Origin of the sequence: Brucella sp. NBRC 113783 (genome assembly GCF_040372265.1) — a bacterium.
GTDB lineage: Bacteria > Pseudomonadota > Alphaproteobacteria > Rhizobiales > Rhizobiaceae > Brucella > Brucella teleogrylli.
This window is the reverse complement of sequence record NZ_BAABRX010000018.1, coordinates 1-41,659: the sequence shown is the minus strand read 5'-3', so window position 1 is coordinate 41,659 and position 41,659 is coordinate 1. Positions and strand designations below refer to the sequence as shown.

Sequence of the window (41,659 nt, the reverse complement as noted above, 5' to 3'; positions counted from 1 at the left end):
GGTTGGACTGTCAACGATCAGAACGATTTTCTTGCGCGCCTCTTCGGACTGCAAAAGATTAACAAAGCATGAAAATGAGGACGCTCAGGGGATAATCGCGCGCTCCGAAAATGTTTGCGACAGGCCCCTTTAAAATTATCACTTAAATCGATTTCGCTCTTCAAGACGCCGCTGTTCATCAGCTCGACGCTGCTCTTCCTGTCGCCTTTGTTCCTCACGCCGCATTTCTTCGCGGCGCTGTTCGTCAGCTCGACGCTGCTCCTCGCGCCGCTGGTCTTCTACCCGGCGTTGCTCTTCTCTCCATCGATCATCACTCATCGTATCTTCCTTCAATCAAACTGGCGGCCGATCCACCTGCCGAGACGCGCCACATTGTTAAAAAGAACTAAGCCAGCCGTGAATGTTAGAATGCCGATGACGGACGCCCCCATAGGGCCATATCCGTGCCAAAGAAGTGCATAGAGAACCATGACGACACCAGCAAATGTCGCTCCGATCAGCTCGGCCTTATCATCGTCCATTGTGTTTCCCTTCCTTGCCTCGTCAGAATGGAATCTCGTCTCCAAAATCGCGACCTTCGGAGCCGTAGCTGTCGTCAGGCTCCTGATCCTCAGACTTGTCGCCGCCGGGCAGCGGGCCAAACTGGACGGTGCCGCGATAGAGCTGCAAAACAACTTCGGTCGTATAGCGGTCGCTGCCACTCTGATCTTGCCATTTGCGTGTCTGCAACTGGCCTTCGACGTAAACTTCCCGGCCCTTCTTGCCGTACTTCTCAACATACGAGCACAGATGCTCGTTGAAGATAACGACATCATGCCATTGAGTGGATTCCCTCCGCTCACCTGTCTGCTTGTCACGCCAGAACTCGGATGTAGCCACTCGCAACTTGGCCACCGGCTTTCCATTGTTGGTACGCCGAATTTCAGGGTCCAAGCCCAATCGGCCTTGTAGAATGACCTTGTTGATATTGATCGTCATCGACTTTTCCTTTTCTGCGGCTAGGCCGTTTGAAACTACGGGTCCAAATCGTTGCGTTCAAAATACTCGTATCAATCAGCTACTTCGCGGGGTTCTTGCCCGTCCGCTTCCCAAAATGCCGGTAAAGCGTCCTCTGACCTATACCGGTACGCTTGACGACCTCTTTGATGTGAAGATCTAGGTTGAAGAAAAGCTTGCGTGCTTCATCCAGCCGCTCTTGCGGTAGTGATGGCGCTCCACCTTTCTTATCCTCCGGCCGCTTGGCACGCATGTGCGATGCCAGCTCGTTTCGAAGGCCGTTATAGCCTCTGAAAACAAAAGAAATTGCGGCTCCGGCATCTGGATGCCACCGAACGACCTCGTTGGTCGCAGCATCAAACACCGCTGCGCCCTTTTCGTTGATCGCCCGCAAGGTCTCTTCGATGTCTGTGACGCCCGTACCCAAACGAGAGGCACTGGCAACATAGACCATATCGCCTTCCTTCAGGCCGCTGATCATTTCCGTTCGCTGCGGCGTCGGGTCCACATACTCGGTCCTCCTGCGAGTGGCGATCTGCTCCACGAAAATCCTGCACTCCTCGGGCAGGCCAGAGGCGCGTAAAGCCTCTTCCTGCTCCTCCTTCGTGGGGGCAGCTTTTGCCAACCGGATGTAGCCAATCTTCATACGATAATGCCCTTACTACGCTGCCATTACTTTTGGGATTGACAGCGCGTCAAAACTGCTTTGTAGTGTCAAACACTAAACTAATGACACGCACATTGCAATGGAGTTGGAAATGCAGGCCAGAACCTACCGCCTCGGTTCAAGTGAAATGGTGCATACCCCCGGCGTCATAGCTTGGGCGAAGAACGCATATGCCTTCGAAAAGGACCGAAACCAGCTTCGTAAGATTGTCTCCGAGACATGGGGCGTCCCCGACGAGGTTGCTCACCGCCTATTGAGTGGTGAGACAAACTATACCATCGACGGAAACACCGTCGTATTTTCTGATACTATCGAGAGCGCCTGCTGAGGCGCTTAATGCCATAACTTTGCGGGTTGATATCAATGAACTACACCGCTGAACAGACTCGTGACGGCAGATGGCAGGTTGTTCACATTTCCACACGAGCTGCTTACGGACAACCAGTCGCCTCGCCAGATGCGGCGCAACAACTCATCATTGAGGCAGAGGCGGCGGCGAACATTCGCCGCCTTACAGAATGCCGATCTGGTTCCTGCGCGCTTTGAGTTGCCAAGCGATGCCTGATCAGTTTTGCCGCAAGGTCCACTTGCCGTCCATTTTCACAAGAACTGCATGCATAGCTCTCTCAGGCTGGAGAGCCGGTCCATTCTCGCCTTGGCGCATTGTCAGCTTAAACGTGCAATCGTAAGCCTCACCGTTCTGATTGCAGGTCGTGTTTGTAACGCCATAGTGCACATCCCCTCCACCCGTGGCGGCACCGATAAGCGACTGCGCGAATGGATTGCCTGATATCTGCTGGGATGCCTGCGTAAAGGCGTCTTTGAAAGCCTCACTGACATCCGCATCTGTTGGAGCACTGGCACCGCAGCCAGCAAGTAGTAAAGGTAATGCAGCAAGCCACAGTTTCGGATTCATATGTTCTCCATCCCTCTTGAAATCTGATTTTGACATGCAATCCACACAAACAATTATATGTGAAGAGGCAGGCTGTCCATTGACGTCCGTTCTGAGAGCTTTTCGTCCAAATTTCAGCGCCGCTGCTGTTTTCGCTGCTTTGATGGCTATTCCCTTACCTGCCATGGCGGATGCCTCTGAGTGGCCGATCTGTGGCTCATCGCGGCGTGTTCAATGCGTGGTCGATGGCGACACCTTCTGGCATCACCGCATAAAATATCGGATCGTGGATATCGACGCGCCTGAAAGCGGAGATCGAGCACATTGCCAGATCGAGCGTCAGCTTGCTGATGCAGCAACTCACAAACTTAAAGAACTGCTCGACAGAGGCGGTTTAAATCTGGAGTCCGTTGGTACAGACCGCTACGGCCGTGTACTGGTCAGGGCATTTACCGATGGGCATGACATTTCAAGAGAAATGATCAACGCCGGGCTGGCTGTCCCGTTTGGCAAACCTGATCGATTTCGATGGTGTCGATCAAGCCAGATCGCCAGATGACATCAAGGCGTATCTGATGGCCGATGCTACCGCCCCTTGTGCGTAAGGCTTCGGGATCAACTCTATTGTAACACCGCAATCTCTTACCCGGCCGGATGTCAGGATAACTTTCACGTCCGGCCGGTTGCCCATTACCCACCTTGCCAACCCATCCCCATCCATCTCGCCCGGCATTTGGATATCCGAAAACACGAGATCGACGTGGGTTGATTGAAGCACCTTTATCGCTTCCTTGGCACTGCCAACCTCTGTAACCACATATCCGCAGTCCCTTAGATAGTCGGCGATATCAATCCGCACGAGCGGCTCGTCTTCCACAACGAGCACTGCCATTGCTTTCCTGTCCATATGGCGTCCCCTCGACGTGAGTACGTCAAAGAAACACATTATTTTGCATAAAGTTCCATATGTGTTTTATAAGATAGCGCTAGCCTGCACATGCTAGCATAAGCTAGCAGCGCTCCTCATTTTGGTCTCGGAGCATTCGGTGCTGGTGGTGGAGGGAGACGCTTCGGGGGAGCCTCGCCACAAGGCTCATCCAGACCATCATTCTGAACCTTACAACCTCGCTCAATACCGGCCGATCCGCCGGAGCGATCTTTGGCATTTGCAGGGAAAATGAAAGCTGTCGAGCAGGCAAGTGCAATGCTGGACAGGAACAGAGAGAATTTGAACATGGCAGGGGCCTCCTTTGTTGCCTCGTCGTTCTGACGGGTAAGCCCCGGCCTTTATTCGTAGCGGTGATTGTCACCCAAGCGACGGTCCCCGTGGCGGTGCTGGTGATCGATTGCCATTCAACATCGAGACTTCGACCAACGAGCGGGCATATTCGGCCTCCTTATGCTCAAAGGCAGGTCGATATATGCCAATCTCTGCACCATTCATGCCCGCCTCACGCGCAAGGCTCTCCCAGCTCTGTGAAATTGTGTGGGCCATTTCTCCGATGGTCTTTGCCGCATCGTCGGGATCGATCTCGAAATAGAAGGCATACTCCATAAGCATCGAGATCGAGGCGTCCGGCGCGGCCGGATCGGCAATCGCTGTTTTCAGTTCCTTGAAGCGCTCTGGAGCTGGATTGACATCAAAAACGGGAGACAAACGCCACCTCCCATCGCCCGCGTAAAGAAAGCCATGGTTTTTCAGATGATCATCAACGTTAGAAACGAGGATATTGAAGCTCACTCGCCGAAATAGCTCGCGCAGCTCCTCGTAGGGAGCGGCAGCTTGCTCCCGTATCGTATCTGCGAGATTTAGATATGTGCCACCAGTGGCGGTCGGCAGATCGAGCATGGTCTGCGCCGAAATGTAGGGCACTCGGCCATTGCTTGTCCGGTCAAACCGCTCGATGATCGCCACCGGCAAACCTGCGCTCATTTCGATCCGAGCTTTCGGCGCCTCAATCCCACAAAGCTTCGCCAGCCTCAGAGTAAGAACCTCTGCTCTTTCCACGGGATATGTGTCATGAATCGAGGTAAACTTCGCGATGGAAAGGGTTCCGTCGCTGTCAATCACAGAACACTTTGGACGAGCGCCCCCCAGCGTACTACCCACCTGCCGGAGCCGTCGAAGCGCGGCAGCATCAGGATCATTGCTTTCGGCGCTGGCAATAGCATGGCTGAGCTGATCAAGATGCAGGAGGGGGGGAATAGGATGTCGGCCGTTGGGAGCAGCCGAAAGGAACGGGGAGCCTTCCTCAAGGCTACGTACACGCAGAGCGCCCACTCGGCTGAAATCATCGACCGCAGTTAGGAAGTCTATCTCCGTCAGTGGATTGCTATTATTGCCCCCGAGCCGGACATCTTTGCGAATGATATTCCTTCCCCATGAATCCGGCGTCGTGTCCGCAACAGGAGGAGGCAGTGGCGTCCCGTGTTCGTTGGCTGCGCGGAAGAACTTCCTATCCGCATCAAGCGTCAGCGCTGGCGCTATGGCAAAACCTCGTGGGTGCTCCAACCATCCTGAATCATATTGGAAGCTGGAATGCTCGCGACCACCGGCCGCCTCGAACCATAGGGTTCCGACCTCTAGCCCGGAATCGCCAATGCAGATTTTATACGCGCTCTGCACCATCAGAATGCCACCTTATCTTTGCCGTTAGCCGATTCTTGCGTGTCGGCGTCACTCTTCTTTTTCTTGCCATCACGTTTCGGCCGCACACGCTGGGGGAGCGCGTTGACGCCCAGCGCCAGACCAATGTCATCCTTTGAAATGTCCAACAGTCCCGCTAGCCTGCCATGCTCGCCGAGAGTAACTAGAACCATCGCCAAAACCCCAAGCGAAACCCCGCCGTCGCCTTTTTCCAGACGCCTGATGGTGGCAACATTCACGCCAGCGCCATCAGCCATGCGCTGCTGAGTAAAGCGGCGCTTTTTGCGAGCTATCGCGATGTCGTCACCGAGCTTTTTAAGCTCGGCTTGCGCACGAAGGGACGGTACGGGCTTCTCTTTCATAATGGTGCATATATACACCTTTATTGACGCATAAAGCTACATATAAATAGGCTAATGAATTTTATAATGAAGGTGAGATGATCGGTCCTCGACCTCGCCCGTGATCAGCATGGATTTCCCGCGTCGGCTCCGGCCGATTTTCACGAATAGCAGTCGCGCGAGCAACAACATCATCAACGATCACGTCCAGTAGCGGAGTGTCCGCAAGTGTGTGACGCATCTCCTCCCTTACCGAAACGACAGCAGAGCTAATCTTGAGCGCCATTTCGTCAAGGCGTTTCAGCACATGGGTAGCAGGCATACCGACATCCTGCGCGAACTCAGCCCAATGATCACGGCTGATCCTTGTACGCCAGAACTCCCCTTGTTTCGGATTATCCTTGTCACGACCGACTGACATGGCAAGCAGCGGTTTCATGGACGTGTAGTTTGCCGCAAATGCCGCCTGATTATTCAGATCATAAACAGGGGAAAGAGAAAGCCGCCCGCTCGGTGAATACCGTATCGAGTAGTTTTTTCCGTGAGCATCGGGATTCCCTGAAAGATACTGGAACAGCGCCCGATCCAGCATACCAGCCTGATCAACTGCGGGGCGCTCCATCAGTTTCATAAGTTCGGCCATCCTTTTCCAAGAGGGGCCGCCCTTTTCTTCGTATTTGTTCAAGGGATGGATACCAAGAGCCTGACAGAAATCCTCCTGATGGGTGCGATTCAGGAGAGCAGGGCCGTCCTGCCGGGTCTGTAGGGTTCGGTCGTAACGTGCGATCCGCATATAGACCTTATCCTCAGCCTGCTGGATCTGCGATGTGGGAACTCGAAGTCCGCAAGCATGCGCCAGCCGGAGACAAAAGTGCTCCGTCTTAATGGAATCGTTCAATCCAGCGATATCGACCTTGATGATATGAGAGGATGGGAAGCCATTGACCGGCAATGCGACCTTGCCCCCCATCACCAACACGGCCATTTTGTCGTGAACGCCAGCGAGCGAAATTCGCGTTCCTAGCACTGGATCGTCAACTAGCGGACGCGCTGGCAGTTCACGGAGGAGCTGTGCCAACTCCTCCTCACTCAAAACCTTGAAGCCGGGCGGCTCGCGCAGTGCAATATTTCGTTCGGCAGGATCGGCGAAGATAACAGCGCCAGCGCAATCGCGGCCGATCAGCCGGAGAAATTCAAAATCGCTTTCATGGGCCGATTGCATTCCGAAAGCCTGAGCGATCCTGTGCCGATGATGATGGCTTTCAGGCAGCAGTCCAGCAATGAACGGCTCCACGACTTCCGGCCCGTGTTCCACCTTTGTGAGAGGCATCGAGAGCGACAGTGCGTGCCCTCGGCCCTCTCTGGCATCTGAAAGCCACTGACGGTCGTAGACGAAGTGCAGGCCGTCCTTGCTTCGTTCGAGATCGCCAACCTTCCTGTCGTAAAGAACCACATTCAGGCTATTTCCGTTGCTCACCTACCCTGCTCCAAATCGTCTGGCAGACTGTCCCCGATATCGATCTCGGTTTCTTCCTCGGTCGGTTTGTCTGCCACGATGACACCGCTGATTTTGGCCGTATCGACAACATCGAATGTAAGGCCTACGGCCTCTGCGATCCTGATAGCGACTGACAGCGAAACGTCCTTACCGTCCTCGAAATCCTTCACAATGAATCGACTAAAGCCTGTGGCATTGCCCACTTGCTCTCGCGATAGTGACAGTTCTTCCCGCCGCTGCTTTACTGCATCGCAAAGCCGCTCGTGGCCATGCGGGCGTATAACATCGTCAGGTGGGATTGTGTCTTTGCTGCCGAGCCGGGCAAGCCACTCCTGCCTTTGCTCAAGGCTCATCAGTTCCCATGCAATGATCGTTGCCGCAACATAGCGCGGCGGCTCTCCATTCGTTCCAAACTGCCCCCTCAATTGCCTGCTGACGCTGATCTCTGTTTTTCCCGTCATGGCGGCGAGCGTTTTCTGGCTCAAACCGGCCGCTCGGGCACGCTCCTGCCATGGGGAAACTTCGGTACTGTACTTGCGCGGCTCGCGCCCGGAGCGCGCCCGACGTTCTTTTTCTGACATTAATATCACTCACGCATATTGACAAAGAGGGCCGGTTAGGAACATAGATATAACTAACGCATATTGATCGGTTTTGAAAGGCATCTGAAATGCGCCATTGGCTCCGCAATCTGCCCGACATGGACTCCAAGTTCGTGGAAGAGCACATCGAACCGTTGGAAAGCCTCTACCGGGAAAGAGGCGAGCTTACGCGCCGCATTACCAAGACCGAAATCGACGTACATCACGCGGTCCTGAATCGCTGGACGCCCGATCAGGTCAGAGCCTGTTTTGAAACCTCCATTCATCAGGACTCCTCCCAGTAGTCTGCTTCATTGATGCGGCGGACCACCTTCCCCGGCTTCCCTCAGCCGGGGATTTTTTTTGCCTGCTTTTTAGATCGACCAGAAGCGGCATGCGGATTAGCTCGTTCTTCGATCCAATTTGGACATATAGGCACCGGACGAGCTGAATGCAGTTCAGTGTTGCAAGCGTGACAGCCAAAAAAGAAGCGGCCCCTTTCGGGACCGCTCCACTTGCCTATCCCCCTTTCGGAAGATCGCTGCTCAGTTGCTCCCGCCGAGAGCAACGGACTGGACCCAACCGATGAAGATACCCACAATCCCGAGGATACCAGCGATGACCGCAGCCATGGCCGAACGGCCAGCATTGTTGCGGCTCTGCTCGTTGTTGACGGCATCCCACCACTTGTAGACCGAGTAGCCTGCGAAGATCAGGCTCAGCGCGCCGAAGAGGTAGAGGCCGGTGCTCGCAAGGTTCTCAAGCCCTGACTTTGCATCGTCGGGGTTCATTCGAGAATTACGCGCCGCGTCCTGCGCCTGCTTCTGAAACTCAAGCGGGGCTTTCGGGTCGGCCGTCTGGCCGAGTACGGTTTCCAGTGCTGAAAAATAGGTCACGCTCGCCAGAGCGATTGCAGCCAGGTACTTGTCTCGCGCCTTACCGGCGACAGCTAATGCGGTTGCCTTCATTTCCTTCTCTCCTTGCCGCCAACGGCCCGTTGCTCAATATGCTTACACCAAGCTCACACGTTTCACAATGAAGTGTTGCACCTTTTTAATGTGCAATTGTGACACTACACAAGAGGTTTCAGCCCTATTCCGCCGCCACTTTCATCGTGTTCGCCATCTCGTATTGCATAATTTCATCTGCTACCAGCTTAGCAATGGAAGTGCCGGTAGAACGCCTTTGCGTTCTGGCCATTTCTTCCCATCGACCAATGGCAGTTCCTTCGGGGAAGCGTTTCGCCAGAAGATCGAGCGCACGATCCAGTGGAACGCGACTGTAAAGCTCGTCACGTACAGCGCGATCTTCTGACTTCGTTGAAAGCGCCCACAGCAGCCTGATCCCCAACGCATTGTTGAAAATCACCCACCGCTTCTCGTCATTTCGCAGCTTGTACATCGCCAGCACGTTCGCGCCCTTCGAAGGGTCTGATTTGTCAGGGCCGTTCACGTAGCGCTGCAAAGCCTCATCGACCGCTTCGCTGCCCCCCAGCTCATCGAGGATAGCTCTGCGAGCGGCCTGAGAGTCGGAATTGAGGATCATGATCGTGGTGGCCTGCGATGTCAGGCCTTTGAAGTCGGCCAGCTCTTGCGACACAAGTGCGACCTCAAGGTTCCACTTACGGCCGGTTCGGCAGTCATGCCAAACCACGTCATTGATGGTGTCAATACTGGTGCCGGTCAGATGGTATTCGTCCATCACCATACGCTTTGGAGTCTCGGCGATGATTTGGAAGGTCCGCTGCCAATAGCGTTCATATGCCTGCCGTATTTCAGGATCGTCAGGGAACGTCATCGCACGGATATCGTCTTTATCGCCCGCGATCTTGCTCATGAACACCTGACGAGTCATCAGGAACATGAGGGTGTTCTTCCTCGCAGATTCGTCCGTCATGGACGAAACCGTCAGAACATCTTGCAGGTCGATTGCCATGATCCGGGCAGAACCGGTCTCAATCGACGTGTAGTTGGTGAACATCGGATAGGCACTTTCCAGCGATTCAAGATGGCGCTGGACATTCCTGATCATCTCTTCGCCGAAATCGTCTTTGATCTGCGGCTCGGCGATAACCGTCGCGATATCTTTGATGCGCGGAGCGGCATAGCGTTGCGCCCGAACGGCCATCTCATGATTCCCACGCAACATAAACTCATCCACGAGTGTCCAATATCGCGTGCGATCCGTGACCTTGATACCGGCCGCATGAGCCGCCTCATTGAGCTGCGGGTCGATATTTGCCTGCCAGCGGTTGGCATTTGAATCGACGCTGAGATCACTTTTGATCTCGAAAACACGGTCAATGACGCGAGTGATAAGCTGCGGCAGCAGCTCGTGGTCCATCGGGATCGCCGTCAGCAGGAAGTTCTTCATGAACACCCGCTCCCGATCCAACGGATAGCGCGAGCCTAGCGAGATATCGAAGAGATTGACCGCATATTCGGCGGTGTTCTTCGGCCGCATATAAATGACCTCGCGCCGCCGCTCTTCCGGCAGTAAGGCACTTAGAAGGTTCATACAGCCCGACGAGGATACCCCCACGTCTGCAACCATCATGAAAGGTAACTCGCTGCCCGGTCGGTACGCCGCAAGATCGAAATTCATCCGGTTCATCAACACCGACTTACCCGAACCTGTACCGGCTGCAATGAGTGTGAGCCATGCCGGTTGCTCAGGCGCAAAAGCGCGATGCGGAGTAAGTTTTCCTTCTATCGACGTGAAAAGACTGTCGCCGGTCTCGAACACGGGAGCGGTGCGGTGGAACGGCAGGACAACGGAAAGGTCCGAGATCGGGGCGAGCGTGCCGCGCCAGCTCTGTGTGGTGGCGTTCATGCCCGCCACTGTCTCCGCCAGTGTGCGGACCGGGCTTGCCGGGCTGTCAGTGACCGTGCAGTCCCCCCACGACTGCAAGCCGACCAGTAGAGCTGATGCGCGGCTGCGTAGCCTCTCCTCCGGCTCTCCCGGCTCGATCCAAGTCGCGGCCGACAGGTTGGTCTTGACCACTGCCTCAGTATCGGAGCCAAGCGCATCCGTCACCAGTTGGAGGTTCTTGCCGAGCAGCTTGGTCGTACCATCGAATATGCCGAGCAATTGCGCAGCGACCTGCCTGATGCGGATTGAGGACTTGTCTGCGCTGTTCAAGGATTCCAGCGAGATCGCTACGCGGTAGGGCATCTGCGAGCGCCGCAGGCGCTCCACGAGATGATTAAACGGTCGCAGGTTCTTAGGATAGCGCAGCACCTGACAAACGGCGAAACTGCGTGGTCCCCATGAAATCCGGCGCATATCCTGCGAAACCACAGGAGCCGACGAAAGGATCTGCATCGCCAGTGGTGGAGCGAAAAAATCGGACACGTCACTGTCGAACGTGTTTTTCAGCGGCGGATATTTCACAGCACCCGGTTCATGCGGCTTCCAGTCATTGGGTGTCTCATGGAAGAAAATACCCTGACGGATTTTGGCGATATCCGGTCTTGAGCCATCCTCGCCCGGCATGACTATGCTGGCTATCACGCCTATCCGGTCCAGAGCGGTCATGAACGACTGCACGAATGCCATATGCGGCCCTTCCAAAGCTGGAAGCTCAGCATACGGGTCCATGGCCGCCCTCATGGCAGGTAGCTCGCTGCGGGCTTTGTCGTTGGCCTTCTTCTGCGCGACGATCTCACGCTGTTGCCCGGCCTGCGGGCGCGTGATCAACGCCACCACGAGCCGTTCCGAAACGGCCCTGCGCAAAATCACATTGCGCGATTCTTCGAGAATGCCGGCGACGCGCAATTGCTTGAGTTCAGCGTTGTGGCGCTGGCGCTCAAGGTGCTCGTCAACCTCGGTCTCAGCATTGAAGGACGATTCGAATGAGACGACGATGTTATGGCCGGGCGCCTTCATCACCTGCGCCATTTCGGCCGCAAAAATATCGATCATCCTATCGGCGTAATCACGCTCCGAGATGATCGAGCGAGCACCCTTGATCTCGATAAGTGTGATATCCGAGCCGTCATGCGCGAATAAGACAGGGCGTGTGCTGTTCGGATCGAATCCACTCAGGTCGCAGAACTGATCTGCGTGTCGGTTCAGCATCGTCGTCATCGGCTAATCCCTCGGGGTATAACGGATCAAGAAAGCCGGAAGAGCTGTCTTCGGCTCCAGTCCATCCATTCCCGTTCCAAAAAATTCTCTTCCAAAACCGTCGAGTATGTCGCTGCGGCGCTTGAGTGAAAGCTCAAGCCCGATATTCATGCTTTCGTAGCCCTTCTCCTCGGCCATCTTGCGAGCACGCTCAATTGCCTGCCATACCCTTGGAGACCCTTGCGCCTCCGGTAGAAAAGCGATCTTGGCGGGCTTGTCTTCTTCCATGTCGCTCATCTTCAAAACTCCGGCCGAGGGCCGAACTGAACCACATTTTCCCGTCGCTCCTGCGCACGGCGGTCCTGATCAAGGCGATCTTGGCGCTTGAGGTTGTCTCTGGTGTCTTCGAGCGTACCAGCAACGTCGCGGACAACTCGGGGCGGCGCTGCAAAAGACGATCTCAGCTCAGCCAATTGCCTCTGACCATGAAGACCACAATGGCGGACACGCTGCTCCATCCTCTCCATGATCTGCGGCCCTCGCTCCTTCTGCAGGGCCGTCCATGCAACCTTCATGCGGTCGCCATAGGCCATTGCATCATTCATCGCACTCTGACGCGAAGACAATGGTCGGGAAATATCATTGGCAGCAGCGACAGCTTCGCGTGCCTTGCCCGCAAGCTGCTCGATTACATCCATTTCTCGCTGCAAGCTTGCGCGTGCTTCCCGCCGTGCATGCTCGGCCTCAATCGCCGCCATTCCGGGCGGCAGAAGCCGGTCACGTCCGCCCTCGGCAATGGCCCGTTTTTCATTGTCAATTATGGCCGTCGCCGCCATGGCGCTTTTCATGCGCTGGAAAGGCGACAGCTCCGAAACCTCGCTATAAGCCGCCAAGGTGCGCTCCATGACATCCTTGGCTGCCGCGCGCTCCGGTAGGTCCTTCACTTTTAGAGCAGTAGGTTCTGGAAGGCGGAAAGGCTGGCCTTGGATGGTGACAATCCGCTGCGATAGAGCCTGCCGCTCGATCCACGAGAAATTCCGCTCGACCTTTTCACGAGCCGTCGCGACGGCTGCGGCATAACCGGGCTGCACTATATCGTCCATAGCCTGTCTGGCCGACATCTTGCCGTCCAAAACCGCGTTCGCAGCCTTGACCAAGGTCGTTTTCATGCCCGCATCCTCACACCACTGGTCCGCAACGTTGGCGAGCCTATGAATGCGGTCTGTTGGAGCGAAAATGTTCTTGTCTATCCACGTCCGGTCCAGCCCTTCTTCGAAGAAGTCCGTCAGACGAACAAGCTGCCCGTCATATTTTATAGAAAGGTCGGCTGGGAGCCTGTGAGCAGCGGGGTACATGCGGCTCGTGCGCTTGTCCTGCACTCTCGCCCCTGTAGCAACAAACTCGCCATCCTTGGGCAGCAGGCCGATTTCGCGGCCCTGTTCGATCAACGCCAAAACGGCATAGGTCTGCTGCAATCTGCCTTCTGCATGTCGATGAAGAGCACCAACAGGGACTCCGTCTGCCGTTCGTACTACGTCATCATAAAGCTCGGTGAAGAGCGGCAGAGGATCTGGCTTGCTATCCATGATCTCCCGACGAGATGCCGGTGTTTGCTGCCCCAGCTCGATAATACGGGCGGCAAGGCGCTCGTCGGTTTTCGCCGCCTCGCGAACGAACTCGTTGCCGTAGTCCGCAGCTATGGCAGCGCGAGTTATAGCCTCTTCCAACGCCGCCTTGGCCTCGCTACGCGATGGGCCATCAGCTCCATCGGAAGCCAGTAGGCTATCTGCCTCCTTGATCTCGTTGAGATAATACCTAGCCATAAGAGCCGGATCACGCAGATGATCGTATTCCTGCTCCTGATCTTCCACTAACTCTGCGTCTTGGGCCGCCCATTCAGCAGCAGACGGCCCGGTCGGCTCTACCGTCTTGAAGCTGGTGTCAACGGTGACGCCGCGTGCCCTCAACTGTTCCAAGAGCGATGCCACGCTTTCCACGTGGCTCTCATGCTCCCGTTCCGCTCTCGCTGTTGCAGTTTCGTATTCGAGGCCGCTCATCCGATCAGTTGCGGCTTCTTCTGGATCGTAGCCGTAATCGGTCTCCGTTCGGGAAAGATCGAGGCTTCCACCCGGCTCCAGTTTATCGAGTTGGTCCTTCATGTCTGCGAGGAATTGGCGCTCAGCGCGAGCCTCATTCCGGGTCACATAGCTGTCTTCCGAAATGAAGTGCGGCGAATCTTGATCAGTCAGTCTGGCATTCAGATGGTTTAGCCGCTCGGCCACAGCGGCCTGAACAGCCTTGAAGACCTCCTCGCTGGTTTGCAGCGTTTCAAGAGGATTTGCTTCCCTGTTGCCAGACACTGCATATCGAAGCTGTTGCTCGGCAGTGTGGCCGATATGGATCGGTGCTTCCGGGCTACCGGGTATAGGTGCTTGCTCCGGCCGCGACCGGCGCTCGCGTCCAATAGCTACAGCCAGATCGCCGTCATCACGTGCCAGATCGAGAAGATATTCATTTTGATGATTTAATGCCTCGATAGCCGCCCGTGCCAGCTCCCGCTCGTAGGTGATTTGATAGGAGGCTGCATGCTCGGCAGGGAGCTTGCCAGCCTTGACGCGATCGATGGCCTCGCGGGCAAACTCGACCTCGACCATGATTTCATTTCCGCGCTCCACCTGCTCGATCCCAAACCGAGCAACGGCCTCTTCATATCGATCTCTCAGATTGATCCGGTTTTCAGCCATCTACGCCCCCTACTGGCTCAAGCCTGTCCACACCTGCGAAAGTGCGTAGACAACAACAGATGAAATCCCGAGCAGCGCCCCGATGCAGAACCCGACGATTTGGCCGGTCTTGCTCCAGTCAGCAGGGGCGTAGGCCTCCCGCTGCACCATCCGGTAAAGGTTGACGCCAGTGATGCCGCACATCGCCAATCCGATTACGGCAAATAGGAGAGGCACCACATCGCCGAAGCCCGAAAGGAATTGGTAAAAGCTGCGTGCCCCATCCTCCAATTTCAGGGTGTTTTCCATTCGCTCTCTCCTTGAGCTACCGGATGCCCTTCGGAATGACCACGGGAGCAAGGAACACGATCCCCATCCCGGTGCCTGCCGGAGCTGACATCGTTGGTGGCCGGTTGAAGTGCTGGCGAGCGGCGGTAGAAAGATTATTGCCCAGCGGCTGCAACGCTGCCACGCCCGCCTGCCAGTAATTAACCGGATTGCTGTTCGAAACGACCACGCCGTCTGAAACAACGTAGTCACGATTGTTCTGCACGAGCTGGTTTGCTACCTGCCCCGCGCCTTGCAGCAGCGAGGAGACAAACAGCCCGGCGTAGCGAGACCAAGTGTGACGATCCACCTTAGTCGCAACACCCGTACGGGCATCATTCTCGGAAACCGCTATCGCCTTTATCGGATATTGCTGACCGGAGACGGTCACGAGCTGATTGAAAGCGATGGCGGACTGATTTTCCGAGTACGAGATGTTTCCTACCAGTCGCATCCCTGTAAGGGGGCCGTTCCGCGTCCCGCTTGCCGGATCATAAATCACGTCATCCAGCGTCACGATAATGGGAGCGGCCGGGTCGTCGCTATTAAAGCCTCTGTCGAGGCGAGCGAAAACCACATCGCCAGTTCGCGCTACAAGTTTCATCGTCGCAGGATTGGGACCGCTCGGCTTTGCAGGCGCTTCCTTCTTTTCCTCTGGCGGTGCTGCATACCGGTTGATCGCCATAGCCGCGATGCCGCCAGAACCGGAACCGCCCCGGTCATTCGCCCCAAGTGAGGCTATCTGCGCTTGGATCGCGGCCCGTGCCGCCGCGTCATCGACAGGCTGTTCCACTGGTACGCGCGTCACATAGACGGTTCGCTCGGTGGTTTCCTTGATGATGCGTTCCTGCGGCTCCGGAGCGGGCTTTGGAGGCTCTGGCACGGGAGGTTGCTCACCACGGTCGGCAGGCCCAACACCAGTGATCACCGTCGGTGCCTGATAGTCTCGTCCTTGTTCTCTGGCTTGCTGGGCATCCGACTGGTTGACGGTTGCTCTCCGGCTGGCCTCTTGCGGCGTCACCGGCTCCAATTGATCGTTCCTCGGAACATTGGTGGCATTCGGCAAGGATGTTTGCGTGCCAGCGCCAGTGTCAGGCGCTACTTGCCCTGAAAGGATAAAAGCAGCCGCGCCAACAGTGACAGCAGCTAAGGCACCAACTCCGACTACGATTTTGTTTACCGCCATAGCCCCTCTCCTTAAAAGCGTACCGTTGCCGGGCGTTCTGCCCCGTTCTTGTCCACGAAGAGCACGCGGTAAGGCGCTCCGCTAAAGCGATAGGCCTTCTCGCCGTCCGGTGTTTGCGCCTTGCTATTCCAGCCCGGAGACAACATCTCTGCATGGCCGACTACGACGAGATCACCATTGCTCGCGATGTAGCCGCGAAGATCGGGAGCACCGTCCAGTGCCACCGCCCTTGCCCCTCGTGGCGGGCGGCCGACAATGTAATCGGCCAGATCGCCGTCACCCGTCACCACTTTTGATGGCCGCTTGTAATTTCCCGCCGCAGCTCTTCGAGCCGTTGCTTTCGCGTTGGAAATGGAAATCGGCTTCACCTTGTCAGCCAGCGGCGATTTTCCCTCAATGATGACCGTCAGCGGCATATCAATGCTGACCTGTTTCTGGCCCTGTCCCTGCTGTGGCCGGAAACCCGATTGGGTCATCAAGACTATGGGATAAGGCCACTTTTCGAGACTGACGTTGATGTTCGAGAATATCTCGAAATAGCAGGGCGTGAGATTGATCGTCGTCGGCCGCTGTCCATCGCCGGAAGGCGTATTGCCGGACGCTCCGCAACCGGCACCGTCCTGCGCAAGCACAGTCGGATTGTACGTGACGTTAACAATCGGCCATGGATAGCCGTCACTGTCGACGAAGGTGACTGGCGTAGTCATGCCGTAAGCGAGCCGGGCTATCGGGGGCTGCTGCATAGGTGTCTTGGCAGCATTCACCACGCGCGGCAGAGCAGTCGGGTAGGGATCGGTCGAATAGGTCGGGCGGACAGCGGCGCTTCGAGAACCAAGAGTAGCATCTCTGATCCGGCCGACTTCATTCGGGCGAAGGATCATGCCTTCTGACTGATCGACCATGCCACGCCGCACAGCGTCCAGCTCTTCCTTGGTCAATTGTCGTGGTGGCAGGTTCGGTCTGGACGTGGTTTCCACCTGCCCCTGTTGGAGCTGCGGAGCAACAGTCGTGGGCGTCTCTTCCGGTGGCGCTTGGCGCGGAATGGGAGACCCGGCGCTATCCCCCTGCGGAGCCGAAATGTTCGTTTCCTGTCCGGTTGGATTCCCGTTCTGCGCGGGCGGCTCCTGCTCTTGGGCGAAAACAGGCAGAATGCCCGCCGTAGACGCCATGAGTAGTGCCGCAAGCGCTGTTCTCGATCTCCACATACTTGCCAGCCCTCTACCTATCATAGTTCAATAATGTTGTTGCAGTGATGCTATCGATTCCGATGCCATTCGGGTTTTCGACCGATGGGCGAACACTCACAACCAGCATCGTTAGGAGAAGCCCCGCCTCTGTCACATCGACGTTGCTACGCCGATATTGCAGCAGAGGCACTTCGACACGCCAGAACCGGCGTCCTTTAATGAAGCCTTCTTCCTTGATGTTCGGAACGCCGTTCTTGTAAGCTGTCTGCTCAACGTAATTCCTGCGAAACGCCAGTGGCGATCCTGACCGACTGACTTCTTCGATATACGAATCGCGCCCGGTTACGGTGAAATACTGCCGGAGGGCAGAACCGATCACCGTCCCTTGATTGTAATAATCGTAGGAATTGATGGTCACGGCCGCATCGGACGCAAAGTCTACGATGCGCGCCTGACTAATGTGAGGAGTGCTGAGCACGGTGGCTGCACACTCTCCACCCGTCGCCGCCTCGTGCCAGACGAAATTCGTCACTGGTCGAAGCCAATAGGTATCGGTCGTCACGACCACGCTGGCGACACAAAGCAGGCCGAACAGCCCGCAGAGTGCCACAGATAGCGTGCGATGTGCGGCCGGATTGATCATTGCCCCACGCTCCCCACCGCCGCATTGGTCTGTAGATTGTTGACCTGCACTGGCTGCGAAGAGACCAGCCCGCCGATGGCAATCCCCTTCGGATTGAGTGGCGATTTCGCGGTTCGGATGACCTTGGCATAAAAATCACGATTCTCTGTCCGTCGATCCGTCGCGTTGCGATAGATCAGCGTCATGGGAACCACGATCTCCCACTCGTAACGCCCTGTCCCGTCTTGCTGGCGTACCACGCCCTGTCGCTGCACTGTCGCAGGGCCGCGCTGTTGAGCAGTCGCATTCTGATACCGGTTCACAACATCCCTGATGATGCCCCAATCGTTCACCGATATCCGGTAGCTATTGCGTGCATCGAGCGTCATGTACTGCGCTGTGCTCGAATTGATCTGGTCGCGCCAAGAGGTCCAGTCATAGGTTGAGATTGCCCGGATCGCTTCGACTGCGAAGTCGCGGGCGACTGCATCAGCGACCATTGGTTCATCAAGGCCGATTGGCGCGCAGACGCTCTGAGCATCAGTCGTGCCAAGAAATGCTGTGTCAGGAAATTTGACGAATCGCGCATAGAGCAACTGCCCTACATGCAGCGCCATCACCGCGTTCCCGATCACGAGCAGCACTATGAAAACCTTCATATTGCGCTGGATCGCCGACTGCGCGGCGCTGGCCTCCAATATTTCCTCTTTCGTCTTCACTTTGCCCCCACGTTCAAGATCGGCACGGGGCATCCAAAGACACCCCCGTCTGCGACATATGGTTCCGTCTGCGCAACGCCCTCGACAAGAAAACCGAAGAAGAGAGAGATCACCGTCAGGCTGATGAGAAGCGTACCCAGCCCGACGATGATCTTTTGCTTCTGTAAAATATCCTCGGTGGCAATTGTCGGAGCGATGGGGTCCGGCAGAGTGGCAAACCGGAACCTTGGTAATTCAACCGACTTTTGCTTTTTCCCGAAACCGAACATCGCTCTACTTTGCCAACAGGGCGTCCACCACTTGCGTCATACCGTCATGCCAGCCCTTCATGACAGCGACGTTGCCAGACTTCCCTTCCGGCACGACGAAAAGCGGCACCGCTGGCTGCTGATCAGGCAGACGCGCAGATAGCCCCGCCCACACTTCCATGTTGGCATTCACATCGGCATCCAGTTTGGTGTCCGGCGACACATCGAGACCGCTGGCATCACCCGACTCCATGACTTTGTGCAAAGCCGTAGCCCGGTCGCTGCTACGCAGGACACCCCGAATATTCGGCAGTGCCCCGTTCATAGTGGCCTCATCACCGAGGACGCTAATGGGGAGATAACGCACAGAATATTTGCCATTAAGAGCGCGGTGTGCGGCTTGGCAGTACGGGCACCGAGGATCTACGAAGGCGTAGATCGTGTTCTGATCGGTTGGCGTCACTCCCGTTGGAGCTGACGCAACCGCATTGGCTTGCTTCAACAAAGCGATGACGTTCTTCGAAAGAGCCTGATCGGTGATTTCATAGCCGCTGTCTACATTCACCCCATTTACAGCGTTGAGCGCTGAGGTCTGCACCTGCGGACGAACAGGCGCGGGCGCTGGGGCCTGTGCGGGCATCGGAGCCTGCGCTTGATAAGAAGGCTGCGGAGGTTGCTGGTATCCCTGCTGCTGCGCGTAAGGCTGCGGGAATTGCTGCGGCTGCGGCTGCTGATAGTATGGAGGCTGGTATGGAGCCGGTTGCTGTGCATATTGCTGTGGAGGGTACGGCTGCGGGCCTGCCTGATAGGCTCCCGGCCGCTCCATCACATAGGGCAGCGCGCCGAAAACGACCATTCCCGTAATAGCAACTGCCGCCCCGGCCCAAATGACCGTATTCAGCACTTTTGGCGACGAAGCGTTCGTGTTTTCTGCCATCTCGCTTCACTTTCGAACCGATGTTGTCTCTGCTTCAAACCCTTCCTGATTTTCCCCGCACAAGTCAACTAAAGAACGCATAACGACATTCTTTTCGTGCGATTTTTTTATGTGTAATGCTGGCGTGCAACTCCGAGTGCCGGGTCAAGCTCGACAGTGCGAAGATTTTCACCATCGCTGTGAACCTGAAATGAAAAACCCCGGCTTTGGCCGGGGTTTCCAAGGTTGTCTGCCGCCTAATTTGGGGGGGCTATGGGGTTAGGCGGCTCGACTCACTACCGAAGTGGCATTCTGCTTGCGCAGTTCCTTGAGGATTTCCTGCTGCGTCTCAAGGATGGCTGTCAAAAGCTCCTTAGTATCCCGGCGATTGACTTCTCCCTGAAGGAGCAAATCAGCCAAGAGGTCTACATCAGCACCCGAATCCCTGTTCCCGCTGAAATTGCCGTTGAGCTTCCTGTTGTCGAAAAGCTCCGGCTCATAGCGGTCGCGAACATCGCGACGTGCGTCAGATGTCTTCCTGCCAATACCGAACATGGCGACCTCCTTTCCGGGCATAGCCCAAAATTGTCAAGCACAAAGGTTGTAGCACACTTTACGACGACTCACAATGGGCAACCAAGGCTAATTACTCTGCCGCCGCTGCTACCGCCGCAGCCGCATCGCTGACGCGGCTTTGCACCCTACGATGCAGTATTGCATGATCGCGAGCTTCCTTGATCGGGGTCTCTACCAGCACGCCGAAAGCGTCAAGGATGAGATTGTGCTGAGCAGGATCGATGTCCGCCGCCCAGCTCGCCACCACCTGCTTGAAATGCTGTTTCAGGTCGCGCTCCAACTCCCCGATCTCAGTACGGGCACGCAATTCTCCGTGCGCCCTGTCCTGAGAGCTGATTACCCATGACAGCGCGTCATTGAGTAGTTGGTCAGATACCAGCCCCGGCGTCTCCAGCAGTTGCGAGAGATAAGCCGCATAGTCATCAATGGTGGCGCTAGCGCCGGGCTTGGTACCGGGATCATCCACCAGCTCTGCAAGAGCAACCGCCAGATCGCGTACGAGCGTGGCGATGGTGTCTCCGCCTAAATGATCCTCATAACGAAGACCGTCATCGGCCTGATTTCGGGACCAGTCCCTGATCTCGTTGGCGTTTGCCTCCCGCAAGAGCCGCTGTTGCGCATCCTTCTGCCGGATAGCCTCGATGGATGCCTCGTCACGGGTTTTGACCGGAACGAAATGGTTGAGCCTCCATTCCACCACTTCCGGCACCGGCCCGGTGTAGAACGCCTTGTAGCGAACCACCCGGCTCTCGCCTCTGATAATTCCCTTTTCTCTCGTGTTTGTGCCGACGATGAAATGGAACTGTCCCGACTCCTGCCCTTGGATATCGGAATATTTGATGATGTCCTCTTCCTCGTAGACGATCTCGTCCGAGAGCGATGTGGTCTTGAAAGCCGCCCGGTGATCGACCTTGAGCGAACGGGTCATTGAGGTCAGCTTCTTGCCACCCCAGCCCCGGACAATCTTGAAAGCCTCGCTGTCCTCGTTTGCGGCAAGCTTTCCCACATGGCGCATGGTGGTGTTGATCAGCGTTTCATCCGCCTCCTGCTTTGACGCCTTCTCCAGAGATGTCGGAGTTTGCAGGCCGAAGGTACAGGACACGCCAAATGAGCGAGCCTGAGCCGCCGCCACGGAAAAACCCTCCACGACATAATAGCCGTATTCATCGAATATCAACGGGTACGGCATCTGACTCTTGGACGGAGAGGCGTCGAGGATGCGGCGGCGATGCCCTTCCAAGGGGCGATGCAAAAGGTTGCCGAGCACCTGCTTGACCGCCGCGACCGTAATCTTACCAAGAGCCGCCGTGCTCGGAGGAGCTTTTTCCAGCGAAGGGATCATCACGTAAACGATGCGCCTGTTCAGGAACACATCGTTCATGTTGATCTCACCGACCTCGGCATTGAAAACATGGCCGTATGAATAGGTCAGCAGCGCGGCCGGTTCCGACAGGCTCATGGTCATGTAGCCCCATTGCCTGTAAACCTCGGCGCGGGTCGATTCCGCCGACTGGTTCTTGTCTCCCTCCGAGCTGCTGCCCCCTGCCAGCCTTTTGTAACTGGTGATCATGTCGTTCGACAGCTTCTCGACCGCTTTCTCACCCGCCAGCAAAGCTGTCGCTATCTTGTGGTCGTCGGCATCGATCAGAGGCGGCGGCTCTTTCGGCATCACCTGACTGTAGCCCGGCAAGTCCATCAAAACCTGTTGCAAGCTGGCGCAGGCCTGTTTGAGACGCACAAAGTCGTCGTGCTTGCCCTCGTTTGGCAGATCGACCACGCGGCCGTGCTTGTCACGAAACCTGCCGAACCACACTAGGTTCTCGACATTGTTCAACTGGAAGAACTCAGTCAGCAGACGAGGGTTATAGTCCACGTACCCTCGCCCCTGCAAAAACGACAGAGGCCGGGCAAGCGCCTTGTTCAACTGCAAAGCTCTCTGCGTGAAGACACTATTCGATCCCTCGGCTTGAGGGATGAAGGTCTCCATCAGAGTTGATTTCTGATCACTTGACCCCATAGCAAAGGGGTTAAAGGTGTTTGTTAGCTTGACTTCCGACTGGCCGTAGAAGTCCTTCGATCCCATCATGAAATTGAGAACTAGGAACTCCTCGTCGCGACCGTAAAGCCGCGCGATCTTCTTGATCGAATTGAGGGTATCGGCGCTTGCTTTGCCATCCACCATGATCGCGCCGCTATTGAGTGCAAGCGCATTGAACACCAGCCCGAAAATCTCTTCCGACTTACCGGAGCCGGTTGTACCAATGACCATGCGGTGCGTCTGGATATCTCGTGCTGCGGACCAGATTTCCTGCCCGGCGTAAGCCCCTCGCCCAATTCCGTGATAAATCACGCCGTTACCCGGCTGACCAGTGGAACTATCCTTATACCCTGCTCTTCCCAAGAACTCCGGCACACGGTAGGGTGCTTCCCATAGACGCCTGTTCTTATAGACGCCGAATCCGAGCGCCATGAACACCGTTAGCACCAAGAGTAATTCCGGCCAGAAAGGTGCCCAGCTCAACAGCAAAGCTAGCACCGCCATGGTGATGTACGGTTTGAGGACTTCCCCCGGTTCGTTGTGGTTGTCCCGTAATTTTTCGATCAGGCCTTTCCGCCGTTCGCGACGGGTTGAAAGCCTGACCGCATCAATATGCTCGACGCCTTCGAACTCTCGTTTTTGAACAGCCATCCTCTAGCCCTTACCGATTGCGAATTTGCCGGATGGCCTGTTGAGACCGCTGTGCCAAACGTCCCGCTGTACCCGCCAGCGATCCACGAGAACGGAGGGCGATGCCAGCGGCTGCGATAGCCGCTGGATTGCCGAGAATGCCTTCGGTGCGCTGCTTTGCTTCGGAACCAAAGACGTGCGATGCACCGCGCTCCACCTGCTCCATCACCCAATCCCCAACGCCATCAATCAGGCTACAGCAGATAGCGACCAAGGTTACGCACATAGAGAGGTAGATCATGAAGCCGCCGAAGGCCATGGCGACATTACCAATACTGGCCGACAGTGACGAGGTTGACGCACCAAGGACCGACAAGGCGTTGAAGGTCAGGATGTTCAGGTAATCGAGGCCCACTCGCATGAGGTACATGCAGAAGACCAGCCCGACGATGATCAGCGCCGGGCGAATGAGCACGGCAAGCAGTACCGTCAGAGCGCGGGCAAGGCTGGTTGACGCAATTCCCCCCGAGCGGTTCGCATAGAACATCTGCATCAGCCAGAACGGCGCTGTGATGATGGTCTGCACCACCAGCGTCAGCCATGACAGCGCCGCAAGGAAGAAGTAGACCAGCGGCATGAAGGGCACGACAACCGCCAGAACAAACCCGATGGCGACAAGGCCCCATCCAAGCGGTGCAACCATTGACGCCAGCTCGCCGAGCAATGCGGTGACAGGGTTCGGAAGAGCCGACGCCACGCCACCAGCTCCAGCAACAGCCAAGACGCCAGTGCCGTACATCAACATCTCGTTGCCAGTCGCCTGCATCTGAGGGATCGGATCGCTCCACCCCTCGCCGCTCTGCTCGTTGGCTCTGACCAGCGACCGCAGAACATTGTTTACCCAACGTGCGAGCATACCGGGATCGCCACCCTGAACAGATCCCATGCCGCTCGTATTGGTGCCGAGGCCGATAGTTCCGGTTCCAGCATTGGTGAATGCAGGCTTGAGCTGATCCAGCGCCGCCAGTTCGGTTGAATATTCCCGGAAGTAGGTTTGCAGCTCGTCAGAACAATTGAAGCGACCGGTCGCCCACGTGAACATCGAACGGCAACCCCATGCTGCCGGGAAATCACGCTCGACAGGCACCGACGCCACGCGAAAGCCCCCATTTCCGATGTCGGATAGCACGGTTGTCGCATTCACCAATATGCGCTGGTAAAGGATTGCGAAGAACCAGCCATTGTCGTGCTGACCAGTCATCGCTCTGGAAGTTTGCTGGCGAATAGCCTCCGGTGCGTTCTTGAGCTGATCTTCACCAGCTCGTTTTGTGTTGCTGATCACATTATTGACGGCCTGAGCGATCTGCTGGACCTGTTGCGGTCCCCACGATCTCGGACCATTGGCCGGTTGAGGAAACAGCGCATCGGCGAGCTGCTTTGCCTGAGAATCGATCTGGTTCAGGAACTCGGCCGCCGTCGCTTTCGCTGCGTTCACGCGAAACTCGGCAGCGGTCTTGGCTATTTCCTGCTGACCGGCCGCATTGCCGGGTACGATCACTCCCGACAGCGAGCCGGGGTCCTCATAGACCTTGCCTATATAGCTGACAGACACGGAGCCACACATGCCTGCCGACTCGTTCAATGCCTCGCCGCCCCTGTAATAAAGGGTTCGTTGAACAATTCGGCTTCCATACTGCGATCCCGCCGTATCCTGCTCGGGCGAGAGCGCCGACGTGATCGAGGTATCACCCGTTGTCGCCATATTCTGAACGCCCTTCGCGATCAGCCGGGCGCAAAGCTCCCCCTCAACACGCGCTTGTAGGGCTTCGGCCAACTGCTGGCGAAGGGCAGCCTCGCTCGATGGCTCAGAATAAAACAGGCCGTCTGTCCGCATACTCTGGAAAGACGCATTGACCGTGTTGGCGTTCGCCATCTTGTCGGACGCTACACGCCATGCGGAATCCCCAAATCCGGTAGACCATACCGCCACCTGCATCGTGGCCATCTGCAAAGCTGAAAAGCCATTGAAGGCCGGGAAAACCAAAATCGCTGCCAAACCTGCCATGACGAGCGTCCAGCTCGGATTCATGCTCCGGCCGCCCAACTCGCCATCGTTGGCGGTATCTTTTAGAGACGCAAAAATCAGATATGTGGCGACGGCCGCGATGACGGCCAGCATGCCCCAATTGATGACGGCTACGAGCTGAGCCAGAACGTCATTGACATCATTGCAAGCCCCGCCTCCCGTTCCGCCACCGCCCCCCGGCGTCCAGATATAGTCGAATGTGCAGCCAACGAGACGCCGCAGAAACACAAGGGCGGCGCTATTCGGCTCTGGCGTAAAGAGACCGGCTACAGTGCCGTCTGGTGAGGCTCCCTCAATACCTTCCATTCAAACCCCCAAGGCCGTTGTCTGGCCGTGCGTTGCCTCGCTCTGCCGTTCGCGGGTTGCCTCCCGCTCCACAGAGGACCTGTTCTCGAGGACTACCGTCCTCATGTCGTTCATGAATGCTGCCAGCTCTTCTCCGACCGGCGTCAGCGGGTGCGCTCCCGCCGTCGCGAAAGCGCCACCACTCTCTATCCTGCCCACCTGCGAAAAGACGTGCGCATCGAAAGCGCGCGCAAAAATCTCCTGCGGTTTCATCAGATAAGCCGCATGATCGGGGTTGGCCGCTCCCTCTTCCTCAAGGATCGAAATGATCCGCGCGGCCTTTCGCGCAAACGGGTGCTCCTTCACTGCGCGTAGGATTTGCTCCTCGTCTCCGGCCTTGTGGATCTGATGCCCGATCTCATGCAGCAGAGCGCCGGGCGATGTTGGCGTCAACTGAATAGCATGCTGGGAAACGACAACGGCTTCGCCGTCCACGTTCACGCCTTTGCCCTGATAGGTAGATGCCTGACCTCTGATCGAGCTGTTCTTACGATTGACAGCAACGCCGAGGATGAATTTTACCTCATTTGTTCCGAACAGCCTGTCTCTGGAAATGCCAAAGGCACGAGCGCTTGCCGTCAGAGCGGTAGTCAAGCGGGCCTTCGCATCCGTGGCCACAGCGTTGCTGATGCCAGCTTGTGCAATGAAGGTGTTCTTGGCCAGATCGGGAGCACCGGCAGGATTGATGCGGGCACCGTCATAAGCCCGGTATGGAACATTAAAGCCCAAATCCTCTACCATTGCCCCGAACAGCGCCTCCGAGAGGGGCTTGTCGGTTAACCCCTCCTGCGAGAACCGCTCAAAGATGCGATTTTGAGCAGCGACATACCGGACGATCCGATCATCAGGCTTTGGAAAAGCGGTACTGCCGCTCGCGTCCGCGTCCATAAGGCGGTCTAGCTGACCTTCCCAGCCGTCTACCTGCTCCGAAAGTGCCCAAAGGACAGCGCTGAACCATTCCGCAGCATGCGTGTCGTCGCTCCGATGGCGAAGTCGCTCATAGATTTCATATCCATCGCCACCAAAGGGCAGCTTTTTAGCAGCCGCCGTTCTGTCGCCGACGATCACCCTTGCTCTCGCTATGGAATCCCTGATGTGGCGCAGTAACTCATCGGGCGATTCATTCGAGAAATGCGAAAGCATCCGTTCGGCGATCACCGCCGCATCTTCATTTTCAGGGAGCGGATTGGTGATCTCGACATCCGGCGGCCCCATATCCCTCAAAGCGGCGGCGATCCGCTCCTTCGGAAAGAAGGCGGTCAGACGTGTCGAAACCTCAGAGAGCGCTTTGACCGGCCTGAGATGATCAAAGACGTGCTCGCCACCGCCTCGCGAACGGGACCAGCCTGCCTCATAGGCCCGAATGAGCTGTTCCTTGATTGGCTCCTTGGGAAAAGCAAGCCGGACGACATAGTTGCCGCTGACCATGCGCAGGCTGACTGTGGCCTCCGGCCCGAAGTCGTACCATTTCTGGTTTTTCGCTTGCTGGCTCATGATCAACCCTTTCAGACGCGCTCGTTGTCAAATCGGAAAGGCGAGCGCCCGAAGCCCTTGCCGTCGAGAGCACCGACAACCATGGCTTCCTCCATGGCTCCGGCCGCCGTCACCTTGCCGCTCTCCATTTTGATGGCATTTGCCTTGCGGAATTTCAGGGATTGCCAACGGCCATCGGCAGTCTCAGAGATCAACAGGACACAGATGCGAACCTCGACATCATTCCGGTCCTCGCCGTAGGCAAGGATCACATCGAATCCGGGCTTCACCGCGCCCTTAATCCCCGGAGCGGTTGCGTACATCCAAGTGCCACCGCCCTCCGCATTGCCTACGTACCAAAGACGGCTCGTGCCGGGCGCTACCCCGTCACAGCCTCTTTCGTTCAAAAACTCGCCGAGGGGCTTGTTATCGAGCTTACCTTCCGCAAACAGCTCGGCCGATGATAGTGTTGCCCCATGAATTTTCGGGCGCGCTTCCAGCGCAATTTCTCCGGAATCGCGTTTCTGTGCGGTCCACCCTGCTACCGCTGGATCAGTTTCCGAAAGCTGGCGAACCTCGTCCTCATCGTCCTCATCATCGAGCGGCATGATATCCATCGATCCGCCCAGCGCATCCATGGAAGGGCTGTCGTCATCGATCAGGGTGCCAAAGTCGTCGCGTCTTTCATCAACCATGGTCGCCCCTATCCCTGCATATCAAAGCCCTGATTTGTCAGGCCCTGATTGATTGCTTCTTGCACACGCTGCTGCGCACGGTGCAGCGTTTCTCCGCTGGCGATCTGTTCGAATAGCCGCTGCTCGGCTGCTGCAAAAACGGCCGGATCGAACTTGAAGATCGCGGCCTCACTGACTTCGCGCCGACGCTCCGAAAGAGCAGTTTCTTTGACTGCAACCTCTGCCGTGTAGGAAACTCCATCAGCGATCTCGAAACCTTCGTCCGCCATTCGGTCGAGTGCTTCCAGATCGTCTACCGACTCACCGTCTGACCAACCTTCATCGAGGTCGGCATCAGCCTCTTCCAGTTCTGCTTGATCATCGGCCGGGTCGTAATAGTCGTCCGCTGGTGCTGGTTCTATCGCACCAACATCCTCATCAACGGACACGACATCCTGATCGGCGACATAATCGCCAAGTGCTTCTTCGTCAGGGCGTCGTCCAGTCATGTTGCCTACTTTCCAGATGCTTCGGCGGCCAACAAAGCGGCCATCGTCGCCGCCTTGCGTGCCTCACTATCGTTCATAAAGGTGCGGAGCCTCATCGAGATCGCGCGCAGACGGTTCAGCTCCACCATCAAACCACGCTCCGACTGCATTTGGAGCGCGTTCGTCCATTTCTGATAAGCCGGGCCGCCACCATAATTGTCGATCAGGGCGTCGAGCGCTTGTGTCACGCTTCCAGCCCCATCGCCTATACCGAGTGAGGAAGTGTTACCCATGGCAGCAACGGCAGAGAGAGACACGAGCGCTGGAGAACGCCATGCTTCTGCCTGACGCGAACGCATCAGCGCCAGCTCCCCGGCTGGTGTACCCGCTTCCTGCGGCATCGGCTTCGGGATCGCAAAGCCCGCAAGCTGCTCGATGACCTTTTCCTTTTTGCCCCTGTCAGCCGATACGTTCAGGAGAATGGATGCATCCGTGGAAGCCGGATCGAGACGCACTTGCGCCTGTTCACGACCAGAGGGCACACCGCCCGGTGATACGTCTAGGTTCTTATAGATCGCCGACGCATCGCTGGGCGTCCCATCAAGCACGGATGTCACGCGGCCGAGGAAGGCGACCTGCGCACAGGCGTTAGCGCCCTGACCAGTCTCATAGGAATAATCCTCTTTGATCTTGACCAAGCGTTCATTGCGCATTTGCTCTGTTACAGTGTTGGCGTAAGCTTCCTGACTCTTCTTCACCACTTGCTGGAGACGCTGTTCTTCGCCCGCATACTGTCGGTTCACGACCTTGAGGGCCGCCAGAACCTGCTCCAGCGTCGTTGCCCCTTCAAAGGCAACGTTGGTTTCCAGCTCCTTCACTTCCTTGATCAGGTTGGTTTCCGTTCTGACGTGCTGCTGAATCCATTCCGTTGTGATGGAGCACCAAGCAGCAAAAGCCTGATTTGAGGCGAGTGTGCTGGCTGAAACGATCCCTGCCGCGAGCACCCACTTATGAAAGCTCTTCCGCATTTTCCGCCCCCTCACTGTCTGACATCCGCCCGTTGCTCGGGCCTGTTGGAGACCACTACGGGCAGGCTTGAACCGCCTTGAACGATCTGGTTGATCCGGGCGAGCGCATAGGATGATAGCGCCAACTCCGTGCGCGCAGTGCCCTTCGCCTGATATGCCATGACGGCAATGTTGGCAGCTTCAATCCTGACCGCATCAAGGAGCGCAGCACGGAAAGGCTTATCGGACATTGCGCTCGCCCATTTTTCGCCGCCGTCATCACCAGTCCAGTGCTTTGTCAGCTCTTCAAGCGAAGCCCGTGCCCCACCCGGCTCATATTCGGCCGCGATGGAGGCCATAACCTCTTTGGAAACTGACCGGCGAGCATCGCGCCGGTTCTTGTCCAGAACGAAAACATTTCGCTCGGCCCCGGAACCAACCGTATCCTCAATTGGCGGCCCGACGACCAGATTTATGTAATCGCGAGCCGCTTGCCCTCCCCTGAAAAGGCTCTCGCCATCGAATGACCGGTTACTGGTAGCAAACTGCGACCAAGAACGTGGTGAATCGAAGCTGCCCGGCTTGAAATAGGTCGCGCCTGAAACAGCCTGTGCTTTCGATCTCGCTGCCTGATTGGCGGCGTAAAATTTCTGTCCTTTGGACTGCAAATCGCAGCTATTATACCCCGTCGAGCCATACCGCTCTCTGGCGTCAGCAATCGCATATGCTTGTCGCTGAGTGGTATTTACGTTCGCAGCAGCTTCGGCCGACTTTCGCACCACCATAGCTGTCTGCTGACCCGAGCCACTTTCTTGCTTCGTGATCACCTTCAAGGCGCTGAGCAGCATCTCGCGCTGCCGCCGTTCTTCCATGATCAAAAGGTTCTCGGACAGGTCGATCTGCGCCTTGACCTTCTGCTCCAGCTCTATGGTTCGCTGGATCACGTGAGCGTTGACGGCGCACACAACGGCAGATGCCTCGCTTGCCATCATCAGGCTGGGCAAGAGGACCGATCCTGCCAGTGCCAGTTTCCGCCAGTTTTTCATTGCCTGTCGCCTCCCATGCCGGAAACTGCAACACCCATCATCACCGAACGCGCACCTGACATGAGAGCCGCGCGGCGGCGCGCATCGATCAATCTGACCTGAGCGCCGCTGTCCTGCGGGTTCGGCTCTATCGTCGGATAAGGAGCGAGCACATCAACATAATCACCAGCCGTAACGACCTCTTCGGCTCCGTAATTGCGATTGAAGAGGAAGGCTCCGGCGTTGGAATCGCCCGCATTTCGCTCGTTGCTGTAGCTCGCTTGGCAGTAGGTCTCGCCGAGGACCGCCCGTTCCTGCTCGGTGCAATAATGTCCGACGCGCTTTAGCATCGAGTTTTTCATGTTGGCAGCGGCATTGCCGCCTTTGCTGATATAGTTCGCCTCTGATGTAGAGAATGCTGCGAGCATCTTGTCTTGGCTTCTGGCAGTTCCCGACATGCCATTTAGGCTAGCCGTGACAGTGCACGCATGCTCACCCTGTCCGTACTCGTAACCATAGCGGTTCTTGATGTCGGCGACCCGGAAAGCTTGCTCTTGCGCCAACTCAGCGTTGACAGCCGCCTCGTCACTTTTCCTGATGACTTGCTGGGTCTGCCGCTGCGAAGCCGACCTTTGCTTGTCATGAACTTTCAGGCCGCTCATGAAACGCTCGAATGAAGTGATCCACGTTTCCATGGAGGCATGCGCAGTATCGGCCGCCGTCACGGCGGTCGTAAGCACTGTCAGGAGGGCCAGTGTCGAGCGCGAAACCATGATCAGCCTCTATTCGCGCCCGCCGGGGCGAACATATTGTTGAACAGGTCCGGTGCTGTCCCGCCGCCCGAATTGGTGCCGTTGCTGCCCGAGTTGCCTGCTGGCGGCGTGAAGATGGGCTGCGTTGGAGAGCCAGAGCCGGAGACGGTCGAAGTCGTGAAGGTGTACTGACCAATATTCGGAAGATTTGGGATATTGATCGGGCTAATGCTCGAACCAGAGCCGCCGAGCAAATCCGACATCTGTGATCCGATAGCCGAATCGAACGAGTACATCTGATTGTTGATCTTGCCGACTATGTTCTGGAGCTGATTGTTCAACACTTGGCAAACCTGTTGGGTTGCCTGCTGAATAATCTGGTCGATCAACTGCGACCCGATATTGCCCAAGAAATCGAAGCTGGTTGGGATCAGGTTCGATAGATCGAAGGAATTGAGGAGGCTCGATCCAAGGCACGAGTTTGCCCCATTGAAGTATTGCGATGAGTCCACTTTGGCCGCATCGAGCAAGGCAATCTGACGTTGGACGGCCAAATCCGCAGCCTGCTGAATGCCACAACCTGTAGATTGCGCCGACGCTGGCGCGGCATACATAACAGCCGCCAGCAGAGCGCCCCCGAGTACAACTCCAATTCGTTGCATCACCCTCTCCATTTAGCCCACGCGCGATTGCCACGCGCTCACAGCGGTCAGTGCGATCTTCACGTTCTGATGCGAGCAAATGCTGGCAAGCAGATCGGCGGCGACCGTAGCCTCGACGTTTAAGCCACGTTCCCGTCGCTCTGACGCATAGTGCTCGAAAACAGGGAGCAAAACGCTTGCTCTCAGCTCGCTAATTTGTCCGTTGTCTCTTCTGCTCTGCGTCATAACGATTTACCGCTTCGTGATGATACACATGATTTTCACACAAACAAATACTGCATAATTTCCAAAAAGGCCAATCGCTTTTGCAACCGTCCACGATGGCGCGCGCGACAGTTCGCAGGGCAAGCGAATACGACGCGCTTCCCGTTGGAAAAGCGCCTAATCAGCCAAAAATGCCCGGATTTGCGCTAAGCGCTACGGGCAGAAGGCCTTAGACGGCCAACATCACATACCTGTGACATTATCGCTGTGGCTGAGGCCTTTATCCTTCTCGAAAGCCCATTGGACGGTTCAGGTTTCACAGGCGTTCCAGAATGATATGAATTATATGAATCTTCTTTCTGGCTGTATTTTTGCACACCCCCCTCAAAAAAAGAGAGCTGTTCGGGCGCATTTTCGGAGCGATACCGCTTCCAGCCGCGCAATCGGTTACGGCAATAGGCGACTAGCTTTTCCAACGGCGAGGCCAAAACCCTGATCACAGAGACAGTTCCTCTTAGTCGGCCCGAGTCGATGCAGATCAGCCGAAGTTCGGTCAGTAGCTTCAAGGACTGGTTGACGGAAGATCGGGAAACCCCCGCCATTTCCGCAATTGTGTTGATAGACGCATCGCAACGGTTTCGTGATCGTGCGCTCAACCTGCAAATGACGGCGAGCACGGCGCGGGCGGACGAGCATTTAGGGAGCCGCTCGATAAAGGCAAGCGGCATCTGATGCACCAGAAAATCGGCCAGTTCTCTACGCCGCCCGGCAGCAACGCGCTTTTCTGGAAGTGTCTTGGATATGCTCGGCAGCGGCGGCGGAAATCGCCGCGCCAATCGCTTTGCTGCTCCGGCTTGCGCCAGATCCCGCAGTTCTTGGCGGCGGACCGCAGCAGCACTTGAGAGCGCCTCCGCGATCTCGTCTTCACCGGGTGCCCCGGTGTAGCGGCCCCAAAGGTCTCGCATCAGTGAATCGACAGCCGCAATCGTTGGCAGTCGGCCGACGATCTCATTCGCGTTGAAGTTTGAAAGGCCTGCTGGGCCTCTCCAAGCTGGGTTTTCGTCCATTTCTGTCCCACCAAATTGTGGGGCCAAATCAGCCTGTGAAAGGCAAAAACCCTTGCATTCCTCGGAGAAGCCGCTATCTTCCATGGTGACAGAACGGAAGAGGTTTTGGCTTATCCGAAGATCGGATTGGTTTTTAATCTCTCACACAAAGCCCCGAACGCGATTTAAACCCGCGAGAGGGGCTTTTGCTTTTCTAGCCCTATTTCATCCAAACATTCCCAAATCACTAAGACTCGTTACACATTCATGCGAATGTGACGCGAGAATGTGAAATTTGTCAAATCCCACTGATACTCGCGCCATTTCACATTCCCACCGACATCATAGAAGATGCCGAGTTATCCTGTTTTGCGGAGCGAGAAACAGTCGTTTCCAGCTCCGTTTTTGCCGCCTTGTCCGCCGTCAGTTCAGCCGCAAGGTGACGTGCCGTGACTTGCGCGAGATCGTTGTACGCAACCAGAGCGCCTTTGATTCCCACCATCCCCGAGCCAAGCTTTGGATCGAGTGAGGCTTGGCAGATCATGCGCGCGATCTCGCTGTAATCCCCCGAGGTCCTTCCAACAGTGGCGTGCCGGAGCGTGGTTCCCGATATCCCGCGGTTGTTCCATTCTGCGGCCATGCCATTCAATTTCTTGTCGCAAAGGTGATTCTTTGCTTTTACGACCATATCATAGGAATTGCCCCTGTAAGCCGCGAATGCCCCAGCCTCGCTAACAGCCGAGGCAAGGCGGGCAATTCCAGATGGATCATGATAATTTGAAAAGGTGCTTTCCCCGTCTGAGCCGCGTTCACGAACGCGCAACGCGCAACAGGTGCTGAACATCTTTTCGTTTGGATCGCCAAAGGGATCAGAGCCGACGAAAAGCCCGGTATTCACGGCTCCCAACTCGCGGACTGCCTTGACGAACTCTACATGCAGATCGGCGATTAAAGGTTCCAGCGCCGATTTGAGATCGGATGGCTCCACAGTGACATTCTGGTCCGTGAGCCGCATCTGAATATCTCGTATCAGATGCGGGAGATAATAATCGGTCAGAGCCTTGGTTTGCTCGATGGGCGCAAGTCCGAGGCCCTGCGACATGGCATTGAATGCATCGAGCAGCGCCCGGACCCTTTCCTCATCCGGCTTCACATAGGAAACGCGGCTCGCGATGCTCTTGCCCAGCCGCTCGATCACCTTCTTGTGCCCGTCTTTTTTCAGCAGGTAGCAGTGGCGGATTGTGCCGTTCTCGTCCGTGTACATTGCCTTTTCGCCCATCCGTTTTCCGGCAAGGGCCGATACGGCGGCGAAAAGGTTGCCCTCTACCGCATAGCGGGTGCGAGCCACATGCCCGCCAGCAACGTTCTCGATCAGGGCTTCCATCAGTTGGGCTTCGGCGGAACCGTCTCCGAATTTTGCCGGATGTAGGAGATCGTCGGCGGCCTCGGCATGGAGCTGGCCACCGGTCGAATGAAGTGCCTCGGTCAGAATCTCCGACCACATTGGAGCGATCTCCTTCATCAGACCGAGAGCATTGTCGTTGAGCTGGGCCGCCGTAAGCACCCAAGCATCTTCACCCTTTAGCCTCGCCTCTTCGGAAGCCGCGAATGCGCTTGCCAGAGGAAGATCGATCAAGCGCTCTTCGCCCGGAATAGCCAGACGAATGTCCCACGCGCCAAGATTCAGCGCCTTTTCTTCATCGAACCGCACGTCTGTTATGACGGCCGGTATCGCGATTTCCCCGTCAGCAAAGCTCGTGCCCTCGATGTAATCTACTGCTGCTTGAAACAGCGATGTTTCACGGAGGCGGCCAATGGTTGACGGATTTACAGCGACAATAGCACCTGGCTCTAAGAGCGGAGCGATCTCGCGAAGGAATAGAACCTTATTACCGGCCTCGATCACCATCTTATCGAAGCCCTTGGCATCTCCGGCCGCCTCCACGGCAGCTCGCCGCGACCAGACTTCCGCAGCCTTTTCGACGCTATGCTCTTGTGCTCCGAGGCTACGCAGATCGGCGGCACGGTTCATCAGGCGATCAAATATGGCGTCAGCAAAGGAGACATCCTTACCGAGAGTGCCGGGGGCAACCTCGTCAATACGCTCTTCGACCGTGATCCGGCGTCTGGTGATCTCGTCAACCATGCGGCCCTCGCCGCGAACTATCGCTTCGTCAACGCCCGCAGTCCGGATAGGCTTCACCGCCTCGCGATAAGTGATCTTGTTGAGGACAAGCGAGCGCTCAGACATGCGTTCGGCGGCCTTGTCGCCCGCGATCAACTGACGAACTTCTTCGACCTGCGCTTTCCAGTCATACTCCCGCAGTCGTAACGGGTTCTCTCCGAGAGCGTCCAATAGGCCTACACGCATCTGAAACGCTGTATCCAGTTCGCCCATGATCGCGCGCTGCATTCCAGTGGGCAGCGCGATCATTCGTCCCATCAGTTTTTCCGAAAAGCCGCTCCTGATTTTCTCTGGATCGATATCAACATCGATATTGATGTCGAGCAGTTCCGCGATGTCGGGATTGTTCGAAAGATACTCGAATGAGACAAACTGGCCGACCTCATTGAGGAGATCGAGTGCTTCGCTTATGTTCGACTCATTCTCGCGGGTGGCAGTGCTCGCCGAAGTGAGCGAGCGATTCTTGCGATTGAAGAGCTGCGCCAAGCGGTCTGATGATGCAAGGCCCTGTTGTGGGATCGTATAGAGCGGCGGATGCAATTGCCCTACCCGATTGATGCGCCCGTCGATTTGGCGTTCTTGCGCCACATCCGCCTGCATCTGAGCTTTGATCATCTCACGAGGCCGGACATCGTAGCCAACTGCGGGTGATGAGTGCGCCGAAAGACCGACTGCGGCTGATTGGTTTAACAACAGAACGTCAGCCCGACCGTTGTTGAAGGCAGAGACGACATCATGCTTGAGCGGCTTTTGCCGCGAGGTGGCAACATACCCACCATCATCGGTTTGCCGAATGGTGTAGGACCGCCCTGTGATCTCGCCAAGTGTGAGGCCGTGCTTTTCGAGAGCTGCCGACAAGTCATCGATCACAGAGAGTGACAACATCGAGAAGTCGGCTTCATCGACCCGCCGATTAAAGTCCACAAGCCAGCCCTCGTATTCCTCCAAACGTATATCGACTGTCACCCCGAACCCGTTTGATTCCTTTACCGTGAGGAGCCGGTCGGCCATCCGCTTGACGACATGACCAAGATGCGGCTTCTCCGACAGGCGGACTTCGCCGCCCGGAGCGATAACCGCTACCTCGTCATCGCCTGACAGTGTTTCTTCGATCTGCTGGCTGATCAGATCGCGCAATAGCGCGTCCCCTGTGTTGGCAACCGCGATCACGGGCTTTCGCCCCTCGCTGATCGAGCGCAGCACCATATCTTCCAGAAACACGCCATTGATGGCGAGCGTGAGATAATTCGACAGATGGTGGAACCGCGACGCAGGCGACTGATAGTGAACATTCACGAGACCAAGCGCCCGCTGGCGCTCTGAATCCGAATGAGCTGTTTCCTTCACCAGATTTTCAAGCTCACGCTCTCGCTCCTGCGACCACGCCTTGACCTCCCGGCCGAGTGCAAGAAGCTCAGCCATGTGGTTCGCAAAAAGATCGACCTTCTCAAGAACCTGAGCATAGCGATTAGGATCAATGTCCTGTAGCGAAAGCGTCTCGCGCGCCACGTTCGTATTGTCCAGCTCGCGGGCAATCAGGGCACCACCGCGCGCCATTTCAAAGGACAGAGCTTCTTGCAGGGCAAGTGGCTCTTGCTCAATCAGCTCCACAAGCCTGTCAGTCGGCAAGCCGACATCCGGCAGCGCCGAACCATAGACCCGTAGATTGCGCGCGCCTTTCAGCGCAGTGCCCGACGAATAGGCAACCGATCCGCCCAGCTCGGTCACATGCTCGACAAGCGATTGCATCATGCGCCCGACATTCGATGCTTCGCCAGCAGCCTTGTGTGATTCATCCATCATCAGGAGCGGCGGCCTGTCCTGCCGCTTCAACCATTCGATGATAGCTTCGAGCTTTGCCTCTCGACCAACAGCGCCTAGCTGAGAATACGACGACAGGATCATATTGATCGAGCTGTCGATTTCCTTGCCCTTTTTGGAAGCGGCGTTCCCCGCCTTGAAAACATAACCGTGCGCTCCGCGCCGGACCCCCTCGAACTCTGGATCGATGATGGAAGCGTCTGGCGTGCTGTTGACGATGTAGGGCCGAATATGCTCGCCGAGATCGGCGGGACGGGTACGCAGTACCGTCGCCACGTCTCGCGCAACAAAGTCCGTGAAAAGGGCCGGGTTATCCGTGAAGAATAGCACCGGCCGATCTTCCTTTAAGGCAGCGCGCGTCAGGGCCGCGAGCTGGCGGCCTTTGCCCACGCCCATCAGGTCGCCAATGATAACCGACTTCGCAGTAAGTGCCTTGTGCAGAGCAAGGCCGACGCCATCCACCTGCCCCGCGTGCAGGAGAGTGCCAAGTTCTCCTTCGGGCACGCCGAGCTGATCTGCCACAAAGGAATCAATCGGCCCCCGTACTCGCTCAAGATCGGCCAGCGCTTCCGCGACGGGAGCGGCAAGCGCCTTCTGGATCTTGAGCAGCGGGCCTCCCACTTTCGAGGCAGGCTCATAAGTGACTTGGAAAGGATCGTTATCGAAAACGATGTCATCAATGAGCACTTCCGGTGTGATGGCGAAGCTTTCTTCCTCGTCCAGATCATCCGGCATCGACGCCGCAAAGATCGGCGGCGTTGCTGGCCCCTCCTCCGTTGCGGGAATTGAATCAGCCGAAGGCTGCGGCGAAACAGCTTCCTCCGGCACCGGACTGCCGGAAGACCCCGCCGATGCCGGGCTAAGCTCCGCCGTATCCGGGGATGGTCTAGGCGCTACGCCCGCAACAGGGCCATCTAACACCGGAGAGGTAGGCGTTTCTTGCTTCCGGCCGCCTTCATGCTCACCAGCAGACCTGCTCCGTCCAATACCGGATGATTCAACAGATGCTGGCCGGGGGAACCACCGCCGTTGTCGCGGTTTCGGTGGGGTGGCTGGGCTCGGCTCCTGCGCCTCCAGCGGCGCTGCACGAGCTGCCGCTTCTTCCTGTGCAATCTCTTCGGCCGACCAAACACCGCGACGTTCCATGATCTCGACCATGGCCACTCTGGCGGTGTCGCCCCACGCGAACAACTCATCCGTCGTCCGCAGATAAGGCAGCTCTGCCGGAAGCGATTTAACCGCTTCGCCAGACATAGGCTCTTCGAGCCTTGGTCCCAAAGCATACAGAATGACTGGAAACTCAGCTCCCGATTTCCGATACAGGCGGCCATCTAGCATCGCCGCACCGGCAACCTCGAAAGTTGCGTGCAGATATCGATTGAAGCTGTCGAGCGCACCTTCCAGCTTGCCTTCGGTTTTCATTTCACCGGGCAGCACGAGGAAAGCACGGCCGGTATCGGCCTTCAAGAACTCCAGAGAGTCATAGACGATCCGGTGATCGAGCCGGTTAATTGCCAGCTTTCGGCCATGCCGATCAGTCTCTACAGTTTGCTTCAAGCCTTCGAAAGGCGGGTTCGCCAGTACGGCGTCGTAATTTCTGCCCTCCGCATTCTCCCCCTTGAATGGAAATGCGCGGGCACTGATCGATACTGCGGACGCGCCAGCTTCCCGAAGCGTCCTTGTCCCGCGTGCTGCGCGATCTTCATCGATTTCAAAACCCTCGACACGGGCGCCAGCCACGGCCGCGCCAATGGCAAGCGCTCCGTTGCCCGCAGTCGGTTCGAGCACCAGATCATCGCGGCGAATCCGGAGAATGTCCGCCGCAACCGCGCCGATGGGCAGCGGCGTAGAATACTGTTGCAGCCGGAGGCGGCCTGCCGTCCGTTCGGCATGGGCCGCTACGCGGTCATTAAGCTCGCGAGCGATCTCGCGAAGCCCGATCCCCTGTCCCGCCAGTCTCGCCGCCTGCACCACAAGCGATGCTTCGATTTCCTCCTGCAATGCGAAGAGGTTGAGGCTCTGCTGGTTGGGGTTAGCTACGATGTCGGAATGAAGCGCCGTGAGTTTCCTGCGGTCGAATTGCTCACCAGTGGCTATCGCGCGGGCGATCCCCTCGGCGCAGCCGCGTAGATCAACAGGGCTGATAGCCCGCAGGAAACGATCCCGATAAACGCCCTTCTCCCGCCCGTCTGGAAGACGGTCATACTCATAGTGCGGCTGATTTTCCATATTGACGGCTACACGGCCGCCAATCGTCTCATAAACCACCGACCCGGCGAGATTCATGCCGATACGGCGCGGCGTTTCCATCGCCGCCAGCCCCGCACCGTTCAGGCAATCGCGGAATCTGCGCATCAGAACGACATGATCGTCCAGATCGACAGTCCTGTCGCGTTCACCAAGATTGGAGGCGCTGACTCCCATCCGCGACCACAAATCAGTGGCACGTAGATCATCAGGGGGCCGAACGACAAAGGCCGTGGCCACGTCCGTCTTGATCATATTCAGGATCGGGACGTTGTATTCCTTTAATGCAGCCTCAACAGGCCGCACGCCGGTATCCGTGTTCACGACGATCAGAAGGTCACTATTGCCCGCGTGCATACGCGACGCGCGCGGGATATACGCCGCTCCGATATTGTCCTTCGCGAGTATGGGGAGAACCACCGAAGGCATCGACGCCTCCCGGTGTTAGAAGTTCAGCGAAGGACCGCGATTCAAAGTCGCTTCTGCGCTCTTCTCGGCAGTCTTCTTTGATTCCGCAGGGGCATCCGGCCGCTTGAACTCGATACCATGCAAGGTTCGGTGCGCGCGTTCAGCAACCTTTGTCAGCTCGGGCGGATTTTCTGGCTGCTGCTTGGGAAGCGCCTTGCTCGCCATAACGGACGTTGCTGCCGGACGTTCCATCATTTCCCCATCGGCGCGGCGGGTTGCAACGGAAACCACGCCGGGGAAGACTTCATTCGCGAACATCTCTTCCCGCTTGGCGATGTGCTCTTCTGCCGCCTTGAGAAAGGGCACTGTGTAGCCCGGCGTAATGGAGACCTTCACGCCTTCGGCCTTCACTCCCTCGTAGTAATCTCGAAGGGTCTTCTCGATATCACCCCGCTCCGGCCCGTCAGCAATCCGCGAAGCGATCTTCTCGAAGGGTACGCCCGCAACTGACGCAAGAACCGTCATCGCGATGCCAGTTTTTTTATCAAGGGTCATCCGGTCGAGAGTGTCACCGAAATTCGAGGACAGACGATAATCCCCGGTGCCAACCTCATAGCTGAAAGAGCGTGCGAAATAGGTGTTGAAATCAATGTACCCACGCTCATTCGGCTGGGAGACAGTGACCATCAAAGTACGCGTCATCAGTCCGTCGCCCACTGGTGATTTTGGGTCAAAGGCCGCAGAAATAGCGGATCGGGTCTTCGCCTGATCGGCGGGATCGAGCGCCACGGCCGCGTCAGGCTGATAGACTTGGAGACGCATCGAGCCATTCTCGAACTTCTGCAAGCTGATCGTCCCGCTCAAGACAGCCTTGGAATCCGGGTCTGGAACCAAGCCGAATGCCGTTTGGGCATAGTAGTTCTTGTCAGAAAAATCGAGCCGCACATTGGTCAGTTGCAGCACGCCACCCGGCTTGACGTAAAACTTATCATCCTTCGGATCGGCGAATCTGTCCAAGCCTACCTGATTTGACAAACGTTGCGCCCATATCTCGACACGCTCACGGTCATCGTCAATTCCGGCCTTCATGATGTTCGCGGCGCGAGCCGGTGACATCAGGCCAATTGTCAAAGGGGCACCAGTCACGACATTCTTTCCCGTGACCGTAACGATGTTGTCTTTTGCGGAATAGCTCTCGACTTGGAGAGCGACATTGCCCAGCATGGCTGGACGGTCGGGCCGCGATTCGCTGTTACCAGACTTCGCGGATTGCCTGCGATTCGGGCGCATTGCCATGAAAATCCCTCCTATCAACTGCCCACTCCGGCCGGAAAACGGCTCCTGCCTCACTAAAGGGCGCTGGAAAAATTACATTGTCAAGTGTAAAGAGAAAACACTGTATAACGCAGCATCCGCCCAATCGCCAAATTGCTTGTAATAAGCTACACGCGAGCGTAAAGTGTGCTACACGCTCGGAGCTACACAATCATGGTTTTGAACATTCGGAATGAGGATGCTGACAAGCTGGCTCGTCAATTGGCCAAGATCGACAAGTCCAGCATCACGGATGCGGTGATCACTGCATTGCGCGAAACCATCGCCAAGCGGATGCACACTGAGACGCCCCGAGAGACGGCGAGAAAAATTCTCGCAAAACGCGGCTTGTCTTTCCAGCCTAACCGCAAACCGGTGCCACCGGAAGCCTATCACGATCTTGACCATGATCTCAGCGAGGGCAAGTAATGTTCGTTGATGCCTGCGCTATAGTTTCAATGATGGCTGGCGAGGACAGCGCCGACGCATATGAAACCGCCTTGATCGAGGCAAAGGCCCCGTTCACGTCCGTCCTCGCAGCATGGGAAGCCATTATCGTTCTTTCACGCCCCGATCAGCTCGATTGCCCCTACAGCGCGGCCGAGGGGGCGGTGGTCGAATGGCTGGAAGCCCGTAATATCCGGCTGCGGGAACCCGGATCGCCGCGCCGTGTCCTGCAATACGCGGTCGCGGTCGCCGAGCAACACGGCATCGGCAAGCGCCATCTCAGCAATTTCGACTGCTTTCACTACGCCTATGCGAAGGCGATGCGGGCACCATTACTCACCATGGACCAATTGCTTCGCGAAACGGATATTTCTAGTCTGCCGTAGGTCATGACCTGTCGCGACGCTTGCCAATTATAATAGCGCCATTACCGGCTACCATCGTATTCACAATATCATATCCTGCTTCATCAAAATCGCCATAGAGCCTGATCCGAAATTAAGTTGAGTGGTGTCAGCGGGTTAGCTTGACGCCATCCCAAGTCGCTGATTCACGGGGTTTTGCAACAAACTTCCGGAGTTCGACGATGTGGACCGACACCACTCGGGCG

The 41,659-nt window shown here is 56.7% G+C and carries 39 protein-coding genes; 4 read left to right on the top strand and 35 right to left on the bottom strand.

Annotation, left to right across the window (positions count from 1 at the left end):
* Nucleotides 1-138: 138 nt before the first annotated feature.
* The 4 genes from ABWW11_RS24660 to ABWW11_RS24645 form a co-directional block, all read right to left on the bottom strand.
* Nucleotides 139-318, bottom strand: coding sequence for a hypothetical protein (locus ABWW11_RS24660; protein WP_125271643.1), 180 nt, complete (start codon nt 316-318; stop codon nt 139-141).
* Between the two features lie 11 nt (nt 319-329).
* Nucleotides 330-521: a hypothetical protein gene (locus ABWW11_RS24655; protein ID WP_125271642.1), complete on the bottom strand. Its 192-nt coding sequence runs from the start codon at nt 519-521 to the stop codon at nt 330-332.
* 22 nt (nt 522-543) lie between these two features.
* Nucleotides 544-978 carry a single-stranded DNA-binding protein gene (gene ssb, locus ABWW11_RS24650; protein WP_125271641.1) on the bottom strand — a complete coding sequence of 145 codons (435 nt, stop codon included), beginning with the start codon at nt 976-978 and terminating at the stop codon, nt 544-546.
* A 79-nt stretch (nt 979-1,057) separates the two neighbouring features.
* On the bottom strand, nt 1,058-1,642 hold the full coding sequence (locus tag ABWW11_RS24645; RefSeq protein WP_125271701.1) for a recombinase family protein: 585 nt from the start codon (nt 1,640-1,642) through the stop codon (nt 1,058-1,060).
* A 112-nt stretch (nt 1,643-1,754) separates the two neighbouring features.
* Here ABWW11_RS24645 and ABWW11_RS24640 point away from each other — a divergent pair, with 112 nt between their 5' ends.
* A complete protein-coding gene (locus ABWW11_RS24640) occupies nt 1,755-1,991 on the top strand; it encodes a hypothetical protein (protein ID WP_125271702.1) in 237 nt (78 codons plus the stop codon).
* A 237-nt stretch (nt 1,992-2,228) separates the two neighbouring features.
* On the opposite strand, the gene ABWW11_RS24635 is transcribed toward ABWW11_RS24640, so the two are convergent.
* Complete coding sequence (locus ABWW11_RS24635; RefSeq protein WP_172965753.1) at nt 2,229-2,744, bottom strand: hypothetical protein; 516 nt, start codon at nt 2,742-2,744, stop codon at nt 2,229-2,231.
* Nucleotides 2,745-2,796: 52 nt separating this feature from the next.
* Here ABWW11_RS24635 and ABWW11_RS24630 point away from each other — a divergent pair, with 52 nt between their 5' ends.
* A complete protein-coding gene (locus ABWW11_RS24630) occupies nt 2,797-3,117 on the top strand; it encodes a thermonuclease family protein (RefSeq protein ID WP_172965745.1) in 321 nt (106 codons plus the stop codon).
* On the opposite strand, the gene ABWW11_RS24625 is transcribed toward ABWW11_RS24630, so the two are convergent.
* The 30 genes from ABWW11_RS24625 to ABWW11_RS24480 form a co-directional block, all read right to left on the bottom strand.
* Nucleotides 3,097-3,465 carry a response regulator gene (locus ABWW11_RS24625; RefSeq protein ID WP_125271705.1) on the bottom strand — a complete coding sequence of 123 codons (369 nt, stop codon included), beginning with the start codon at nt 3,463-3,465 and terminating at the stop codon, nt 3,097-3,099. The two genes, ABWW11_RS24630 and ABWW11_RS24625, sit on opposite strands and share 21 nt — an antisense overlap.
* 399 nt (nt 3,466-3,864) lie before the next feature.
* On the bottom strand, nt 3,865-5,187 hold the full coding sequence (locus ABWW11_RS24620; protein WP_256886279.1) for a type II toxin-antitoxin system HipA family toxin: 1,323 nt from the start codon (nt 5,185-5,187) through the stop codon (nt 3,865-3,867).
* On the bottom strand, nt 5,187-5,567 hold the full coding sequence (locus ABWW11_RS24615; protein ID WP_125271634.1) for a helix-turn-helix domain-containing protein: 381 nt from the start codon (nt 5,565-5,567) through the stop codon (nt 5,187-5,189). The genes ABWW11_RS24620 and ABWW11_RS24615 overlap by 1 nt, the downstream gene beginning before the upstream one ends.
* A 61-nt stretch (nt 5,568-5,628) precedes the next feature.
* On the bottom strand, nt 5,629-7,023 hold the full coding sequence (locus ABWW11_RS24610; protein ID WP_125271633.1) for a type II toxin-antitoxin system HipA family toxin: 1,395 nt from the start codon (nt 7,021-7,023) through the stop codon (nt 5,629-5,631).
* A complete protein-coding gene (locus ABWW11_RS24605) occupies nt 7,020-7,625 on the bottom strand; it encodes a helix-turn-helix domain-containing protein (RefSeq protein ID WP_125271632.1) in 606 nt (201 codons plus the stop codon). The genes ABWW11_RS24610 and ABWW11_RS24605 overlap by 4 nt, the downstream gene beginning before the upstream one ends.
* Before the next feature lie 53 nt (nt 7,626-7,678).
* Nucleotides 7,679-7,912: a hypothetical protein gene (locus tag ABWW11_RS24600; RefSeq protein ID WP_125271631.1), complete on the bottom strand. Its 234-nt coding sequence runs from the start codon at nt 7,910-7,912 to the stop codon at nt 7,679-7,681.
* Nucleotides 7,913-8,170: 258 nt separating this feature from the next.
* Nucleotides 8,171-8,593, bottom strand: coding sequence for a hypothetical protein (locus ABWW11_RS24595; RefSeq protein ID WP_125271630.1), 423 nt, complete (start codon nt 8,591-8,593; stop codon nt 8,171-8,173).
* A 124-nt stretch (nt 8,594-8,717) separates the two neighbouring features.
* Complete coding sequence (locus ABWW11_RS24590; protein ID WP_125271629.1) at nt 8,718-11,714, bottom strand: putative type IV secretion/conjugal transfer ATPase; 2,997 nt, start codon at nt 11,712-11,714, stop codon at nt 8,718-8,720.
* Nucleotides 11,715-11,717: 3 nt separating this feature from the next.
* Nucleotides 11,718-11,990 carry a hypothetical protein gene (locus tag ABWW11_RS24585; RefSeq protein ID WP_125271628.1) on the bottom strand — a complete coding sequence of 91 codons (273 nt, stop codon included), beginning with the start codon at nt 11,988-11,990 and terminating at the stop codon, nt 11,718-11,720.
* 2 nt (nt 11,991-11,992) lie between these two features.
* A complete protein-coding gene (locus ABWW11_RS24580) occupies nt 11,993-14,437 on the bottom strand; it encodes a hypothetical protein (protein ID WP_125271627.1) in 2,445 nt (814 codons plus the stop codon).
* A 9-nt stretch (nt 14,438-14,446) separates the two neighbouring features.
* On the bottom strand, nt 14,447-14,725 hold the full coding sequence (locus tag ABWW11_RS24575) for a hypothetical protein (RefSeq protein WP_125271626.1): 279 nt from the start codon (nt 14,723-14,725) through the stop codon (nt 14,447-14,449).
* A 16-nt stretch (nt 14,726-14,741) separates the two neighbouring features.
* Complete coding sequence (locus tag ABWW11_RS24570) at nt 14,742-15,929, bottom strand: DotG/IcmE/VirB10 family type IV secretion system protein (RefSeq protein WP_125271625.1); 1,188 nt, start codon at nt 15,927-15,929, stop codon at nt 14,742-14,744.
* Nucleotides 15,930-15,940: 11 nt separating this feature from the next.
* On the bottom strand, nt 15,941-17,098 hold the full coding sequence (locus ABWW11_RS24565) for a DotH/IcmK family type IV secretion protein (RefSeq protein WP_172965744.1): 1,158 nt from the start codon (nt 17,096-17,098) through the stop codon (nt 15,941-15,943).
* A gap of 49 nt (nt 17,099-17,147) precedes the next feature.
* Nucleotides 17,148-17,759 carry a DotI/IcmL family type IV secretion protein gene (locus ABWW11_RS24560; RefSeq protein ID WP_125271623.1) on the bottom strand — a complete coding sequence of 204 codons (612 nt, stop codon included), beginning with the start codon at nt 17,757-17,759 and terminating at the stop codon, nt 17,148-17,150.
* On the bottom strand, nt 17,756-18,457 hold the full coding sequence (locus ABWW11_RS24555; protein WP_172965743.1) for a DotI/IcmL family type IV secretion protein: 702 nt from the start codon (nt 18,455-18,457) through the stop codon (nt 17,756-17,758). The genes ABWW11_RS24560 and ABWW11_RS24555 overlap by 4 nt, the downstream gene beginning before the upstream one ends.
* Entirely contained in the window at nt 18,454-18,726 is a 273-nt protein-coding gene (locus tag ABWW11_RS24550) for a hypothetical protein (RefSeq protein ID WP_125271621.1), read from the bottom strand. The genes ABWW11_RS24555 and ABWW11_RS24550 overlap by 4 nt, the downstream gene beginning before the upstream one ends.
* Nucleotides 18,727-18,730: 4 nt before the next feature.
* Nucleotides 18,731-19,642: a thioredoxin domain-containing protein gene (locus ABWW11_RS24545; protein WP_172965742.1), complete on the bottom strand. Its 912-nt coding sequence runs from the start codon at nt 19,640-19,642 to the stop codon at nt 18,731-18,733.
* Nucleotides 19,643-19,900: 258 nt separating this feature from the next.
* Entirely contained in the window at nt 19,901-20,176 is a 276-nt protein-coding gene (locus ABWW11_RS24540; RefSeq protein ID WP_125271620.1) for a hypothetical protein, read from the bottom strand.
* A 91-nt stretch (nt 20,177-20,267) separates the two neighbouring features.
* Nucleotides 20,268-22,886, bottom strand: a complete 2,619-nt coding sequence (locus ABWW11_RS24535; protein ID WP_125271619.1) for a type IV secretory system conjugative DNA transfer family protein — start codon at nt 22,884-22,886, stop codon at nt 20,268-20,270.
* 10 nt (nt 22,887-22,896) lie between these two features.
* On the bottom strand, nt 22,897-25,257 hold the full coding sequence (locus ABWW11_RS24530) for a DotA/TraY family protein (RefSeq protein ID WP_125271618.1): 2,361 nt from the start codon (nt 25,255-25,257) through the stop codon (nt 22,897-22,899).
* Entirely contained in the window at nt 25,258-26,790 is a 1,533-nt protein-coding gene (locus ABWW11_RS24525; protein ID WP_125271617.1) for a hypothetical protein, read from the bottom strand.
* Nucleotides 26,791-26,801: 11 nt separating this feature from the next.
* On the bottom strand, nt 26,802-27,464 hold the full coding sequence (locus ABWW11_RS24520) for a hypothetical protein (protein WP_125271616.1): 663 nt from the start codon (nt 27,462-27,464) through the stop codon (nt 26,802-26,804).
* A gap of 8 nt (nt 27,465-27,472) precedes the next feature.
* On the bottom strand, nt 27,473-27,952 hold the full coding sequence (locus tag ABWW11_RS24515) for a hypothetical protein (RefSeq protein WP_125271615.1): 480 nt from the start codon (nt 27,950-27,952) through the stop codon (nt 27,473-27,475).
* Nucleotides 27,953-27,957: 5 nt separating this feature from the next.
* The gene (locus tag ABWW11_RS24510) at nt 27,958-28,959 is read right to left on the bottom strand and encodes a hypothetical protein (protein ID WP_125271614.1); all 1,002 of its coding nucleotides are present in this window, start codon (nt 28,957-28,959) and stop codon (nt 27,958-27,960) included.
* Nucleotides 28,960-28,970: 11 nt separating this feature from the next.
* Nucleotides 28,971-29,942 carry a hypothetical protein gene (locus tag ABWW11_RS24505; protein ID WP_153187277.1) on the bottom strand — a complete coding sequence of 324 codons (972 nt, stop codon included), beginning with the start codon at nt 29,940-29,942 and terminating at the stop codon, nt 28,971-28,973.
* A gap of 38 nt (nt 29,943-29,980) precedes the next feature.
* Nucleotides 29,981-30,736: a hypothetical protein gene (locus tag ABWW11_RS24500; RefSeq protein ID WP_125271612.1), complete on the bottom strand. Its 756-nt coding sequence runs from the start codon at nt 30,734-30,736 to the stop codon at nt 29,981-29,983.
* A 2-nt stretch (nt 30,737-30,738) separates the two neighbouring features.
* On the bottom strand, nt 30,739-31,377 hold the full coding sequence (locus ABWW11_RS24495; RefSeq protein ID WP_125271611.1) for a hypothetical protein: 639 nt from the start codon (nt 31,375-31,377) through the stop codon (nt 30,739-30,741).
* Between the two features lie 410 nt (nt 31,378-31,787).
* On the bottom strand, nt 31,788-32,732 hold the full coding sequence (locus ABWW11_RS24490) for a helix-turn-helix domain-containing protein (RefSeq protein WP_125271610.1): 945 nt from the start codon (nt 32,730-32,732) through the stop codon (nt 31,788-31,790).
* Nucleotides 32,733-32,952: 220 nt separating this feature from the next.
* Complete coding sequence (locus ABWW11_RS24485; RefSeq protein ID WP_125271609.1) at nt 32,953-39,309, bottom strand: strawberry notch-like NTP hydrolase domain-containing protein; 6,357 nt, start codon at nt 39,307-39,309, stop codon at nt 32,953-32,955.
* 15 nt (nt 39,310-39,324) lie between these two features.
* Nucleotides 39,325-40,584: a hypothetical protein gene (locus ABWW11_RS24480; RefSeq protein ID WP_125271608.1), complete on the bottom strand. Its 1,260-nt coding sequence runs from the start codon at nt 40,582-40,584 to the stop codon at nt 39,325-39,327.
* A 192-nt stretch (nt 40,585-40,776) separates the two neighbouring features.
* Here ABWW11_RS24480 and ABWW11_RS24475 point away from each other — a divergent pair, with 192 nt between their 5' ends.
* Nucleotides 40,777-41,031: a type II toxin-antitoxin system VapB family antitoxin gene (locus tag ABWW11_RS24475; protein ID WP_172965739.1), complete on the top strand. Its 255-nt coding sequence runs from the start codon at nt 40,777-40,779 to the stop codon at nt 41,029-41,031.
* Entirely contained in the window at nt 41,031-41,435 is a 405-nt protein-coding gene (locus tag ABWW11_RS24470) for a type II toxin-antitoxin system VapC family toxin (RefSeq protein WP_125271607.1), read from the top strand. Before ABWW11_RS24475 ends, ABWW11_RS24470 begins: the two co-directional genes overlap by 1 nt.
* Nucleotides 41,436-41,659 lie beyond the last annotated feature (224 nt).

What these genes read in the sequence shown, in the direction of transcription:
- ABWW11_RS24620 (WP_256886279.1), bottom strand. Translation starts at nt 5,187, where the DNA reads ATGGTGCAGAGCGCGTATAAAATCTGCATTGGCGATTCCGGGCTAGAG.
- ABWW11_RS24615 (WP_125271634.1), bottom strand. Translation starts at nt 5,567, where the DNA reads ATGAAAGAGAAGCCCGTACCGTCCCTTCGTGCGCAAGCCGAGCTTAAA.
- ABWW11_RS24540 (WP_125271620.1), bottom strand. Translation starts at nt 20,176, where the DNA reads ATGTTCGGTATTGGCAGGAAGACATCTGACGCACGTCGCGATGTTCGC.
- ABWW11_RS24490 (WP_125271610.1), bottom strand. Translation starts at nt 32,732, where the DNA reads ATGGAAGATAGCGGCTTCTCCGAGGAATGCAAGGGTTTTTGCCTTTCA.
- ABWW11_RS24660 (WP_125271643.1), bottom strand. Translation starts at nt 318, where the DNA reads ATGAGTGATGATCGATGGAGAGAAGAGCAACGCCGGGTAGAAGACCAG.
- ABWW11_RS24535 (WP_125271619.1), bottom strand. Translation starts at nt 22,886, where the DNA reads ATGGCTGTTCAAAAACGAGAGTTCGAAGGCGTCGAGCATATTGATGCG.
- ABWW11_RS24645 (WP_125271701.1), bottom strand. Translation starts at nt 1,642, where the DNA reads ATGAAGATTGGCTACATCCGGTTGGCAAAAGCTGCCCCCACGAAGGAG.
- ABWW11_RS24495 (WP_125271611.1), bottom strand. Translation starts at nt 31,377, where the DNA reads ATGCAACGAATTGGAGTTGTACTCGGGGGCGCTCTGCTGGCGGCTGTT.
- ABWW11_RS24600 (WP_125271631.1), bottom strand. Translation starts at nt 7,912, where the DNA reads ATGAATGGAGGTTTCAAAACAGGCTCTGACCTGATCGGGCGTCCAGCG.
- ABWW11_RS24570 (WP_125271625.1), bottom strand. Translation starts at nt 15,929, where the DNA reads ATGGCGGTAAACAAAATCGTAGTCGGAGTTGGTGCCTTAGCTGCTGTC.
- ABWW11_RS24625 (WP_125271705.1), bottom strand. Translation starts at nt 3,465, where the DNA reads ATGGACAGGAAAGCAATGGCAGTGCTCGTTGTGGAAGACGAGCCGCTC.
- ABWW11_RS24595 (WP_125271630.1), bottom strand. Translation starts at nt 8,593, where the DNA reads ATGAAGGCAACCGCATTAGCTGTCGCCGGTAAGGCGCGAGACAAGTAC.
- ABWW11_RS24520 (WP_125271616.1), bottom strand. Translation starts at nt 27,464, where the DNA reads ATGGTTGATGAAAGACGCGACGACTTTGGCACCCTGATCGATGACGAC.
- ABWW11_RS24585 (WP_125271628.1), bottom strand. Translation starts at nt 11,990, where the DNA reads ATGAGCGACATGGAAGAAGACAAGCCCGCCAAGATCGCTTTTCTACCG.
- ABWW11_RS24470 (WP_125271607.1), top strand. Translation starts at nt 41,031, where the DNA reads ATGTTCGTTGATGCCTGCGCTATAGTTTCAATGATGGCTGGCGAGGAC.
- ABWW11_RS24515 (WP_125271615.1), bottom strand. Translation starts at nt 27,952, where the DNA reads ATGACTGGACGACGCCCTGACGAAGAAGCACTTGGCGATTATGTCGCC.
- ABWW11_RS24475 (WP_172965739.1), top strand. Translation starts at nt 40,777, where the DNA reads ATGGTTTTGAACATTCGGAATGAGGATGCTGACAAGCTGGCTCGTCAA.
- ABWW11_RS24545 (WP_172965742.1), bottom strand. Translation starts at nt 19,642, where the DNA reads ATGGCAGAAAACACGAACGCTTCGTCGCCAAAAGTGCTGAATACGGTC.
- ABWW11_RS24530 (WP_125271618.1), bottom strand. Translation starts at nt 25,257, where the DNA reads ATGGAAGGTATTGAGGGAGCCTCACCAGACGGCACTGTAGCCGGTCTC.
- ABWW11_RS24655 (WP_125271642.1), bottom strand. Translation starts at nt 521, where the DNA reads ATGGACGATGATAAGGCCGAGCTGATCGGAGCGACATTTGCTGGTGTC.
- ABWW11_RS24575 (WP_125271626.1), bottom strand. Translation starts at nt 14,725, where the DNA reads ATGGAAAACACCCTGAAATTGGAGGATGGGGCACGCAGCTTTTACCAA.
- ABWW11_RS24635 (WP_172965753.1), bottom strand. Translation starts at nt 2,744, where the DNA reads ATGGCAGGTAAGGGAATAGCCATCAAAGCAGCGAAAACAGCAGCGGCG.
- ABWW11_RS24480 (WP_125271608.1), bottom strand. Translation starts at nt 40,584, where the DNA reads ATGGCAATGCGCCCGAATCGCAGGCAATCCGCGAAGTCTGGTAACAGC.
- ABWW11_RS24605 (WP_125271632.1), bottom strand. Translation starts at nt 7,625, where the DNA reads ATGTCAGAAAAAGAACGTCGGGCGCGCTCCGGGCGCGAGCCGCGCAAG.
- ssb (WP_125271641.1), bottom strand. Translation starts at nt 978, where the DNA reads ATGACGATCAATATCAACAAGGTCATTCTACAAGGCCGATTGGGCTTG.
- ABWW11_RS24590 (WP_125271629.1), bottom strand. Translation starts at nt 11,714, where the DNA reads ATGACGACGATGCTGAACCGACACGCAGATCAGTTCTGCGACCTGAGT.
- ABWW11_RS24550 (WP_125271621.1), bottom strand. Translation starts at nt 18,726, where the DNA reads ATGTTCGGTTTCGGGAAAAAGCAAAAGTCGGTTGAATTACCAAGGTTC.
- ABWW11_RS24525 (WP_125271617.1), bottom strand. Translation starts at nt 26,790, where the DNA reads ATGAGCCAGCAAGCGAAAAACCAGAAATGGTACGACTTCGGGCCGGAG.
- ABWW11_RS24560 (WP_125271623.1), bottom strand. Translation starts at nt 17,759, where the DNA reads ATGATCAATCCGGCCGCACATCGCACGCTATCTGTGGCACTCTGCGGG.
- ABWW11_RS24565 (WP_172965744.1), bottom strand. Translation starts at nt 17,098, where the DNA reads ATGGCGTCTACGGCGGGCATTCTGCCTGTTTTCGCCCAAGAGCAGGAG.
- ABWW11_RS24640 (WP_125271702.1), top strand. Translation starts at nt 1,755, where the DNA reads ATGCAGGCCAGAACCTACCGCCTCGGTTCAAGTGAAATGGTGCATACC.
- ABWW11_RS24500 (WP_125271612.1), bottom strand. Translation starts at nt 30,736, where the DNA reads ATGGTTTCGCGCTCGACACTGGCCCTCCTGACAGTGCTTACGACCGCC.
- ABWW11_RS24580 (WP_125271627.1), bottom strand. Translation starts at nt 14,437, where the DNA reads ATGGCTGAAAACCGGATCAATCTGAGAGATCGATATGAAGAGGCCGTT.
- ABWW11_RS24485 (WP_125271609.1), bottom strand. Translation starts at nt 39,309, where the DNA reads ATGCCTTCGGTGGTTCTCCCCATACTCGCGAAGGACAATATCGGAGCG.
- ABWW11_RS24510 (WP_125271614.1), bottom strand. Translation starts at nt 28,959, where the DNA reads ATGCGGAAGAGCTTTCATAAGTGGGTGCTCGCGGCAGGGATCGTTTCA.